This is a genomic window from Gordonia metallireducens (assembly GCF_021245825.1).
GTDB lineage: Bacteria > Actinomycetota > Actinomycetes > Mycobacteriales > Mycobacteriaceae > Gordonia > Gordonia namibiensis.
The window spans coordinates 1-56264 of sequence record NZ_JAJQJP010000031.1; the positions used below are offsets into that span (position 1 = coordinate 1).

At 67.1% G+C, this 56264-nt stretch carries 58 protein-coding genes (1 of these 58 running past the window's edge); 38 read left to right on the plus strand and 20 right to left on the minus strand.

Annotation, left to right across the window (positions count from 1 at the left end; translation table 11 throughout):
• Positions 1–33: 33 nt before the first annotated feature.
• From LQD00_RS12525 to LQD00_RS12545, 5 genes are all read right to left on the minus strand, one after another.
• Positions 34–270 carry a hypothetical protein gene (locus LQD00_RS12525; RefSeq protein ID WP_232717545.1) on the minus strand — a complete coding sequence of 79 codons (237 nt, stop codon included), beginning with the start codon at positions 268–270 and terminating at the stop codon, positions 34–36.
• Positions 271–319: 49 nt separating this feature from the next.
• Positions 320–1519 carry an NAD(P)/FAD-dependent oxidoreductase gene (locus LQD00_RS12530; RefSeq protein ID WP_232717546.1) on the minus strand — a complete coding sequence of 400 codons (1200 nt, stop codon included), beginning with the start codon at positions 1517–1519 and terminating at the stop codon, positions 320–322.
• 50 nt (positions 1520–1569) lie between these two features.
• Positions 1570–2307, minus strand: coding sequence for a pyrimidine reductase family protein (locus LQD00_RS12535; protein ID WP_232717547.1), 738 nt, complete (start codon positions 2305–2307; stop codon positions 1570–1572).
• Positions 2304–2777, minus strand: a complete 474-nt coding sequence (locus LQD00_RS12540) for a flavin reductase family protein (RefSeq protein WP_232717646.1) — start codon at positions 2775–2777, stop codon at positions 2304–2306. The genes LQD00_RS12535 and LQD00_RS12540 overlap by 4 nt, the downstream gene beginning before the upstream one ends.
• 195 nt (positions 2778–2972) lie before the next feature.
• Complete coding sequence (locus LQD00_RS12545) at positions 2973–3959, minus strand: hypothetical protein (protein WP_232717548.1); 987 nt, start codon at positions 3957–3959, stop codon at positions 2973–2975.
• Positions 3960–4121: 162 nt separating this feature from the next.
• On the opposite strand from LQD00_RS12545, the gene LQD00_RS12550 reads away from it, so the two are divergent.
• The 5 genes from LQD00_RS12550 to LQD00_RS12570 all read left to right on the plus strand — a co-directional run bounded on the left by LQD00_RS12550 (position 4122) and on the right by LQD00_RS12570 (position 7974).
• Positions 4122–4352, plus strand: a complete 231-nt coding sequence (locus tag LQD00_RS12550) for a hypothetical protein (protein ID WP_232717549.1) — start codon at positions 4122–4124, stop codon at positions 4350–4352.
• Positions 4349–5149 (plus strand): aquaporin Z, encoded by an 801-nt coding sequence (aqpZ, locus tag LQD00_RS12555; RefSeq protein WP_232717550.1) that lies wholly within the window; start codon positions 4349–4351, stop codon positions 5147–5149. Before LQD00_RS12550 ends, aqpZ begins: the two co-directional genes overlap by 4 nt.
• 41 nt (positions 5150–5190) lie before the next feature.
• A complete protein-coding gene (locus LQD00_RS12560; RefSeq protein ID WP_232717551.1) occupies positions 5191–6855 on the plus strand; it encodes an ABC-F family ATP-binding cassette domain-containing protein in 1665 nt (554 codons plus the stop codon).
• 255 nt (positions 6856–7110) lie between these two features.
• Positions 7111–7485, plus strand: coding sequence for an ArsR/SmtB family transcription factor (locus LQD00_RS12565; protein WP_232717552.1), 375 nt, complete (start codon positions 7111–7113; stop codon positions 7483–7485).
• A 3-nt stretch (positions 7486–7488) separates the two neighbouring features.
• The gene (locus tag LQD00_RS12570) at positions 7489–7974 is read left to right on the plus strand and encodes an SRPBCC family protein (RefSeq protein ID WP_232717553.1); all 486 of its coding nucleotides are present in this window, start codon (positions 7489–7491) and stop codon (positions 7972–7974) included.
• 69 nt (positions 7975–8043) lie between these two features.
• Here the strand turns inward: LQD00_RS12570 and ygiD are convergent, their stop codons facing one another.
• Positions 8044–8883 carry a 4,5-DOPA-extradiol-dioxygenase gene (ygiD, locus tag LQD00_RS12575; RefSeq protein WP_454771249.1) on the minus strand — a complete coding sequence of 280 codons (840 nt, stop codon included), beginning with the start codon at positions 8881–8883 and terminating at the stop codon, positions 8044–8046.
• 134 nt (positions 8884–9017) lie between these two features.
• On the opposite strand from ygiD, the gene LQD00_RS12580 reads away from it, so the two are divergent.
• The 7 genes from LQD00_RS12580 to LQD00_RS12610 all read left to right on the plus strand — a co-directional run bounded on the left by LQD00_RS12580 (position 9018) and on the right by LQD00_RS12610 (position 16239).
• The gene (locus tag LQD00_RS12580) at positions 9018–10250 is read left to right on the plus strand and encodes a serine hydrolase domain-containing protein (protein ID WP_232717555.1); all 1233 of its coding nucleotides are present in this window, start codon (positions 9018–9020) and stop codon (positions 10248–10250) included.
• Between the two features lie 33 nt (positions 10251–10283).
• Entirely contained in the window at positions 10284–10868 is a 585-nt protein-coding gene (locus tag LQD00_RS12585; protein WP_232717556.1) for a DUF1707 SHOCT-like domain-containing protein, read from the plus strand.
• Positions 10869–10949: 81 nt separating this feature from the next.
• The gene (locus tag LQD00_RS12590; protein ID WP_232717557.1) at positions 10950–11798 is read left to right on the plus strand and encodes an ABC transporter permease; all 849 of its coding nucleotides are present in this window, start codon (positions 10950–10952) and stop codon (positions 11796–11798) included.
• A 52-nt stretch (positions 11799–11850) separates the two neighbouring features.
• The gene (locus tag LQD00_RS12595) at positions 11851–12651 is read left to right on the plus strand and encodes an ABC transporter ATP-binding protein (RefSeq protein WP_232717558.1); all 801 of its coding nucleotides are present in this window, start codon (positions 11851–11853) and stop codon (positions 12649–12651) included.
• 58 nt (positions 12652–12709) lie between these two features.
• The gene (locus LQD00_RS12600) at positions 12710–13789 is read left to right on the plus strand and encodes an ABC transporter substrate-binding protein (RefSeq protein ID WP_232717559.1); all 1080 of its coding nucleotides are present in this window, start codon (positions 12710–12712) and stop codon (positions 13787–13789) included.
• Positions 13790–13846: 57 nt separating this feature from the next.
• A complete protein-coding gene (locus LQD00_RS12605; protein WP_232717560.1) occupies positions 13847–14941 on the plus strand; it encodes an LLM class flavin-dependent oxidoreductase in 1095 nt (364 codons plus the stop codon).
• Between the two features lie 56 nt (positions 14942–14997).
• Positions 14998–16239, plus strand: a complete 1242-nt coding sequence (locus tag LQD00_RS12610; RefSeq protein ID WP_232717561.1) for a cation:proton antiporter — start codon at positions 14998–15000, stop codon at positions 16237–16239.
• Here the strand turns inward: LQD00_RS12610 and LQD00_RS12615 are convergent.
• Complete coding sequence (locus tag LQD00_RS12615; RefSeq protein ID WP_232717562.1) at positions 16193–17239, minus strand: PHP domain-containing protein; 1047 nt, start codon at positions 17237–17239, stop codon at positions 16193–16195. The two genes, LQD00_RS12610 and LQD00_RS12615, sit on opposite strands and share 47 nt — an antisense overlap.
• A 90-nt stretch (positions 17240–17329) precedes the next feature.
• A complete protein-coding gene (locus LQD00_RS12620) occupies positions 17330–17674 on the minus strand; it encodes a histone-like nucleoid-structuring protein Lsr2 (protein WP_006865540.1) in 345 nt (114 codons plus the stop codon).
• An 848-nt stretch (positions 17675–18522) separates the two neighbouring features.
• Between LQD00_RS12620 and LQD00_RS12625 the strand changes: the two genes are divergently transcribed.
• The 7 genes from LQD00_RS12625 to LQD00_RS12655 all read left to right on the plus strand — a co-directional run bounded on the left by LQD00_RS12625 (position 18523) and on the right by LQD00_RS12655 (position 24256).
• Positions 18523–18708: a hypothetical protein gene (locus LQD00_RS12625; protein ID WP_232717563.1), complete on the plus strand. Its 186-nt coding sequence runs from the start codon at positions 18523–18525 to the stop codon at positions 18706–18708.
• Positions 18709–18768: 60 nt separating this feature from the next.
• The gene (trhO, locus tag LQD00_RS12630; protein ID WP_232717564.1) at positions 18769–19614 is read left to right on the plus strand and encodes an oxygen-dependent tRNA uridine(34) hydroxylase TrhO; all 846 of its coding nucleotides are present in this window, start codon (positions 18769–18771) and stop codon (positions 19612–19614) included.
• A complete protein-coding gene (locus LQD00_RS12635; protein ID WP_232717565.1) occupies positions 19602–20666 on the plus strand; it encodes a CobW family GTP-binding protein in 1065 nt (354 codons plus the stop codon). The genes trhO and LQD00_RS12635 overlap by 13 nt, the downstream gene beginning before the upstream one ends.
• A 238-nt stretch (positions 20667–20904) precedes the next feature.
• Positions 20905–21915 carry an N-acetylmuramoyl-L-alanine amidase gene (locus LQD00_RS12640; RefSeq protein ID WP_406567020.1) on the plus strand — a complete coding sequence of 337 codons (1011 nt, stop codon included), beginning with the start codon at positions 20905–20907 and terminating at the stop codon, positions 21913–21915.
• Between the two features lie 33 nt (positions 21916–21948).
• Positions 21949–22872, plus strand: coding sequence for an SDR family oxidoreductase (locus LQD00_RS12645; protein WP_232717566.1), 924 nt, complete (start codon positions 21949–21951; stop codon positions 22870–22872).
• The gene (locus LQD00_RS12650; RefSeq protein WP_232717567.1) at positions 22869–23648 is read left to right on the plus strand and encodes a fructosamine kinase family protein; all 780 of its coding nucleotides are present in this window, start codon (positions 22869–22871) and stop codon (positions 23646–23648) included. Before LQD00_RS12645 ends, LQD00_RS12650 begins: the two co-directional genes overlap by 4 nt.
• Before the next feature lie 38 nt (positions 23649–23686).
• Entirely contained in the window at positions 23687–24256 is a 570-nt protein-coding gene (locus LQD00_RS12655) for a nucleosidase (RefSeq protein WP_269784962.1), read from the plus strand.
• A gap of 93 nt (positions 24257–24349) precedes the next feature.
• Here LQD00_RS12655 and LQD00_RS12660 read toward each other — a convergent pair whose 3' ends face one another.
• The 4 genes from LQD00_RS12660 to LQD00_RS12675 all read right to left on the minus strand — a co-directional run bounded on the left by LQD00_RS12660 (position 24350) and on the right by LQD00_RS12675 (position 28787).
• Positions 24350–25294: a DUF6542 domain-containing protein gene (locus LQD00_RS12660; RefSeq protein WP_232717568.1), complete on the minus strand. Its 945-nt coding sequence runs from the start codon at positions 25292–25294 to the stop codon at positions 24350–24352.
• Positions 25295–25298: 4 nt separating this feature from the next.
• Positions 25299–26528, minus strand: a complete 1230-nt coding sequence (locus LQD00_RS12665; RefSeq protein ID WP_232717569.1) for a DNA recombination protein RmuC — start codon at positions 26526–26528, stop codon at positions 25299–25301.
• A gap of 55 nt (positions 26529–26583) precedes the next feature.
• The gene (locus LQD00_RS12670; RefSeq protein ID WP_232717570.1) at positions 26584–27189 is read right to left on the minus strand and encodes a methylated-DNA--[protein]-cysteine S-methyltransferase; all 606 of its coding nucleotides are present in this window, start codon (positions 27187–27189) and stop codon (positions 26584–26586) included.
• A gap of 68 nt (positions 27190–27257) precedes the next feature.
• Positions 27258–28787, minus strand: coding sequence for a DNA-3-methyladenine glycosylase 2 family protein (locus LQD00_RS12675; RefSeq protein ID WP_232717571.1), 1530 nt, complete (start codon positions 28785–28787; stop codon positions 27258–27260).
• Between the two features lie 105 nt (positions 28788–28892).
• Between LQD00_RS12675 and LQD00_RS12680 the strand changes: the two genes are divergently transcribed.
• From LQD00_RS12680 to ychF, 3 genes are all read left to right on the plus strand, one after another.
• Positions 28893–29222 (plus strand): hypothetical protein, encoded by a 330-nt coding sequence (locus tag LQD00_RS12680; protein ID WP_232717572.1) that lies wholly within the window; start codon positions 28893–28895, stop codon positions 29220–29222.
• Positions 29223–29315: 93 nt separating this feature from the next.
• On the plus strand, positions 29316–30617 hold the full coding sequence (locus LQD00_RS12685; RefSeq protein WP_232717573.1) for an AI-2E family transporter: 1302 nt from the start codon (positions 29316–29318) through the stop codon (positions 30615–30617).
• 85 nt (positions 30618–30702) lie between these two features.
• Positions 30703–31782, plus strand: coding sequence for a redox-regulated ATPase YchF (gene ychF / locus LQD00_RS12690; protein WP_006865554.1), 1080 nt, complete (start codon positions 30703–30705; stop codon positions 31780–31782).
• Positions 31783–31866: 84 nt separating this feature from the next.
• Here the strand turns inward: ychF and LQD00_RS12695 are convergent, their stop codons facing one another.
• Positions 31867–32298 (minus strand): carboxymuconolactone decarboxylase family protein, encoded by a 432-nt coding sequence (locus tag LQD00_RS12695; protein WP_232717574.1) that lies wholly within the window; start codon positions 32296–32298, stop codon positions 31867–31869.
• A 102-nt stretch (positions 32299–32400) separates the two neighbouring features.
• Here LQD00_RS12695 and LQD00_RS12700 point away from each other — a divergent pair, with 102 nt between their 5' ends.
• Positions 32401–32838: a VOC family protein gene (locus LQD00_RS12700; RefSeq protein ID WP_232717575.1), complete on the plus strand. Its 438-nt coding sequence runs from the start codon at positions 32401–32403 to the stop codon at positions 32836–32838.
• A gap of 4 nt (positions 32839–32842) precedes the next feature.
• On the opposite strand, the gene LQD00_RS12705 is transcribed toward LQD00_RS12700, so the two are convergent.
• The gene (locus LQD00_RS12705; protein WP_232717576.1) at positions 32843–33265 is read right to left on the minus strand and encodes a hypothetical protein; all 423 of its coding nucleotides are present in this window, start codon (positions 33263–33265) and stop codon (positions 32843–32845) included.
• A 186-nt stretch (positions 33266–33451) separates the two neighbouring features.
• Here LQD00_RS12705 and LQD00_RS12710 point away from each other — a divergent pair, with 186 nt between their 5' ends.
• Entirely contained in the window at positions 33452–34858 is a 1407-nt protein-coding gene (locus LQD00_RS12710) for an amino acid permease (protein WP_232717577.1), read from the plus strand.
• Between the two features lie 103 nt (positions 34859–34961).
• Positions 34962–36380: a purine-cytosine permease family protein gene (locus LQD00_RS12715; RefSeq protein WP_232717578.1), complete on the plus strand. Its 1419-nt coding sequence runs from the start codon at positions 34962–34964 to the stop codon at positions 36378–36380.
• Between the two features lie 15 nt (positions 36381–36395).
• On the opposite strand, the gene LQD00_RS12720 is transcribed toward LQD00_RS12715, so the two are convergent.
• Positions 36396–37952, minus strand: coding sequence for a PucR family transcriptional regulator (locus LQD00_RS12720; RefSeq protein WP_232717579.1), 1557 nt, complete (start codon positions 37950–37952; stop codon positions 36396–36398).
• An 86-nt stretch (positions 37953–38038) separates the two neighbouring features.
• Between LQD00_RS12720 and LQD00_RS12725 the strand changes: the two genes are divergently transcribed.
• Both LQD00_RS12725 and LQD00_RS12730 read left to right on the plus strand, forming a co-directional pair.
• A complete protein-coding gene (locus tag LQD00_RS12725) occupies positions 38039–38524 on the plus strand; it encodes a nucleoside deaminase (protein ID WP_232717580.1) in 486 nt (161 codons plus the stop codon).
• Positions 38521–39492: an isopenicillin N synthase family dioxygenase gene (locus tag LQD00_RS12730; RefSeq protein WP_232717581.1), complete on the plus strand. Its 972-nt coding sequence runs from the start codon at positions 38521–38523 to the stop codon at positions 39490–39492. The genes LQD00_RS12725 and LQD00_RS12730 overlap by 4 nt, the downstream gene beginning before the upstream one ends.
• Before the next feature lie 12 nt (positions 39493–39504).
• Here LQD00_RS12730 and LQD00_RS12735 read toward each other — a convergent pair whose 3' ends face one another.
• Positions 39505–40812: a S1C family serine protease gene (locus LQD00_RS12735; RefSeq protein ID WP_232717582.1), complete on the minus strand. Its 1308-nt coding sequence runs from the start codon at positions 40810–40812 to the stop codon at positions 39505–39507.
• A gap of 117 nt (positions 40813–40929) precedes the next feature.
• On the opposite strand from LQD00_RS12735, the gene LQD00_RS12740 reads away from it, so the two are divergent.
• Positions 40930–41385: an acetyltransferase gene (locus tag LQD00_RS12740; RefSeq protein WP_232717583.1), complete on the plus strand. Its 456-nt coding sequence runs from the start codon at positions 40930–40932 to the stop codon at positions 41383–41385.
• 29 nt (positions 41386–41414) lie between these two features.
• Here the strand turns inward: LQD00_RS12740 and LQD00_RS22845 are convergent, their stop codons facing one another.
• Positions 41415–42464: a response regulator transcription factor gene (locus LQD00_RS22845; RefSeq protein ID WP_232717584.1), complete on the minus strand. Its 1050-nt coding sequence runs from the start codon at positions 42462–42464 to the stop codon at positions 41415–41417.
• 174 nt (positions 42465–42638) lie between these two features.
• Between LQD00_RS22845 and LQD00_RS12750 the strand changes: the two genes are divergently transcribed.
• From LQD00_RS12750 to LQD00_RS12760, 3 genes are all read left to right on the plus strand, one after another.
• On the plus strand, positions 42639–44066 hold the full coding sequence (locus LQD00_RS12750) for a hypothetical protein (protein ID WP_232717585.1): 1428 nt from the start codon (positions 42639–42641) through the stop codon (positions 44064–44066).
• A 103-nt stretch (positions 44067–44169) separates the two neighbouring features.
• Positions 44170–45033, plus strand: coding sequence for an AraC family transcriptional regulator (locus LQD00_RS12755; RefSeq protein WP_232717586.1), 864 nt, complete (start codon positions 44170–44172; stop codon positions 45031–45033).
• Positions 45034–45160: 127 nt separating this feature from the next.
• Positions 45161–46159, plus strand: coding sequence for a hypothetical protein (locus LQD00_RS12760; protein WP_232717587.1), 999 nt, complete (start codon positions 45161–45163; stop codon positions 46157–46159).
• Positions 46160–46236: 77 nt separating this feature from the next.
• On the opposite strand, the gene cynS is transcribed toward LQD00_RS12760, so the two are convergent.
• Entirely contained in the window at positions 46237–46689 is a 453-nt protein-coding gene (gene cynS, locus LQD00_RS12765; RefSeq protein WP_232717588.1) for a cyanase, read from the minus strand.
• Between the two features lie 320 nt (positions 46690–47009).
• Between cynS and LQD00_RS12770 the strand changes: the two genes are divergently transcribed.
• Complete coding sequence (locus tag LQD00_RS12770; RefSeq protein WP_232717589.1) at positions 47010–47888, plus strand: formate/nitrite transporter family protein; 879 nt, start codon at positions 47010–47012, stop codon at positions 47886–47888.
• Here LQD00_RS12770 and LQD00_RS12775 read toward each other — a convergent pair.
• On the minus strand, positions 47875–49959 hold the full coding sequence (locus tag LQD00_RS12775) for a DUF2339 domain-containing protein (protein ID WP_232717590.1): 2085 nt from the start codon (positions 49957–49959) through the stop codon (positions 47875–47877). The two genes, LQD00_RS12770 and LQD00_RS12775, sit on opposite strands and share 14 nt — an antisense overlap.
• Before the next feature lie 98 nt (positions 49960–50057).
• Between LQD00_RS12775 and LQD00_RS12780 the strand changes: the two genes are divergently transcribed.
• Together LQD00_RS12780 and LQD00_RS12785 are read left to right on the plus strand one after the other, a co-directional pair.
• Positions 50058–50390, plus strand: a complete 333-nt coding sequence (locus tag LQD00_RS12780; protein WP_232717591.1) for a hypothetical protein — start codon at positions 50058–50060, stop codon at positions 50388–50390.
• Positions 50391–50463: 73 nt separating this feature from the next.
• Positions 50464–51744, plus strand: coding sequence for an MFS transporter (locus tag LQD00_RS12785; RefSeq protein WP_232717592.1), 1281 nt, complete (start codon positions 50464–50466; stop codon positions 51742–51744).
• Between the two features lie 99 nt (positions 51745–51843).
• Here the strand turns inward: LQD00_RS12785 and LQD00_RS12790 are convergent, their stop codons facing one another.
• Positions 51844–52446 (minus strand): TetR/AcrR family transcriptional regulator, encoded by a 603-nt coding sequence (locus LQD00_RS12790; RefSeq protein ID WP_232717593.1) that lies wholly within the window; start codon positions 52444–52446, stop codon positions 51844–51846.
• 180 nt (positions 52447–52626) lie between these two features.
• Between LQD00_RS12790 and LQD00_RS12795 the strand changes: the two genes are divergently transcribed.
• The 4 genes from LQD00_RS12795 to urtC form a co-directional block, all read left to right on the plus strand.
• Positions 52627–53673, plus strand: a complete 1047-nt coding sequence (locus LQD00_RS12795; protein WP_232717594.1) for an oxygenase MpaB family protein — start codon at positions 52627–52629, stop codon at positions 53671–53673.
• 314 nt (positions 53674–53987) lie between these two features.
• Entirely contained in the window at positions 53988–55271 is a 1284-nt protein-coding gene (urtA, locus tag LQD00_RS12800; RefSeq protein WP_232717595.1) for an urea ABC transporter substrate-binding protein, read from the plus strand.
• 86 nt (positions 55272–55357) lie between these two features.
• Positions 55358–56245, plus strand: coding sequence for an urea ABC transporter permease subunit UrtB (gene urtB, locus LQD00_RS12805; RefSeq protein ID WP_119032884.1), 888 nt, complete (start codon positions 55358–55360; stop codon positions 56243–56245).
• Positions 56242–56264, plus strand: partial view of an urea ABC transporter permease subunit UrtC gene (gene urtC, locus LQD00_RS12810; protein WP_119032883.1) — the 5' portion only. The gene runs 1090 nt beyond the window's last position; only the first 23 of its 1113 coding nucleotides appear in the window; the start codon lies at positions 56242–56244; its stop codon lies off the right edge, out of view. Before urtB ends, urtC begins: the two co-directional genes overlap by 4 nt.

The following is a 56264-nucleotide window of genomic DNA, read 5'->3' on the forward strand; positions in this document are numbered from 1 at the left end:
CGCGGAACACTCGACGCCGTCCTGCGAAGGGCGTCATCCGCGGCGCTTGCGGCCCCACAGCAGGTAGACAGCCGGTCCGACGCCGGCGGTCGAACCGATCGACAGGCCGATCGCCCACGCGCGCTTGGGCCCGTTGATCTCCTCGGGGCGGCGTCCGGCGAGATCCCGCAGGGCCCACACCCGGGTGCCCGCGTCGACGGCCGCGACCGCCACGATGGCAGCTTTCGCGGTGGGGGATAGCTCTTTCCAGCTCTTCTTCGGCTTGCTCATGGAGGAGGATAGTAGCGGGCGGCACCTTCTGGTCCCGCCGGATCTCACGTCAGACACGCCCTCGCAGAATCAGATTCCAGTACAAGCGGGGCAGGACGTAGCGGTCGAACGCCCAGGCGCTGCGACGTGGTTTGAGCGGGTCGAGGAATGACGGGATCGATGACATCGACGTTCCGTCCCGGTCGAACTCGGCCGCGATGAGACGATGCGACGCGGTCGCGATCGGCGCCACCGTGTAGCCGTCGAAATCGCGTAGAGCATTGCCGGTGCGTGCTGCGAGGATGTTGTCGACCAGGATCTCCACCTGCTTGCGGAGTCCGCCGCCCGAGGGGTCGGTGGCGATCGCGGCCCCATCACCGATCGCCCAGACCTCGGGGTGGGAGCGATGCCGCAACGTCTGCGGATCGATGTCGACGAGTCCTCGCTCCTGGTCCCCGGCGAGCCCCGACTCCTCGACCATCGACGGGCCGCGGAAGGGTGGCACCACGTGCAGCATGTCGAACTCCAGGTCCTGGGTATGGGCCGCCGACGTCGCGGTGACCCGCCTGTCGCCGGGATGTAATTGCACTCCGGAGCCGAGGAGGACACGGATGCCGAGCTCCTCGAGACGGGCGAACAGGCGGGCGTCGAGGTCGTCGACGCCGAGCAGGTGAGGTCGGTCCACGACCAGGGTGATGTCGAGTGTCGGCAGGAGCCCGATGCGTTCCCAGTGCGCGGCGGCGAGGAACAGCGGCTTGAGGGTGGTGCCGGTGCAGCTGACCGGGGGTCGCGGCACCGTGAACACCGCTCGACCGCCGCGCGGCATCGAAGTCACCAGCTCCCAGGTCTTCGCCGCTCGGTCGAGGTAGTTGCTGGTCACCGACGGCTCGTCGATCGCCTCTCCGATGCCGGGCATCGCTTCCACGTCGGGTACGAGACCGACCCCCAGGACCAGATCGCGGTATTCCACGACGGTTCCCGATTTGCACTGGATCGTCCGTGGGTCGGCATCGATGGATGTCACCGAATCCCGCAGCCACGTCGCCGATTCCGGGGTCACCGACCGTTGGGTGCGCTCGGCGTCGCGGAGTGTCGCCTGTCCGCCACCGACGTAGGACAGCAACGGCCGGTAGGTGTGTACGGCTTGCGGCTCGATGATCGCGACGTCAGAGACGCCGCGTCGGATCAGGCGTGCGGCTGCACTGATGCCGGCGTTGCCGCCGCCCACGACGACGACGTCGAACCGGCGGGTCTGGCTGGATGTGGTCATGTCCGCGGGTACCCGCTGGACCCGCCGGGAAACGGACGGGGTCGTTCAGATCACCGCACGTAGCGGAGGAAGACGTCGTCGTGATGCGGGACCGCATGCGCGAGACGGAAGCGACGCGGGGCGTCGAGCGGGCTGAGGACTGCGGCGGCGGAGTCGGTGACCGGGCTGCCCTCGCCGGTCACCTGAGGTGCCATCGTCACGCAGAATTCGTCGACGAGGTCGGCTTCGGTGAGTTTGTCGAGCAGGCTCGGACCGCCCTCGCAATGAATGCGACGCAACCCTCGGGCCCGCAGCTCGTCGATAGCCGCAGGAAGGTCGATGGTTTCGTCACCCACGGCGATGACCTCGGCTCGGTCGTGCACCGGGGAGGTGTCGGCCCGGGCGGAGGTGATGACGATCGGACGCTGCTCGGGCGGGACGTCGAGGGACCTCTCGGGAAGTGAGCAGGACTGCGAGACGATCGCCAGGCGCGGGATGTCCGACGCGCCCGGCCACCCAAGCCGCGACCGCAACGCGATCAGTTCGTCGGACAAGGCCGGGGGACCGTACTTCTCGACGCGTGCGGTGGCGGCTCCCACCAGCACGACGTCCGACAGTGCACGCAGAGCGTGGAAGAGGGCACGGTCGGCGGGGGAGGACAGCGGACCGACCCGCCCGCGAAAACTCACCGAGCCGTCGATGCTCATCACCATGTTGGTGCGCAGACCCTCGGGGAAGTCGGCGTAATGGCGTTCGGCGAAGGTCGGGGCGTCGAAATCCGGATGGTCCTGCAGCGTCTTGTCGCTCATGCGTCGTGTCCCGGGGCGATGTGGCGGACATCGGCGAAACTGACCCACGAATCGCGCGACGGATCGTCGACGACCACCGCGCCGTCGACCGGTTCGACGATGTGCGCCGTATGGTCGCCGACATCGATGCGATCGAGAATACTTGCGGCGAACCACATCTCCGAGTCGTCGAGAATGGGCAGCCCGTACGGTCCTTCTGACCAGCGACACCTCGCGAACTTGTCGACCTCGTCGCCGGTTTGCCCTCCGAACAGTTCGGCGAGCTCGCGGTGAGCGCTCGGGATGAGGTGAACGGCAAGGTGTTCGGCGGAGGTCGCGATGCCGTGCGTGTGGTTGGCCTGCGAGATGCCGATGAGGAAACGGCGGGGGTCGATGCTCGTCTGGGTGGCGAAACCCACGAGACAGCCCGACCGGCGACCGTCGGCGACGGTGGTCACGACGAACACCGGGTAGTCGATGATCTCGACCATCTTGTCGAACGCGTCCGTTCCTGCCACACCCACCTCTTCTCCTCGGGAGCCACTTGTCGTGCGAGAGTTACCCGATCTTGGTGGTCACCAATCCCCGCCGGCCCACGAGAAGGGGAATCGCCACCTCCGATCCGGGGGGACTGGCCGGAACCAGCGCATCCGTATCGGAGATGGCGAATCCGTGACACCTCGGTGCTAGGCGGCGTCGGTGATCTGCTGACGCTGCGCGGTGTACATCTCGGCGAGGTTGCTCGTGACCTCCGAGCTGACCGATGGTGCGCTGTCACTGAAGGTGTTGTGGGACACCGAGAAGGAGACTCCCCGCTCCTCGCCGACGACCAGGGTCCCCACCATGTGGACCTCGATGTCGGAGATGGAGAACTGACCGGTCATCCGGACCGCTTTGTAGTCGCCACTGATGGGCAGGGTCTGCTTGTCGAGTTTCATTGCGACGGGGATGGTCTCCCCGTCCTCCTCGAGGTTCAGCGTGAAGGTCTCGCAGGCGGAGAGGATGTCGTCGAAGTCGTCGTAACCGCCATCGGCAGGCTTGGTCACGTCGGCGCTGTACTGGTCGAGGCCGAAGAAGACCTCACCGCCGTCGACGGTCTCGGAGAGTTCGCGCTGCGCGAAGTCGGCGCTGCTGTCCGGGGTCTTCACCAAACGAGCACACTTCTCGTTGTCGACGGTCGTGCCGTCGTCGTCGGACTGCTCGGTCTCCAGCGTGAATTCGCCGGTGATGTCCGGGAACTCGGACTCCGGCAGCAGCAAGTCGACGGCCGACGCGGTCGGGACCTTCGGCTCGTCGGAGCTGTTGTCGCCGCCGCCCAGTGTGAATGCCAGGACGACCGCCACCACGACGATCAGCACGAGCAGGAGACCGCCGCCGCCGATGAACCACGACTTCTTGCCGCTACCCGGCGACGCCGGGGGCGGGGGAGGCTGCTGTCCGTAAGGCTGCTGTTGGCCAAACGGTTGCTGACCGTACGGCTGCGGCCCACCGGGTTGCTGACCGTAGGGCTGCTGACTTCCGGGCTGTTGGCTGTACGGCTGCTGCCCGTAACCGGGCTGCGGGTAGGGCTGCTGCCCGTAACCGGGCTGGGGGTAGGGCTGCTGCCCGTACGGCTGCTGCCCATCCTGCGGGCCGAGCCGAGTGGGCTGGTTGGGATCGTAGGGACTACCCACGATGGGCTCCTTCTCTGAGGCGATTACGCAAGATCCGACCGGAGGCGGTCATCGACAACGGGAGAGTACCGAGCACCAATGCGCCCAACAGGGTGTTCGAGAAAGGTCCACCGGCAGCATTCAACCGGATGTTCTCGCAGCTCAGGAGGGGTGGAGCGCGTCGTGAAGATTGCGTTCCCCGGCCTATTTCGCGAACGCGCGGAATACCGTTTTTCATGCAATCGAATGAGAATCGAAGGACACGCGAGCGTCAATTCTGAGCATGAGATTCGTAAACGGGCAGACATTCCTCGGGGACTGCGGTCCACTCAGGACACGGTGGCGGGGACATACCGGCTCGGCGTCGCCGTGCCTGTGATCGACGAGCCGGGCGAAGGAGACAAGGTCTCATGACAACAAGTACCCCACGCCGGTTGCTGGCCGAACTCTTCGGCACGTTCTGGTTGGTCTTCGGTGGTTGTGGCAGCGCCATCTTCGCGGCCAAATACGTCGCGAACGCCAGCGAGGACAATGACACCCTGATCCAGTTGGGCATCGGTCTGCTCGGCGTCTCGCTGGCATTCGGTCTGACGGTCGTCACGATGGCCTACGCCGTCGGGCACGTTTCGGGTGCCCACTTCAATCCGGCGATCACCCTCGGCGCGGTGGTCAGCGGCAGGCTGCCGGTGAAAGACCTGCCGGGCTACTGGATCGCCCAGGTCGTCGGCGGTCTGCTTGCCGGCACCCTCCTGTACGCGATCGCGAGCGGTCGGCCGGGCTTCGAGGCGACCGGGAACATGGCGGCCAACGGCTACGGCGACCATTCGCCGAACAACTACACCCTCGTGGCGGTCCTGATCGCCGAGGTGGTCCTGACGGCGTTCTTCCTGCTGGTCGTCCTCGGCGCCACCGACGGCCGGGCACCCGTTGGATTCGGGCCGCTGGCAATCGGTCTGACCCTGACGCTGATCCACTTGATCTCCATCCCGATCAGCAACACCTCGGTCAACCCGGCCCGTTCGACGGCGGTCGCGTTCTTCAACGGCAACGGGGCCCCCGGCCAGTTGTGGTTGTTCTGGCTCGCGCCGCTGCTGGGCGGCCTCATCGGTGGCATCCTCTACCCGCTGATGTTCCAGGACGGAAAGTTCGCGCTGGGCAAGGCGCCCGGCGAACCGGCCCCCGCGCCGACGCAGGGTGGGACCAGGGGCTGACCGGGCACGGCCGGCGTCGCCGGTGGTGCGACCATTGACCGATGACCGCAACTCTCGTCGCCAAGGATGTCGCGGGCGGATACGCCCATCGCGTCCTGTTCGATCACCTCGACCTCACCGTCGCTCCCGGCGATGTGGTCGGGGTGGTCGGCGCGAACGGGGCGGGTAAGACGACGCTGCTCCGGGTGCTGGCCGGTGATCTCGCACCGCTGGCTGGGTCGGTGTCACGGGCACCGTCGGACGCCTTCGTCGGCTGGCTTCCTCAGGAACACGAGCGAATTCCCGGTGAGACGGTCCGTGAATATGTGGGGCGTCGCACCGGTTGCACGGCTGCCACACAGGCGATGGATGCTGCGGCCGCGGCGCTTGCGGACGAGTCCGCTTCGGCAGGTGCCGACGATCCCGCCGACGTCTATGCGGCGGCACTCGATCACTGGCTCACCACCGGCGCTGCCGATCTCGACGAACGCCTCCCGGCTGTCCTCGCCGACCTCGGTCTCGCCACCGACGTCATCGACCCCGACACCACGCCGATGACCGCCCTGTCGGGTGGGCAGGCCGCGCGGGTCGGCCTCGCCGCACTGCTGTGCTCCCGATTCGACATCGTGCTGCTCGACGAGCCCACCAACGATCTCGATCTCGACGGCATCGCTCGACTGGAGGAGGTCGTCGCGGGCCTCCGCGGCGGGGTCGTGCTCGTGAGTCACGATCGAGAATTCCTGGCACGCAGCGTCACCCGGGTCCTCGAACTCGACCTGGCCCAGCACACCAACACTGTCTTCGGCGGCGGTTACGAGAGCTACCTCGAGGAACGCGAGGTAGCGCGCCGGCACAAGCGCGAGGAGTACGAGGAGTTCGCCGCGAAGAAGGCCGATCTCGTGGCACGGGCGCGCACGCAGCGGGAGTGGTCGAGTCAGGGTGTGCGCAACGCGATGCGCAAGGCACCCGACAACGACAAGATCCGACGCCGCGCCGCCACGGAATCGAGTGAGAAGCAGGCGCAGAAGGTCCGGCAGATGGAGAGCCGGATCGCACGCCTGGACGAGGTCGCCGAACCGCGCAAGGAATGGGTCCTCGAGTTCACCATCGGCTCGGCACCACGATCGAGCTCGGTCGTCTCGACGTTGAACAACGCCGTTGTGCGACAGGGAGATTTCGTGATGGGGCCGGTCTCGATCCAGGTGAACGCCGGGGAGCGTATCGGCATCACCGGACCCAACGGCGCCGGGAAGTCGACGCTGCTCCGACTCCTCCTCGGCCACCTCGAACCCGACTCGGGGACAGCGCAACTCGGCGCCAACGTCGCGATCGGTGAGATCGACCAGGCGCGAGGCCAGTTCACCGGCACGACACCGCTGGCCGATCGCTTCGCCCAACTCGTACCCGACCACACCACGGCCGACGTCCGGACTCTGCTGGCCAAGTTCGGTCTACGCGCCGACCATGTCGACCGCGCGGTCGGCGAGCTGTCGCCGGGGGAGCGCACCCGCGCCGGACTGGCGTTGCTACAGGCCCGCGGGGTGAACGTCCTGGTGCTCGACGAGCCCACCAACCATCTGGACCTTCCCGCGATCGAGCAGTTGGAATCGGCACTCGACTCCTACGACGGTGCGCTGCTCCTGGTCACCCACGATCGGCGGATGCTCGCCAACGTCCGCGTCGACCGGCACTGGCACGTCGAGGGTGGTCACGTCACCGAGCAGTGAGGCGTAACCCTCATACGTCGACCGGTGCCGGTTGGGAGAGTGGGTCACCAGGCCGTCGTGAGGTCGACAGGGCCCGCTCCCTGAGAAGTGCCCGGTTCCCGACTGCCGAACCTCAACTCCGACCGGCAGACGTCGATCGAAGTCTGCCGGTCGGGTTGACGTCGACCGGTGGCCGGTCGGGAGGGTGTCTCGCCAGGCCTTCGAGGCTGTCGGCGCAGGGGTTGACATACAACCGATCGGTTGTATGTTGTAGATGTGGCCGAAACCACTGGTACATCGCCAGACGAGGAGGACAGGGCCGATGCCCTGTTCCACGCGCTGTCCGATCGCACTCGCCGAGACATCCTGCGGCGAGTGCTCGCCGGTGAACACTCGGTCTCGGTACTCGCCGCGAAATACGACATGAGCTTCGCGGCAGTGCAGAAGCATGTCGCCGTGCTGGAGAAAGCGGGCCTGCTGACGAAACGACGTCAGGGGCGCGAGCAACTGGCCAGTGGCGATGTCGCCGCGGTGCGTTCGGTGGCCTCGATGCTCTCCGAACTCGAACAGGTGTGGCGCGGCCGTATCGCGCGCATCGACGACCTGCTCTCGCTCGAAACCCCACCCACTGCAACATCATCGGAGGAATGACCCATGCCTGTCATCGACATCACCCCGGACCTCGACGCCCGCACGATCACGATCAACGCGGAGTTCGCCGCCCCCGTCGAGCGTGTCTGGCAGATCTACGCCGACCCGCGCCAGCTCGAGAAGATCTGGGGCCCGCCGACCTACCCGGCGACCGTCGTCGACCACGAGTTCGAGCCGGGCGGCAAGGTCACGTACTACATGACCAGTCCCGAAGGGGAGAAGTTCGGCGGCTACTGGAAGGTCGAATCCGTAAACGAGCCAGACGGTTTCACGTTCCTCGACGGGTTCGCCGACGCGGACCTCAACCCGATCACCGACATGCCCGAGTCGCGTAATTCGTACGCGTTCGTGGAGAAGGACGGCAAGACCGTCGCCACCTACATCAGCACCTTCGAATCCGCCGAAGCGCTTCAGAAGGTTCTCGACATGGGCGTCGTCGAGGGTTCCACCGCGGCGATCAACCAGATCGACGAGTTCCTGAAGTCCTGAGACCTCGATACGGCCCTCGGCTGGCGCCTAGGCCTACTCGGCCGGCGGGGGTGGCTCGGCCGGCGGGATTCAGATGTTGGAGTCCAGGGACGGGAACCCGTCGGGCAGTTCGGCGGCCGGCGCGTCGCCGAACGTCCCCGTCTTCACGTCCAGGCCGTGCGTGTAGGCGGCCATCGAGATTGAACCGGCCGCATGCCCGTCAACGAGCAGATCGAGCGGCGACTCCTGCGCGAGACCGGCGATGTAGAGCAGCGGCAGGTAGTGGTCCGGCGTCGGTACCGAGTTGTCGAAGTCGGGGTGCCCGTCGAGACTCAGGACGTCAGAGGGGTTGTCCTGCAGCACTTCACGGGCTGCGTCGTCGAACCGGTGGGCCCAGTCGTAGCCGGAGTCGGCCTTGGCGAAATCGATCGCGTGCAGGTTGTGGACGATGTTGCCGCTGCCGATGATCAGCACCCCCTGCTCACGTAGCGGCGCCAGCTTGCGGCCCAGCTCGTAGTGATGCTCGAAGTCCTTGAAGGCGTTGAGCGACAGCTGCAGAACCGGGATCGAGGCGTCGGGGAAAGTGTGCACGAGGACCGACCAGGTCCCGTGATCGATGCCCCAGCTGTCCAGGTCGTGGCCGCACCACGTGGGTTTGACGACGTCGGAGACCATCTCGGCGACCTCGGGGTCGCCGGGTGCGGGGTACTGGACGTCGAAGAGGTCCTGCGGGAACCCGTAGAAGTCGTGGATGGTGCGCGGTCGTGGCATCGCCGTCACCGCCGTCGCGTTTGTGTACCAGTGCGCCGAGATCACCAGGATCGCCCGCGGCTTCGGGACCGCCTGCCCGAGTGCTCGCCATGCCTCGGTGTACTTGTTGCGCTCGAGTGCGTTCATCGGGTTGCCGTGTCCGATGAACGCGGCCGGCATGATCGGCTGGGTGGTGGTCATGGTGGCCGCCTCGGGTCGTGCTGGTCGGGTCAGAAGATGACGGTACGCCGCGTTTGCGTGCCGAATCCGCCGGATCCGACTCGCGACGACGACCCATGTCGGACGCTGACCGTATGGCAAAGCGCTGGTCGACGATCGTGGTGATGCTGATGGTCGCGGTACTCGCGGCGTGTGGCTCTGGTGGATCGGGGCCTGCCGAATCCTCCGGCGCCTCGTCGGCCCCAGAGAAAGCTGCGGCGATCGAGCGGATCGTCGAGGAGTTGAAAGCGTCGAAACACCTGAAAGCGGTGATCGTCCGCGTGACCGATGACGGCGACGAGGTGATCACCAAGGCGTACGGCGAATCGCAGACCGGTGTCCCGGCCACGCCCGACATGCACTTCCGCAACGGCGCCGTCGCCATCGCGTACGTGGCCGCGGTACTGCTGCAGTTGGTCGACGAGGACAAGGTGTCCCTCGACGAAACCATCGGGAAGTGGGTCCCGCAGATCCCGCACGCCGACGAGGTCACGCTGGGGCAACTCGCGACGATGACCTCCGGGTATCAGGACTATGTCCTCGGCAACGACGCCTTCGAGACGACCGAGCTCACCAACCCGTTCAAGGCGTGGACCACGGACGAGATGCTGTCCTACGCGGTGGACAAGCCCCTGCTGTACAGGCCCGGCACGAACTGGAACTACGCCCACACCAACTACGTCATCCTGGGCCTCGCGCTGGAGAAGATCACCGGTGAACCCGTCGAAGAGCTGCTCCGCGAACGGATCTCGAAGCCGCTGGGACTCGAGAACACCGTGTCGGCTCTGACCGCGACCATCCCCGAGCCCGCCCTGCACGCATACTCCTCCGAACGCCGAGGGTTCCTGAACCTGCCGCCGGACACACCGTTCTACGAGGAGACCACCGGGTGGAACCCGTCGTGGAGCATCACCCACGGGGCCATCCAGACCTCGAACATCTACGACGTCGAGGCGACCGGGCGCAAGCTCTTCGCCGGTGAGACGCTGTCGAAGGAGTCCTACGAGACGATGACCTCGACCCGGCTCCGCGGTGTCGCCCGCCCGCTGTACGGCTGCGCGACGTGCCTGGAGATGAGCGAACGTTACACCTACGGCATGGGCGTGGTCCTGACCGGCGACTGGATCGTCCAGAACCCGCTGTTCAACGGGTACGCCGCCGTGGTCGGGTACCTGCCCGAGGAGAAGGTGTCCATCGCGGTCGCGGTGACCTACGAAGCAGAGGCGTTCGGTCCCGACGGCTCCTACGACAACGGTGGCAACCCGATCTTCTCGCGGATCGCGGCGCTCATGGCGCCCGATCACGCGCCGCCGATCCCGCGGAACTAGAGCGCGGGCGGCACGGTGCCTAGGGTGGGGTGCATGGTCGACCGCCACTCCGACGACGATCTACGGGTCGGGAACCCCGAACGCGAACGCGCGATCGCGCTGTTGAACGACGCGTTCACCTCCGGCTATCTGGAGATCGTCGAGTTCGAAGACCGGTCCGGGCTGGTGTACACGGCCAAGACCCGCCGCGAACTCCGCGCCGTACTGGAGGATCTCCCCAGCGCCGCGAAGCTGTTCCCCGAACTCCCCGCCGTCACACCGTCCGGGCCCGCTGCCGAGCCGCTCCACCTCGACGCGGATTGGAGCGAGGTCCGGCGAAAGGGGGTGTGGGAGGTTCCCTCCTCGATCCTTGCGACAGCCTCGGTGGGTACGGTCGAGCTGGACTTCACCGCAGCGAGATTCACCGGACCCTCGACGTCGGTGCAACTACAGGTGTCGGTGTCGACGGTGAAGCTGAAGCTCGGGCCGGAACACGAGGTGCGGTACTCCGATCTCCACCTGTCCGGATGGTCGAAGGTCAAGGACAAGGCGGGAGCCCCCACGCGTCCCGGGGGAGCGGTCATCGAGCTGATCGGATCGGCCTCGGGAACGAGCTCCGTCGTCATCCGCCGTACCTGAACGAAACCCGAAGGGTGGACTTGCACTCACGCTGAACTCAAGGGTGTCGCCGACCCTGCCCCGGTTCGTAGCGTCGGCCCCGTGGCCGACCAGACCCTGAGCATCAGCGCGCCCGGAGCGCGAGTGCCCACCGAATCCGATTCCGCGAATTCGACATCCGCGCAGACGAAGACGAAGAACCGTCGACGGCACACGGTTGTCCGGGCCCTGTCGCCGGTCGCCGTCCTCCTGTTGTGGCAGGTGGGCAGTGCACTCGGCATCATCCCGCAGGACAGGTTGCCCGCGCCGTCGCTGATCGCCGAGGCGGGGTGGGAGGTGCTCGCCAACGGTCATCTCCTCGACGCCATCGCCGCATCCGCGCAGCGTGTCGCCGTCGGTCTCGCGATCGGAGTCGCCGTCGGCGTCGGACTCGGTCTCCTCGTCGGGTTGAGCCGGTACGCCGACTCGATCGTCGACCCCAACATGCAGGCCATCCGGGCGTTACCGCTGTTCGGCCTGATCCCGCTGTTCATCCTCTGGTTCGGGATCGGGGAGATGCCCAAGGTGCTGCTCGTCGCCCTCGGTGCACTCTTCCCGCTCTACCTCAACACTTCCGCCGCCATCCGGCAGATCGACCCTCGACTCGTGGAAACCGCACGCGTGCTGGGATTCTCGCGGATCACCACCATTCGCGACCTCGTCATCCCGGGAGCGATGCCGCAGATCCTGGTCGGCCTCCGTCAGGCGCTCGCGATCGCCTGGCTCAGTCTCATCGTCGCCGAACAGATCGCCGCCACCTCCGGACTCGGTTACCTGATCAACAACGCCCGCGACTTCCTGCGCACCGACATCATCTTCTTCGGCCTGATCGTCTATGCCGCACTGGGTCTGATCACCGATGCCGTCGTTCGCGCACTCGAGCGCTACACCACCCGATACCAGAACCGTTGACATGCAACGCGCTACCCCGACGAGAACCATCCCGAGCAGGAGAGGGTCACCCATGACCGCCATCGCCACCCGCGACCTCGAGGTCACCGTGCCCACCGCGCGCGACGACGTCCGCGCGTACGCCGCCGAAGTCGAGAACGCCAGTCTCGGTTACGGCGACAACCTGGTCCTGCGAGACGTGACGCTGCGCGTCGGCGCGCACGAGATCGTTGCGCTCATCGGACGCAGCGGCAGCGGTAAATCGACTCTGTTGCGCTTGCTCGCAGGGTTGTCGCAGACCGAATCCGGAACCGTGCGCACCGCGGGCTTCCCGGCGGTCTCGTTCCAGGAACCGCGTCTGTTCCCGTGGCGCACCGTGTTGCAGAACGTCGTGTTCGGACTCGTCCGAGAGAAGGTCGGCAAGTCCGAGGCCAGGGAACGCGCCCGCCGAACCCTCGACGAGGTCGGCCTGACCGACAAGACCGGTGCCTGGCCCGCGCAACTGTCCGGTGGGCAGGCACAACGTGTGTCCCTCGCCCGTGCTTTGGTCGCACGTCCACAGCTCTTGCTGCTCGACGAACCGTTCGGTGCGCTCGACGCCCTGACCCGCCGCACCATGCACGAACTGCTGATCTCGCTGTGGCGCCACAACCGATTCGGCGCTCTGCTCGTCACCCACGACGTCGACGAAGCGCTCCGACTCGCCGACCGGGTCGTCGTGCTGGCCGACGGCCGGATCGTCGAGGACATCGCGGTCCCCGACCCCCGCGGCGGCGCCACCGGAAACGACTCCGATGACGCCGTCGACCCGCAGATCCCGCGGCTGCGTGCCGAACTCCTCACCGCCCTCGGTGTCGCCGACGCCGCCCGCTGACCACCGCTTGATTCCGGTTCGTCCACGTTCCACCCACACCGAAAGCGCCGCAACACCTATGAGAATCGCCGACGTTCCCGCTCGCCCGTCCCGCACCCCGTCGTCTCGACGGAGGGTGCTCGCGGCCGTACTGGCCACGGCTGCACTGACACTGGGGCTCGCCGGCTGCGTGCAGCGTGACGACACCGCGGACTCGATCGCCGACGAGACCGTCGAGGTGTCGTCACTGCAGGACCTGACCCTGCACGTCGGCGACCAGAAGGGCGGCACCGCAGCGCTTTTGCGAGCGTCCGGTGAGCTCGAGAAGCTGCCGTTCGAGGTCGAGTTCTCCACCTTCACCTCGGGGCCGCCGCAGATCGAGGCGGCCACCGCGGGCAAGATCGACTTCGCCGTCACCGGCAACACCCCGCCCATCTTCGGCGCGGCGTCGAACGCGAAGGTCAAGGTGGTGGCCGGCTTCGCGAACAACGCGAGCGGTGACGCCATCCTGATCCCCGGCAACTCGACCCTCACCTCGGTAGCCGACCTCGCCGGGAAGAAGGTGGCCGTCGCCAAGGGCAGCTCGGCACACGGGCACCTGCTGCTCCAGCTCAACAAGGCGAATCTGACCCTCGGCCCCGGCAAGGACGTCGAACCGGTGTTCCTGCAACCAGCGGATGCGCTGTCCGCCTTCACCTCCGGCAACGTCGACGCCTGGGCCATCTGGGATCCCTACACCGCGATCGTGCAACTCGACAACAACCCCAAGACCCTGGTGACCGCCGAAGGTGTCTCCAACGGTTACGGATTCGGCATCGCCGGTGACCAGGCGCTCGCCGATCCGCGCCGCAACACCGCCATTCGTGAACTGGTCGCCGGCATCGCGCGTGCCGGCAACTGGGCCAAGGCCAACCCCGATGCGTGGGCCGAGAAGTACTCCGCCGAGATCGGTATCGACCCGAGGGCCGGAAAGATCGCCCAGGGTCGAAGCCTGCGTCCGGCGATCGCGCTGGACGACAGCGTTGTCGAATCGCAGCAGACGCTCGCCGACGCCTTCGCCGCGTCGGGTCAACTACAGGGAGAGGTCACCTTCGCCGACTTCGTCGACAACCGCTACGACGATGCGCTGACGGAGTACTTCTCCACCCCGGCCTCCTGACCGGGCCGTTTTGATTCATCCGGCACGACCCACCCGTCTGGAAGGGAAGTCTGATCGATGAGCCATTTCCACTGGTTCCTGCCGACCGCCGGTGACAGCCGCGGGATCGTCGGGGCATCACATGCCTCGGCCACCAAGCGTCATCCACCCGGTTACCGCGCACCGGAGCTGCCGTACCTGATCGACGTCGCGCGTACGGCCGACCGGCTCGGCTACGAGAGCGTGCTGACCCCGACCGGCACCTGGTGCGAGGACGCCTGGCTCACCACCGCGGCGGCGATCACCCACACCGAGAACCTGTCGTTCCTCGTCGCGTTCCGGCCGGGACTGATCTCGCCGACGCTTGCGGCCCAGCAGACCGCCACCCTGCAGCGCTTCTCCGGTGGCCGGGTGGCGGTGAACATCGTGACCGGAGGCGACGAGGTGGAACAGCGCAGGTTCGGCGACTGGGTCGACCACGACCGCCGTTATTCACGCACCGACGAGTTCCTGCAGATCGTCGAACGCCTCTGGGCCGGTGAGGCCGTCGACTTCGACGGCGAGTTCTACAAGATCGCCGGGGCGTTCCTGCCCGACCCGCCCGAGACGAAGCCCCAGATCTTCTTCGGCGGGTCCTCGGACCCGGCGCTGAGTGTCGCGGCCGCCCGCGCCGAGGTGTATCTGACGTGGGGTGAACCGCCGGTGGTGGCGGGGGACAAGATCGCCGAGGTCGCTCGCCGCGCCGCCGCGGGGGGCCGGACGCTGGAATACGGTGTGCGCTTGCACGTCATCGCCCGGGAGACGTCCGAGGAGGCGTGGCGGGTCGCCGACGCCCTACTGGCAGGGATCAGCGACGAGGAGGTCGCGACGGCGTTCGCACTGCACTCGGGCTCGGACTCGACAGGTCAGCGCCGGATGGCCGAACTCCACGGCGGTCGCCGCGATGCCCTCGAGATCCACCCCGGACTCTGGGCCGGGGTCGGGTTGATCCGTGGGGGAGCGGGCACGGCGCTCGTCGGCAGTTATGACGAGGTCGCCGCGCTGATCGGTGAGTACGAGGCGCAGGGCTTCGACCACTTCATCCTGTCGGGTTACCCGCACATCGAGGAGGCCCACTGGTTCGCTGAGGGCGTCCTTCCCGTTCTGCGTGAAAGGGCGAACGCACTGGCGTGACCTCCGGCGTCGTGGCGGCGGGATGAATCCGGAGGCGGCGTGCCACGATATTCGTCATGATCCTCGCCGAGTCCGCGACGACCGACACCTCGGTGATCGTGTCGCTGTTCTGGATCGTCCTGATCGCCGCGGTGAGCCCGCTGCTGTCGAGGCTGTCCCGCGGGTACGTTCCCGACGCCGTTCTACTGCTGGTGTTCGGCATCGTCATCGGTCCCCACGCTCTCGACTGGGCCGACCGCACGGGTATCGACATGCTCAGCCAGCTCGGTCTGGGGATGCTGTTCCTCCTCGCCGGCTACGAACTCGACCCGAAGCTGCTGAGCGGTAGGTCCGGTCGCGTCGCCCAGTTGTCCTGGGTGGTGAGTCTGCTCATCGCCTGGGGATCGGTGGTCCTGGTCGCCACGACATTCGCATTGGGGCTGAGCGAGGCCGGCTTCACCGCCCACATCGCGATCGCGATCACCCTCACCTCGACCGCCCTCGGTACGTTGCTGCCCATCATGAAACAAGCGGGTATGGCCGACACCCGGCTCGGGCGTGCGGTGATGGCGCATGGCGCCGTCGGCGAACTCGGTCCGGTGTTCGCGATGTCGCTGCTGCTGACCAGCCGGAGTTTCGGTGGCGCGGTGATCGTGCTGGTGCTCTTCGTCCTGGCCGCACTCCTGATAGCCGCTGCCCCGCAACGCATCCTCGCGCGTATTCCCGGCATCGGCCGGGCCATCGGCGAGATGGCCGGAGGCACGGTGCAGCTTCCGGTGCGCGTCGTCGTCCTGCTGCTCGTCTCACTCATGACGGTGGCCGCGGTCTTCGATCTCGACGTCGTGCTCGGTGCCTTCGCCGCGGGACTGATCCTCCGCCGGCTCATCGGGCCCGAGCACCCGCATGTCGGTAAGTCGCTGGAGGTCATCGGGTTCGGCGTGCTCATCCCGATCTTCTTCGTCACCTCCGGAATGAACATCGACGTGTCGGCGGTGGCTTCCAAGCCGGGGACCTGGGTGGTCCTGGTGCTGGCCATCGCGATCGCCCGCGGCGTCCCGGTCTGGCTCAGCGCGCGCTACCTCGACGACGGTCACTTCCTGAGTCACCCGCGCGAGCGGACTCAGCTGGCGCTGTTCGCCGCGACCGGTCTACCGATCATCGTGGCGGTCACCGAGGTCGCGGTGTCCTCGGAGCTCATCTCCGACGCCCTCGCCTCCACCCTGGTCGCGGCCGGTGCGACGACGGTCCTGTTGTTCCCCCTCGCCGCCCGGCTCATCGGGAAGTCCACTCCAGCAAGCGTTCCGACGACCACGTCGTGACGATCCGGTCCGGGTCGATGTCATGCTCCACGGCACGACGCGCACCCAGGACCTTGAACTCGAGCTGCCCGGGTGCATGAGCATCGGAGTCGATCGCGAACAGGCAGCCGGCCTCGATCGCGATCTCGATGAGCTCATCGGGCGGGTCCACGCGTTCGGGACGCGAATTGATCTCCACGATCGTGTCGTTCGCCGCGCACGCCTCGAACACGGCACGGGCGTCGAAGGTCGACGGGGGCCGGTGGCCGCGCCCGCTCAACACCCGACGGCCGGTGCAGTGCCCGAGGACGTGGACGCGCGGGTCGGAGACCGCGTTGACCAGACGGGTCGTCATCGCATCGTGGTCCATCCGCAGATGTGAATGTACCGAGGCCGTCACGATGTCGAGGCGCTCGATCATCTCGTCCGACTGATCGAGTGCACCGTCGTCGAGAATGTCGATCTCGATGCCACGCAACAGGCGAAAATCGTTTTCCTGCTGACTGTTCCATTCGTCGATCGCCTCGATCTGCGAAGTCAGTCGTTCGGCGCTCAACCCGTTGGCGACGGTCAACCGGGGTGAGTGGTCGGTGATGGCCAGCCACTCATGGCCCATGGCCTGTGCGGCCGAGGCCATCTCGTTGATGGGTGCCCCGCCGTCGCTCCATTCGGTGTGCGCGTGGAGATCTCCGACGACGGCGGTGACCATTTCGGCGGCGTCTCCCGGCGGGTAGGCCGGGTCCTCGTCCTGCAGCCGGGCGAGATAGTCCGGGACCGCGCCGTCAACGGCCTGTCCGATGACGGCCGCCGTCGTCTTGCCGATCCCTTTCACCGTGGTGAGGGTTCGGCCCGACGCCCGGCCCTGCAGGTCGTCGGGAGAGAGTCGTGCGGCGGCCTGGGCGGCGCGTCGGAACGCCTCCACCCGGTAGCTGCTCTCCCGCCGCTGTTCGAGGAGCCAGGAGATCCGGGCCAGCGCCTCCACCGGGTCGACCGGTGCGGCGAGCGGTTCGAGCGGCTTCATGGTTGCACCTCGCAGACGACAACCGCCCGGCGCACGAGTGCGGCCGGGCGGTGGTTCGGTACGGGCGAGGAAATCCTCACGTGCGACCGGTCAGTGTGCGGCCTCGAAGGCCTCGATGATGCTCTGCGGGATACGGCCGCGGTCGCTGAGTTCGTAACCCTCCCGAATCGCCCATTCGCGGATGGCCTTGGTGGTCTCCTTGTTGCGCCCGCCGCCGGTGGCTGCGGTGGTGGCCGTCGCACGCTTGGCCACCCGGCCGGTCTGGCGCGAGATGTCGAGGTACTTCGAGAGCGAATCACGGAATTGCTGAGCGTGCTTCGACGAAGTGTCGAACTCGTAATTCTTGCCGTCGAGTGACCATCGAACAGTTTCGTACTGATCCAAGACCTTGCCGTCGAGATCGTCGATGACCTGAACGATTTCCTTCTTCGCCATGAAACGCTTTCCCCTCGATTTGTGTCATGCGACCAACTCGGCCGTGGGAGGTCTATTAAACCTTATCCACCCCGTTTTGATCTATTCTTTCGGTGCACAGCTTAGACCCGAACTATGAGTAGCCGCTGAGAACCCCCGCCTAGACCCTAAAGTATCGAAAAGGCTCAGGGAAGTCGGGGCGCGAGAATTCTTAGGAAGTGGGCACTGTGCTGCTGTTAGATGTCCGCGGTCGGGGTGTCTCGGTCCGCGTGGGCGCCCGAGATGTCCGAGTCGACGACGTGACCGTCGTCGCTCCCCGGGCTGATTCGTCGGATTCTTCGGGGGAGAGAGCCACCAAGGACTCGGGTGCACGATCAGCGGCATAGATGGTCCGGTATCCGCTGTCGGTCACCGAGAATCCCGCTTTCGAACGCGATTCAAGACAGAACAGCCCGACTGTCTCCACGAGACAGGAGAATCGGGAAATGGAAATCGTGTGCCCGTAGTCGACTATTGATGAGCGAAAGAGAACCGGATAGCGATTGGTGCAGGCGCCACGCTGCGGGCCGTCTGAACTGAGGATTGCGTAATCGGGTGCCCAGTCGCAGGAGGCCGGCTCCGACGGCGGACGGGTGCGTCGCGTCGCGGGCCCGGAGTCGGCGCCGTCGTTGATACGGCAGGCCAGCGACGACCTCCCGTTGGTGCCCGTCGAACAATTGACCGATCGATCGGGAGTGGAGAAATGGAAGCCCGACGAGTCCTGTATCGGTGAATCGGGAGTGACCGAACCCTGATGAAAGCGCGAATTGTCGATGCGGGGAGCCATCGCCACGACTCGGCCAATTGTCCAATCGGGAAGATTCGGTGCCGTGTCCTCACCCGTGGTGGTTGTTGTCGATGCAGACTCGACCTCGGTGAGGGTCGACAGTTCGTCGGTCGGCGGAATGACGATTCGTGAAGGCGCCGTGTCGGTGGGTAACGAACATCCCGCAACGGTGACGATTGTCGCGGTGATCACGATCGCGAACGAAGCGCAGATCATGCGACCGAAATGAACCGGATGACGGCGGGGGACGGGTACGGGCCGCCGTGATCGATTTCCGTACCCTTGCATTGTGTCGACCCCCAAGATCGTTCTGTTCTACGTCTTCGTCCCGCTGCCCGATCCGGAAGCCATTCGGTTGTGGCAGCTGTCGGTCTGCGAGTCGCTCGGGTTGCGGGGCAGGATCATCGTGTCACGACACGGAATCAACAGCACCGTCGGTGGCGACATCGCCGCGGTCAAACGCTACGTCAGAGCGACCCGTTCGTACCCCGGGTTCGCCGACGCGGACATCAAATGGTCGGACGGCACCGGCGACGATTTCCCGCGCCTGAGTGTGAAGGTGCGTCCGGAGATCGTGACGTTCGGAGTTCCCGACGAGATCGTCGTCGACGAGAACGGCGTGGTCGGCGGGGGTACCCGCCTGACGCCCGAAGAGGTACACCAGCTCGTCGACGAACGCGGCGACGAGGTGGTCTTCTTCGACGGCCGCAACGAGATCGAGGCGCAGGTCGGTCGGTTCGACGGTGCCGTGGTCACCAAGGCGCAGACCACCCGCGACTTCATCCCGCTGATCGAGAGCGGTGCCTACGACCACCTCAAAGACCGTCCGGTGGTCACCTACTGCACCGGAGGCGTGCGGTGCGAGGTCCTCAGCACGGTGATGCGCAACCGCGGGTTCAACGAGGTCTACCAGCTCGACGGCGGCATCGTCCGCTACGGCGAGCGCTACCGCGACGACGGGCTCTGGCGAGGATCGCTCTACGTCTTCGACAACCGCATGAGCACCGAGTTCTCCGATAACGCCGAGCTGCTCGGGCAGTGCGTCGAATGTGGCGCATCGACGAACAACGTGGCGAACCATCCCGATCGCGAGGGCCGGGACCTCGCGGTGATCTGCCCGGCATGCCTGGGGTGAACGCGTCCCGATCGGCTCGGCCGCCGGTTCCGGTGATCGTCGTCGCCGGGTTCCTCGGGTCGGGCAAGACCACGCTGCTCAATCATCTGCTGCGCACCGCGGGGGCCACCGGCACGAGGCTGGGTGTACTGGTCAACGACTTCGGCGCGGTCAACATCGACGCTCTGCTGGTGTCCGCACAGGCCGACGGCGCCGTGAGCCTCAGCAACGGGTGCATGTGCTGCACGGTCGACGCAGACGGCCTCGCCGATGCGCTGACCTCCCTCGTCCGGCCGAGCGCGAAGATCGACGCGATCGTCATCGAGGCCAGCGGGATCGCCGAACCCAAGTCGCTCATCCGGATGGTCACCGCGGTGGCGGATCCCCGGGTCCGCTACGGCGGTCTCGTCTACGTCGTCGACGCGGCGCACATCCACTCGCTGCGCGAGGAACATCCAGAGGTCGACGCGCACATGGCGATTGCCGACCTCATCCTGGTCAACAAGACCGACCTGATCTCCGAGACCGACCTGCGGGCAGTCGAAGAGATTGTCGCCCAGCTGAATCCGACCGCAGCAGCGCTCGTGACGCAAGAGGCTCGAGTCGACCCCGCGCTGCTGTTCGACATCGAGAAGGCAACCGCCGACGACGAACCCCGAAGCGTCCAACTGACTCTCGACGAGCTGCTCCTCGAGGAGCACGACCACACCGACCACCAGCACCTGCACGCCGGCTACGAGGCGGTCACCTTCCGCAGCGACGAACCCCTCGACCCGCGTCGACTCGCACGCTTCCTGGAGCGGCCACCGAGCGGCTGCTTCCGGATCAAGGGCATCGTGCACTTCGACCTGCCGCGGTACCGGCAGAAGTTCGTCGTCCACGGGGTGGGCGGTTTCGTCCGGGTCGAGCGCGAGCCGTGGGGACCGGAGACGCCGTCGACCGAACTCGTCGCCATCGGTCGCGGCCTCGACCCCGACGCGGTGCACGCCGAGCTGCAGGCGGCGATCGCGCGACCGGAGGACGCGGAGGACGAACACGGCATCCTCAGCGTCCTGCGACACGTGCCCGCCTGAGGCGTCGCCCGGGGGCGACACGTGTGTCGTGGATCATGCGACACGCCGGGTGGGATGTCACATCTGGCTAACGAAATCCGGAAGGCCCAGGTCTTCCATTTCGCAAACCCCGCGAACCCTGTTTCACTGTTAAGTCTGTTACCAGTGTGACCAATGGTGTCTAACGGGAGGAGTGAGGCGAATGATCGGTGCTGAAAAGCGTGGTCGTCGCCTCGAAACGCCGATGTTCCAGAAGATGATGAAGAAGCGCATGATGACGACCGCCTTCGCCGTGACGGCGGTGGCGTCGACCGTGATGGCGACCAACCTGGTGGTGGCACCGGCGCAGGCCGCGCCCGCCCGCGGGGCCGCACTTGCGGGGAAGACGATCTTCCTGGACCCGGGCCACCAGGCCAGCGCTGCCGGCCGCAGCCTCAACGCGCAGGTGCCCGACGGGCGCGGCGGCAAGAAGGACTGCCAGACGACCGGCGCCACCGGGGTGAACGGTGCGCGGGAGCACGCCGTCAACTGGCAGATCAGTCAGCTGGTCAAGGCTGGGCTGGAAAGCCAGGGGGCTCGCGTCGTGCTCAGCCGGCCCGATGACCGTGGCTGGGGCGGTTGCGTGGACGAGCGCGCCGCTGCAGCGAGCCGTTCCGGGGCAGCGGTGGCGGTGAGCCTGCACGCCGATTCGACGAGCCGCGGAGCAGACAGCGCCAAGAAGGGCTTCCACATGATCGTGCCGTCGCTGCCGATCCCGGATCCCACCGTCCACCGCGTGCAGTCGGGTGAGGGCCGCAAGGCGTCGAACGTCATGCGCGATTCCTTCCTCGCCGCGGGCTTCCCGTCGGCCAATTACGCCGGCGTCAGCAACGGCATCCAGACCCGTCCCGACATCGCCGCGGTCAACCTGACCAAGGTGCCCGCGGTCTTCATCGAGATGGGCAACCTGTCCAATCCCGCCGAGGCGGCCGCCCTGGCTGGACGCGACGGCCAGCTGAAGTACGCGATGGCGATCACCGACGGCATCCTGAAGTACGTCAACGGCAGCGCGGCCACCGGTGCCGCACCCGCACCATCGGTGCCGCTGGCCGACGACGCCAGTGGGCTGTCCGTGGTGATCCCGTTCGTCCAGCAACTGCTCGCCACCGAGGAGCCCGAAGCCGTCGTGCAGCTGCTGGCGACCCAGGGCCAGGACGTGTCGGCGCAGGTCCTCAAGGCGATGTTGACGATTCTGTACGGCCTGTTCGACGGGAAGCTGCCGATCGGCTGAGTCCGCCCGCCTCCGGCGACTAACCTCGGCCCCATGGGCATTCGAGATCTCCTGGTGATGGACACTCCGGTGCCGTCGTTACGAGGACGCAGGGTACTGATCACCGGTGCGGCGAGCGGGATCGGGCGCGCGACCGCCGAAGCGGCGGCGGCGCAGGGCGCCGAGCTCGTGCTGACCGATCTGCACGCCGACCAGCTCGACGAGGTGGTCGCCGAGATCCTCCGCGCCGACGGCACCGTGCTCTACCACGTCGCCGGCGACGTCTCCGACTACGACTGGGTGGCCAACTTCGCGCGGCAGGTCGACGCCGAGGTCGGGGTGATGGACGTCGTGATGAACATCGCCGGGATCTCGGCGTGGGGCACGGTCGAGAACCTCGAGCACCGGCACTGGCGGTCGCTGGTCGACGTCAACCTGATGGGCCCGATCCACATCATCGAAAGCTTTGTGCCGCAGATGGTCCGACGCGGCGCCGGCGGTCACCTCGTCAACGTCTCGTCGGCCGCCGGACTGCTCGCGCTGCCGTGGCATGCCGCCTACAGCGCGAGCAAGTTCGGGATTCGCGGCGTCTCCGAAGTGCTCCGATTCGATCTGCGGCGCCACCACATCGGGGTGTCGCTGGTGTGTCCGGGCGGGGTGGACACACCGCTGGTCGACACCGTCGAGATCGTCGGCGTCGACCGCGACGATCCGCGAGTCAAGGCCGCCATCAACAACTTCCACAAGGTCGCGGTGTCGCCGGAGACGGCGGCCGCGGCGATCCTCAAGGGCATCCGCAAGAACCGCTTCATGGTCTACACCTCCTTCGACATCCGATTCGGCTACTGGTGGGCGCGGAAGTTCGCGCTGCCCTACGAGATCGTGATGCGGGTGGCCAACGACCGGTTCGACAAGCTCGCACGGATCAGCGGTACGAAGCTCGAGGAACGGGCGCGCGATCACCATTCGACGCAGTGAGCCGCGTCTTCCGTAAAACGCTGCGGGGCAGTGGTCCGCCGGGAGGTCATCCCGACTTCTTCGCCGCCGAGGCGGCCGGTCTGCGCTGGCTCGCCGACGCCGGGGCGCCGGTCGCGAAGGTGCTGGCCGTGAGCGAGGACGTCATCGAACTCGAGAGGCTCGACACGGCCCGTCCCGACCGTGACGCGGCCCGCGCGTTCGGTGCGGCGTTGGCGAGGATGCACGACGCCGGCGCGCCGCGGTTCGGTTCGCCGCCGACCGGCTTCGACGGCCAGTTGTTCATCGGGCGACGCCCGCTGAGTTCCGTCGAATACGACTCGTGGGGAGAGTTCTACGCCCGCGAACGCGTGGAGCCCTATATGCGTCCGGCACGGGAGGCGGGCAACCTGACCGCTGCGGACTCCGACGCCGTCCACGCCGTCTGCGAACTGGTCGCGAACGGGGCCTTCGACGACGACGAACCCGCCGCCCGCATCCACGGCGACCTGTGGAACGGGAACGTGATGTGGACCCCGTCGGGCGTCGTCCTGATCGACCCCGCCGCGCACGGCGGTCACCGCGAGACCGACCTCGCGATGCTCGCGCTCTTCGGCTGCCCGCTGCTCGACGAGATCATCGTGGGGTATCAGGAGGCGCATGCGCTGGCCCCCGGCTGGGAGGGCCGGGTCGAGGTCCATCAGCTGCACCCGCTGGCGGTGCACGCAGCCGGACACGGCCCCGGGTACGGCACTGCGCTCGGGCGGGCGGCCCGGAGCGTCCTCGACGCTCGCGAGTGATCGGGGCACGCGATAATCACCTGGTGTCTGATGACGGAATGCGGAGCGGTGTGTCCGGAAGTGTCCTGATCGTGTCGGCGACCCGAGCCGAGGCGCAGCATCTGCCCGCGGGGTCGCGGTTGCTCGTCACCGGGATCGGCAAGGTTCGGGCGACGATGGCGCTGAGTCGAGAACTGGCCGCCGGTGCACCGGTCCGACAGATCATCAATATCGGCACGGCAGGTGCGCTGCGGGACGATGTCGTTGCTCCCGGGCGCGATCTGTTCATCCCGTCGGCGGTGCTCGAGCACGACATCAGCAGCGCCGAACTCCGAGCCATGGGCTACGAGATGACCGACCGCTGGGAGCTCCCGGACGGCGACGGCACGGTGCTCGCCTCGGGGGACACCTTCGTCGCCGACCCGGTACGACGCGCCGAACTCGCCCGCCACGCCGACCTCGTGGACATGGAGGGATGCGCGGTCGCCCATGTGAGCGCCCAGTTCGGCATCCCATGCCGGCTCGTCAAAGCCGTCACCGACAACGCCGACGAGGGTGCGATGGAGTGGCCCGATCTGGTCGATGCCGCTGCCCGCAAGCTGGGGCAGTGGATCGAACTCAACGCCTGACGGTCCGCGCCGGCAGCTACAGAACCGGCGGTTGACCGCAACGGCGCACGCCACAGTCGGCGCGTGTGGCCGTAGGCGCGATCGTGCGCTGAGTCAGGAACGAGTGTCGGCGACGTCGGCCGGGCCGGCGTCGGTGGCCGACTCGTACGCCTGGAATCCCGACGGGGCGGCATCGGGACGAACCGTGTCCGACGGACCCGAGAGCGGGGCATCCGAGGGGGTCAGATCGGGCGCGGCGAGATCCGCGACCGTCGGACGAGTGGTGGTCGGGGTCCGCTGGGCGGTCCGTTCGACTGTCGTCGTGCGCGTCGACGTGGCCGGCCGCTCGGACGAGGCCGGTCGCTCCGAGGCCGAACCGGAGCGGGATCGCTGTGGCCGCGAGCGGTTGGACGACGACCTGGTGGTCGGTGCGGCGCCGCTCTGTGCAGAGCGGGTTCGGGCAGAGCTGGTTTGGGCGGAGCCGGAACCGGCCCGACGATGCTTGGTCGGGCGCTCGGTCGGCTCGCCGGTCTTCGGACGGTCGGTCTTGTCCCTACCGGCGTTCCTCGATGTGCTGCGGGAACCGGTCGGCTTTCCGCGGCCACCGGAGTTCTTGTCGTCGTCGCCGCGGGTGAGGAACCACCGGACGAGCACCAGCGCGAGGGTCACGAGGAACACCGTCAGCATCCAGGGGAAGTCCGCGGCGATCGGCAGCAGCACCTTGAAGATCAGACTCTTGAGGCCGGACGACGCCTGTTCGGAGTTGAGTCCGTACAGCGTGACGATGCTGACGAAGAAAGCGATCAGCGGTGGCTGGGCGGCAGCGGTGAACAGGGCGCGGCGACGCACGGCGAGGGCGGCGAGAACACAGCCGACGAGGTAGCAGAACTTGTAGATCCCGCCGAGCGAGTCGTTGCTGCCGGCGTCGATCGCCGCTCCGAGGGCCGTGATCCCGGTTGCCAGGACAACGGCACCCCACCACGGCACACCGCGGACCGCCGGCAACACGGACTGCTGGTCCAGTGGTACCGCGGTCTGTAGACGTTGCGGGGAAGGCACATGGTCACGGTACCGGTTCATCGGCGGAAAACGCTCCACCGCCGGGACGTGGCGTGGACGCGGCCGCCGATGTCGTCGCAGGTGTTGCCGCGGATCCGGCGGACCGGCAGGTGTCGTGGATCACCCGGGGTCGCGGCGGTTCGGCGGCGTCGCCCAGGGCGTCGAGTTCGGCCAGGCGGCGTGCGGTGACGCCGAGCCGGCTCTCCACCGATCCGATCGTCGAGTTGTACGCGTCGACCGTGCGCTGCAGCGACGTGCCCAGCGAACCGAGATGCCCGAGTACGCCGGCGAGGCGCTGGTGCAGTTCCATACCGAGCCCATGGATGACCGCGGCGTCGCGGGCCATCGCATCGTGGCGCCAGCCGAGGGCGACGGTCCGAAGCAGGGCGATGAGGGTCGTCGGGGTGGCGATGACCACATTGCGGCCGAAGCCGTATTCGAGGACCTCCGGGTCGGTGCGCACCGCCGCCTCGAGAACCGCGTCGGCCGGTAGGAACAGCACGACCATCTCCGGGGTGTTCTCGAAGGCCGTCCAATAGGCCTTGGCCGAGAGCCGCGCGATGTGCGCACGCAACGCCCGGGCGTGCTCGCCGATCAGTCGGTCTCGTGCCTTGGCCTCGGTGGCTTCCGCCGCCCGCAGATAGGCGTCGAGAGGCACCTTCGCGTCGACGACGATGTCGCGTCCGCCCGCGAGGTGGACGACGAGGTCGGGCCGGACCGTGGTTCCTTCCTTCGTCTTGTCCGGCAGCGACACCTGGGTGCTGAAGTCGCAGTGCTTGGCCATACCGGCCAGCTCGACGACCCGTTCGAGCTGCACCTCGCCCCAGCGGCCGCGCGAATGGGAACTGTGCAGCGCGTTGGCGAGCTGGCGCGTCTGGTCGTTGAGCGCGACCGACGCCGCGTGGATGCCGCGGACCTGCTCGGTCAGTCCTGCATAGGCGCCGATCCGGTTGGACTCGACCCGCCGCAGCTCGTCGGAGAGCTGCGACAGCGTGGCGCGCAGCGGTTCGACGATGTGCTGCACCTGGCTGCCGATGGCGGTGGACTGCCGACGGGCCGCATCCTCGGTGGCCCAGGACAAGGACGACGCCACGTCCGAACGGCCCTCGCGCAGCATCTCGACCTCGGCCCGAGCTGCGGCCACCACGCCGGCACTCCGCGCGGCATGCGCCCACCAACCGAGCGCGATACCGAGCAGGACGCCGAACACGAGTGACAGGGCTGCTGCGATCATGCCCCGATGGTGTCGGATGCCCCCGACAAAAGCTTCTGACCTGCGTCGGGCCGGTTCAGTCCGCGGCGGGAGCCTCGAAATCGAGCAGCCACTTCTTGGTCTCCAGCCCGTAGCGGAAGCCGCCCAGCGATCCGTCGCTGCGCTTCACCCGATGGCACGGAACGAACAGCGCGGCGGCGTTGCGGGCGCATGCGGTTGCCGCAGCACGGACGGCCGCCGGCTCGCCCGCCCGCTCGGCGAACTCGGTGTAGGTGACCGGCCGGCCCGGTTCGACGAGGCGCAGGGCGTCCCATGCCTTGTTGAGGAAGGTGCCGCCGGAGAGCTGGACCACCTCGACCCGCGACGGTGCGTCGACCTCGCCCTCGTAGTACGCGGTGACGGTGTCGGTGAGACTCCCGAGGGTCTCGGAGTGCTGCAGTGTTTCCGGCCGCAGCGAACGGTGGACGAGCGCCGCGAGATAGGCCGGGTCGTCGGTCCATCCGGACGCGAGGACGCGGTCGGCGTGGTCGGCGATCACGGTGAACGGGCCGTTCGGGGTGTCGACGGTGGCGTATCCGCCGGTGGTGACGGTGGTGGTCGCGTCGTCGGACACGGTGGTGATCGTGTCGTCGGAGACGGTGGCAACCGTGGCGTCGGAGATGGTGGGGGACGGTGCGGACATGTCGCTCCTGTCGGGTCGGGGTTCGGATGGAGTCGGTGTCAGGTGAGGCGTCATCGGAGGTCCGCTCGTCATACGGCCTCGCCGGAGCCGGCGAGGCGGTGTCGCCACAGGTGCATCGTCGCGTAGGAGCGCCACGGTGCCCAGTGATGCGTGTCGCGCAGATCGACGCCGAGGTCGGCGGCCGCCCGGGCGACGATCAGGTCGTTCGTGAGCAGGACGTCGGGATCACCCGTCACCCGCATGGTGACGATGGCGGCGGTCCAGGGGCCGATGCCGGGCAGCTCGATCAGTTGCGCTCGTAGATCAGACGCATCGACCCCCGCATGCGGTTCCACCCGACATTCGGCCAGGGCCTCGGCGACCCCGATGACGGCGTCGATCCGGCGGCCCGGTCCGCGTAGGACGGCCCGTCCGTCGGCGGCGATCGCGGCCGCGGTCGGGAATGCTTTCGGAACGTCGCCGTCGGTGGAGCCCGAGTCGTGCAGCGGTCGGCCCAGAGCGTCGACGAGCCGGTCGATCTGGTGCCGCGCCGCCGCGAGACTGACCTGTTGGCCGAGCATCGTGCGGATGATCGTCTCGGCGGGGTCGAGGCTGCCCGGCACACGAAGGCCGGGTGCGCCCTCGATCAGGGGGCGCAGTGTCGGGTCGGCGGCGAGGACCTCTTCGGCGGCGGTGATGTCGGCGTCGAGGTCGAGGAGTCGGCGCACACGGTTGACCGCGGCTCCGAGGTCGCGCATGTCGAGATGGGAGAGGACCACGCCGACGTGGTCGTCGTGGGGTTCGATGTCGGCGATGGCGGGTCCGTGGGGGAGAGCGATGACGCGCCGGAACCGCCAGCCGAGCGGTGCGTCGGCGTCGTCGATGACCGTCTCGACCCCCGTCGCCGCGTGTGCGGACAGGAACCAGCGCATCCAGGTCCAGCGGTAGGGCGCGCGGAACGGCAGGCGCAAGGTCACACTGCCCGGGGCCGATACCGCGTCGGATTGCGACCGGTCGCGGCGGTGGCGGAGGCGGCGGAGTTCGGTCGGGGTGAGCCCGAAGACGGCGCGGATGGTGTCGTTGAACTGCCGGATGCTGGCGAAGCCGGCGGCGAACGCGACGTCGGACATCGGCAGCGCCGTGCACTGGATCAGCACCCGGGCGTTGGTGGCGCGGTGTGCGCGGGCGAGTGCGAGCGGTCCGGCGCCGAGATGGTCGGTGAGGACTCTGTTGAGGTGCCGCGGCGAATACTTCAGCCGCGCGGCGAGACCGGCGACGCCCTCACGTTCGACGACGCCGTCGGCGATCAGCCTCATCGCCCGAGCGGACATGTCGGCGTTGACATTCCACAGCGGCGAACCGGGGACGGCGTCGGGCGCGCATCGACGGCAGGCGCGGTAGCCCTGTTGCTGCGCCGCGGCCGCGGTCAGCACGAAGGCGACATTGTGCGGTCGGGGTGTCTGCGCGGGGCACGACGGGCGGCAGTAGATCCCGGTGGTGCGGACGGTGACGAAGAACTGGCCGTCGAACCGTGCGTCGCGGGCCTGGACGGCGCGGTAGCAACGGTCGAAGTCCGGAGCCGAGCCCGGGACGGTCTGTTCGACGGATGCTGTGGGCACCTGTCCACTGTGACACCCGGCGGGATGGAGTTCTGGCGGAAATCGGACGCGACATCTGCGTCGAAAGTTGTGATCTGAGTAACAATGCTGTGGCACGATGGCGCCATGTCCACACGGTTCGATGGCCGACGCGGAAGCCGGCACGACGACCTGCCCCTCGCCGGACTGCCGGGATGGGGTCTGGAGATGATGATGGGCCTCTACGGCCCCGAGACCATCAAACACGCGCTCACGGAAGAGGCCGAGCAAGGCATCCCGTCGGTGCCGTGGGATCGCGACCGGACCGACGAGTCGTCGGATCGGCGACTCGACGCGCCGGACGTCGAAATGTGTGGCCGGGACGACATCCCGCAGGTCTTCAATCAGGTCGACGCCGAACTCGAGGCGGTCAATTCGCTGATCCGGTTCCTCGGCCGCAAACTGCGCCGACGCTGACCGGTCGCCGCAGACCGCGGCGTTCGAGTGCGCGAAGGATGTCGTCCGTCGCGTCGACCCCGCAATGTCATCGCGGTGTGTGAGGATCCACGGGTGACTGACAGCTCGGATGATCAGCGTGCAGACGGCGAGGCCGGAACCGACAACCCGGACTCCATCCCGGTAGGGGCCGACGCCGTCCTCGGAGGCGACGCCGTACTCGGCGGGGTCGAGGAGAAGACGTTCCCGACACGCGCCCAGGTGATGATGGCCGGCCTGCGCTCCTGCGCCACCGTCGGCCTGCAGATCGTGCTCGTCGCAGCCGCGCTGTGGGTGCTGTTCTGGCTGCTCGGCAAGTTCTGGGTGATTCTGCTGCCGGTCCTGCTGGGCATCATCGTGTGCACGATCCTGTGGCCGCCGGTGCGTTGGATGCGTAATCACGGCGTCCCGGATGCTGCGGCGTCGTTGGTCATGATGTTGGTCGGACTCGGCGTGCTCGGCGGCGTCATCGGGCTGATCGTGCCGTCGATCGTCTCCCAGGCTCCCGAGCTCGCCAACCGTGCGACCGACGGTGTGAAGCATCTGCAGGACTGGGTCCAGGGGCCGCCGCTCAACATCGAGGACGAGCAGCTCGACAACATCGTCAACGCGATCACCAGCAAGCTGCAGTCGAGTGCGTCGACCATCGCCTCGGGCGTCTTCAGCGGTGTGGGCACCGCGACGTCGCTGCTGGTCACCGTCTTCACATCGTTCGTGCTGGTGTTCTTCTTCCTCAAGGACGGACCGAAGTTCGTGCCGTGGCTCGACCGTTCGGTCGGCAAGCCCTCCGGCACCCACGTCGGTGAGGTCCTGACCCGGATGTGGAACAGCCTCGGCGGCTTCATCCGGACGCAGGCGATCGTCAGCTTCGTCGACGCCGCGCTCATCGGTCTCGGGCTGTTCTTCCTCGGCGTCCCGCTGGCCGGGGTGCTGATCGTGGTCACATTCCTCGGCGGGTTCATCCCGATCGTCGGTGCGTTCGTCGCCGGCGCGCTCGCCGTGCTCATCGCGCTCGTCTCCAACGGCCTGACCACCGCGCTGATCCTGCTCGGCGTCATCTTGGCGGTGCAGCAGCTCGAGGGCAATGTGCTGCAGCCGTGGCTGCAGGCGAAGTCGATGGATCTACACGCGGTGATCGTGCTGCTCTCGGTCACCCTGGGCGGCACCCTGTTCGGCATCACCGGCGCGTTCCTCGCGGTGCCCGCCGTCGCGTCGCTGGCGGTGGTGCTGCGTTACCTGAACGAACAGATCGCCGAACGGGCCGGGGAGACGCTGGCGCCCGAAGGTGCGCCCGTCACCAAGCAGAAGGGCGTCCCCGACAAGGAACCGCCCACCGACCCGCCGAACCCGGTCAAGGGTCTGCTGGACCGCGACTGACGGCGGGGCCGGCGATCGGAGCCGACGCAGCCCAGGCCCGACGCAGCGTCGGGCCGCGCGGCCGGTGCCGATAGACTGGGCGCCCGTGAGTCTCACCCTGGGAATTGTCGGTCTGCCCAACGTCGGTAAGTCGACCCTGTTCAACGCCCTGACCCGTAACGATGTGCTGGCGGCCAACTACCCGTTCGCCACCATCGAGCCCAACGTGGGCGTGGTCGAATTGCCCGACGCCCGACTGAAGCGTCTCGCCGAGATCTTCGGCAGCGAGCGCATCCTGCCTGCGACGGTGTCGTTCGTCGACATCGCCGGCATCGTCAAGGGCGCCTCCGAGGGTGAGGGCATGGGCAACCAGTTCCTCGCCAACATCCGCGAGGCCGACGCCATCTGCCAGGTCGTCCGCGTCTTCGACGACGGCGACGTCGTGCACGTCGACGGCCGCGTCGACCCGTTCGCCGACATCGAGGTCATCGAGACCGAGCTGATCCTCGCCGACATGCAGACCCTCGAGAAGGCGATCCCGCGTCTCGAAAAGGACTCGCGCAAGAACAAGGACCTCGTCGAGACCCTCGAGGCGGCCAAGAAGGCGCAGGAGATCCTCGACAGCGGCAAAACGCTGTTCTCGCAGAAGGATTCGTTCGACCTGTCGTCGGTGCGCGAGCTGCACCTGATGACCGCCAAGCCGTTCCTCTACGTCTTCAACTCCGACGAGGGCGTGCTGACCGACGATGCGAAGAAGGCCGAACTGCGCGCCGCCATCGCACCCGCCGACGCCGTCTTCCTCGACGCGAAGGTCGAGAGCGAACTCCTCGAACTCGACGAAGAGGACGCCCAGGAACTGCTCGACTCGATCGGTCAGACCGAGCCCGGCCTGACGTCGCTCGCCCGCGCCGGTTTCCACACCCTCGGCCTGCAGACCTACCTCACCGCAGGTCCCAAGGAATCGCGCGCCTGGACGATTCGCCAGGGCGACACCGCCCCCAAGGCCGCCGGAGTCATCCACACCGACTTCGAGAAGGGCTTCATCAAGGCCGAGATCGTGTCCTTCGCCGACCTCGACGAGGCCGGCTCGATGGCCGCGGCCAAGGCCGCCGGCAAGGTCCGCATGGAGGGCAAGGACTACATCATGCAAGACGGCGACGTCGTGGAGTTCCGCTTCAACGTCTGATTGACCACCTCCTGGCCGGGCCGCTGCGAGATCTCGTTGCGTTGTGTCGCGGAAACCGCGACGCAACGCAACGGCTGCTAGCTGTCAGGGCGCGACGGGGTAGTGACTCCGAATCGCGACGCGGTTCCACGCGTTCATGACGACCGTGAGCCAGCTGACCGCGGAGATCTGTTCGTCGTTCAGCGAGCCGTTGTTCCAGTCCTCGCGCGCGGGGACGGACAGCCGGGTGACTTCCTCGGCCAATCTGAGGGCGGCCTGCTCCTGGTCGGTGAAGTATTGCGACTCCCACCACGCGGCGACGACGGCCAGCCGATCGGACGTCTCGCCCTTCGCGATGGCGTCGCGGGTGTGCATGCGCAGGCAGAATGCACACCCGTTCAGTTGTGACACACGGATTTTCACCAGCTCACCGAGCAGGGGATCGAGCCCGGCCTGTTTGACCGCTTCGTCGGCTTCGCCGTTCAGCGCGATCAAGCTCTTGTAGGCGGATGGGTGCTGTTTGCTGAGATTGACCATGTTCCCAGACGCTACGCCCGACAGAACCCCCGATCCATAGCTCGAATTCGCGGTGCGCGCGATTCGGAGCTATAGATCGGCGGTCGGAGTTACCGTGGCGCCATGGCCATCAAACTCGAGAACGTCGGAATCGCCGTCCGCGACATCGAAGCAGCGATCGCCTTCTTCACCGACCTCGGTCTCACCGTCCTCGGCCGCGATGAGGTCAGCGGCGAATGGGCTTCCACTGCAGTCGGTCTCGACGGCAATCATGCGAAGATCGCGATGCTCCAAACACCAGACGGGCAGGGGCGACTCGAGCTGTTCGAGTACATCCACCCCGACGCCATCGAGACGACACCGACGCTGCCCAACGAGATCGGCATGCACCGCGTGGCCTTCTCCGTCGACGACATCGACGCGGCACTCGAGATCGCCGCGAAGCACGGCTGCCATCCGCTGCGGGGCGTCGCGAACTACGAGAACATCTACAAGCTCACCTACCTCCGCGGCCCCAGCGACATCATCGTGATGCTCGCGCAGGATCTGACGAAGGGCTGATGATTCACGGCACGGATAAGGTCGCGAAGCCGGGAGTCACGTTCCCCTGGATTCCCTGGAGCATCGTGAGAACCACCTGGCCGCTCCCGGTCCGTAGTTGCGCCTCGGGCGGGAAGCCGTTCAGGCCGTTCGACATCCGGGCCGTCCCGGTCGCGCCCGTCGACAGATTGAGCCAGCGTACGTCGGCGTAGATCAAGCAGCCCCACCGCTCGCGTTCGGTTCCGGTGATGGTCACGACGCCGCGTTGTTTGCCTACCTCGGCACCGCATCGGATGGCCGGTGCGTCGAAGCTGCCGTTGGGGTTCCCGAGGGGTGCCGGGTTGATCTGGAACGGGATGATCGTCGACGCCGCGGCGGTCGGGGCCGCCGCGATCAGTCCGATGGCAGCCGCGAAGAGTGCGGCGACGACGGTGCGAGCGCGTCTCATACGAGCCTCCAGCCATTACGCGACGATCTCCAGTGTTGCCGATCGCCCCGATCCATAGCCCGGAATCGCGCTGAACGCGGGTTCGAGCTACAGAACCTCGGCCAGGTTTCGGCGGCACAACGGTTGGGCACATCCGGGGACGGCGCCCGTCGTGGCGTGGAACACACGGATGGAAGCGATGCCGCGATGAGCGAAACCCCGGCGCGAGTGAGCGCCTCCGACCCGCCGGCCGACCGGCTCGGTTCGAGTCTCAAGCCCCGCCACATCACGATGATCTCCATCGCCGGGGTCATCGGCGCCGGTCTGTTCGTGGGCTCGGCGAATGCGATCGAGAAGGCCGGCCCGGCTGTGCTCATCTCGTACGCGCTGGCGGGCACGCTCGTCGTGCTGGTCATGCGGATGCTCGGTGAGATGGCGACCGCCGACCCCGACACCGGCTCGTTCTCCGTCTACGCCGACCGTGCCCTCGGCAGGTGGGCGGGCTTCTCCGTCGGTTGGCTCTACTGGTGGTTCTGGGTGCTGGTGATCCCGGTCGAGGCCACCGCGGCCGCGGCGATCCTCACCGACCTGATCGGCGGCGCCCAGTGGATCTGGGCGCTCGCGGTGACGATCGCCCTCACCGTCACCAACCTGGTCAGCGTCGGCAACTACGGCGAGTTCGAGTTCTGGTTCGCGCTCATCAAGGTCGTCGCCATCGTCGCGTTCATCGTGGTGGGCGTCCTGGCCATTCTCGGGCTCATCCCGCACTCGGGCGTGAGCGGTCTGCATCATCTGTGGGAGCCGGATGGCTTCATGCCCAACGGTTTCGGCGCGGTCATCACGGGACTGCTCGTGACGATGTTCTCGTTCATGGGCACCGAGATCGTCACGATCGCGGCCGCGGAATCGCCTGACCCGAAGCGCGGCATCACCAAGGCCGTGAACTCGGTGATCTGGCGGATCTCGCTCTTCTACATCGGCTCGATCTTCGTCGTCGTGGCTCTGATGCCGTATGACCAGCTCTCCGACGGCTCGTACCAGTCGGTGCTCGAGGCGATCGGGCTGCCCGGGTCGGCGCTGATCATGGACCTCGTGATCCTCACGGCCGTGGCGTCGTGCCTGAACTCCGCGCTGTACACGGCCTCGCGGATGCTGTACTCGCTCGGCAGTCGGCGCGACGCCCCGCAAGCAGTTCGTTCGCTGACGGGCAACGGCGTGCCGTGGGTCGCGGTGCTGGCGTCGATGATCGTCGGCTTCGTCGCCGTCATCGGCAACTATGTGTTGCCCGACAAGATCTTCGGCTACCTGCTCGCAACCAGCGGTGCGGTCGCGCTGTTCGTCTACCTGAGCGTCTCCGCCAGTCAGCTCGTGCTCGGCCGGTCGCTGCGGGCCAGGGGAGAACAGCCGCCCGTGCGGATGTGGCTGTTCCCGTACCTGACCATCGTGGTGATGGTGTTCATCGTCGGCGTGCTAATCCTCATGGCCTTCGACGACGAGCAGCGGGAGGCCATCGGGTTGTCGGCGTTGTCGGCGGTGGTGATCGTGACGGTCGGCGTCGTGCTGCATCGACGACGCCCCGCTGAAGAACGGGCGTCGACCTCCGGGCACGTCTGAACCGCGTGGATATCGCTCCCGAGTCGATCTGTCCGTCGGCACGGTGCGCTCACCGGACAGACTGTCGGTTGCCGACCGCTGCGATGACCAGGAGAGTTGCGCCATGGCTATCGGCGCACCCTTGAACAGTTCCGACGCGGCGGACGCCCCGCAGGGCGGTTACGGCGACAAGGTGCTCGCCGTCGAACCCGGCGGCAACGAGGCGATCCCCCTGGAGGCCCGCCACGGGACACCGCGCGGCCTGTTCTGGACCTGGACCGCCCCGAACCTCGAGTTCGCGACGATCTTCGTCGGCGTCATCTCGATCCTCTACTTCGGGCTGTCGTTCTGGCAGGCCGTGGTGGCGATGGCCCTCGGCAACCTGCTCGGGGCGGCGGCGCACTTCCTGCTGTCGGCGGAGGGCCCGTTGCACGGGGTTCCGCAGATGGTGCTCGGGCGCCTCGCGTTCGGGTACCGGGGCAACATCCTGCCGGCCACCTTCATGGCCGTCATGTGTGGCGTCGGATGGTTCGCCACCAACAGCGTCAGCGGCGCCTTCGCGTTGTCGACGCTGTTCGGGATCACCCCGTTGCTCGGGTTGATCATCATCGTCGTCGCGCAGACCGCCTTCGCCTTCTTCGGCCACAACCTGGTCCAGCGGTTCGAACGGATCGCCGCTCCCGTGCTCGCCGTCATCTTCGTGGTCGGCGCGGTGATCATCTTCGGCAAGTCCCACGTGTCCACGGCGTCTGCTGACGGCGGCTTCTCCATCGGCGGGTTCCTGCTGACCATGGGTGCCGCGTTCGGCTACACCGCCGGGTGGACCCCGTACGCCGCCGACTACACGCGCTACCTGCCACCGACCGTGTCCAAGGTCAAGACGGGGTTGTTCGCCTCTTCCGGTCTCTTACTCTCGTGCACGTTCCTGATGGTGGTGGGTGCGGCGTCAGTGACCATCGGAGAACCGGTGTCGGACAACCCGACCGAGGCGTTCACCGCCAATCTGCCGAGCCTCGTCGCCGATCTCACGCTCCTCGCGATCGCCGTCGGCGCCGTCGCCGCGAACGCGATCAACGTCTACTCCGGCTCGATGGCATTCCTCGCCATGGGATTCCGGCTGCCCGTGGGCCTACAGCGCGCGCTGGTGACGGTGTTCTTCGGTGTCGTCGGCTTCCTCGTCGCCTGGTGGGCATTGGCCGATGCGGCGGCGTCGTATGAGGCGTTCCTGCTCCTCGTCGCGTACTGGATCGGTCCGTGGTTGGGTGTGGTCTTCGCAGATCGCCTGCTGCGCAAGGAACCGCCGACGCTCGCGCTCCTGTACGACACCCGCTACGCGAACTGGGGTGGGGTCGCCGCGTTCGTGCTCGGCCTGGTTGCGTCGGTGCTGTTGTTCTGCAACCAGGAACGGTTCGTCGGGTATGTCGTCAGGGTGGTGCCGGAACTGGGTGACATCGGCGCCTTCGTCGGTTTCGCGCTCGCGTTCGGGCTCTATCTGATCCTCGCCCGGGGACGAGTGGCGCAGCCCCAGCAGACCCGGTCCTGAGCGGGTCTGCGAGACTCAGGCGCCGAGGTCGCCCGACACCCGGGAAGCGTTGACCGCCAGCAACATCGATGTGTAGACCGACGCGGCGGTGGGGTCGAACCCCAACAGACTGCGGATTCGGTCGAGGCGCTGATAGAGACTCTGCCGCCCGATGTGCAGCGCCGCCGCCGAGCGCGTCGCGCTACACCCATGGCGCAGATGGACATCGAGCGTCGCGACCAGCTGGGTGGACTGTTTCGCATCGTGTTCCACCAGTGGGGCCACCAGGGACTGCAGGTCCGACCGCGTCCGCGGGTCGAGTGCGTGCACGACGTCGTCGGCAACCAGTTCGCGACCGGTGAAGACGCAGCGGGTCCGGTCTTCGCGGACGTGCAGGGCGGCGCGGTCGAGACGACCGGTGTTGTTGCGCAACGAATCCGCGATCGCCGCGACGATCTCGATTCCGGGTGAGGAGTCGCCCAGCCGGAACGCCTCACCGACGACGACGGTGATCCGTCCGGCGCCTCCGGCGGCCTTGTCGACCGCATCTGCGACATGGTCGACGGGATCGTCGGGGTCCGCGGGCACCGCGACCAGCCCGTAGACTGTCGCGTCGATCGTCGCCTGGACCAGCCCCGACGTCGACGACGCGGCGCGCGTGAGAACCGACTCGGCCATCCTCGGATCGGGCGCATCGGCGGCCACCGTCACTAGGCGGGTGCTGTCCATGGCGGGCACGCCGGCGCCCGCCAGCCGCGCGATCAGGTCCGCGCGACGCAGTGCCCGCCCACCGACCATCTCCTCGACGAGGCGCGCCCCGACAGCCGAATGCCTTGTGCCCGAGCGTGTCAGCGTCGAGGCGATCGGTCCGGCGGCCGCCCTCAGCAAGGCGGTCAACTGGGGAAGAGGCATCTCGGGTCCGTCGGCGGAAGCCACGAGTCGGGCGATCTCACGGTCGCGGGCGATCACCGGAACCGAGACCGGAGACGCATCGACGAGACGCCACGCCGACCGATCGTCGTCGACGCCGTGCACGGCGAGGAGTGCACCTCCAGCCCCGACCAGAACTAGTGCCCTACCGGTTGTCTCGGACACATGCGCCAGCATCCGGGCAACCCCGCCCGGTGACACGAGGTCGTCGTGCAGGGCGTCGTCGAGCGCGGTGCGGCGTCGTAGTTCGTCGATCTCGTCGGAGACGATCGCGGTGTTCGCGTCGCGACACACGTCGATGAACGGCAGCACACGGTTCAGTTCGATGATCGGCAGACGTGCGGCAGACCCCTCGCGGACCATCTCCTCGGGAACGGCGTCGAAGGTCCGGCCGATCTCGAAAGCGAGTCCGGCGACCCCGCGTTCGGCGAGATCACGCACGTAGTGGCGTCTCGTGCCTGCGTCGAGGCCGCCGAGTCCCAATCCGGTTGTGAGCAGGAGTTCTCCGCCGGAGAGCAGTGGTCCGATCTCGAAGATCTCGCTGGAATGGACCCATCGAACCGAGACGTCGAGGCGGTCGTGGGCGGTGAGCACCCGCGGGTCGGCGGGATCGAGGTGCCGATGGATGACGTCACGCAGCGACGTGGTCGAGGAGCCGGGCATGAGAGGACGATATGCACGTTCGGCCTCACGTGCAGGACGACGAAGTGTCAGTTGCCGCTCGACGGCCGGGTGGGCACGCTGTCGGTATGAGTTCCCGCACCGACGCCGACTCGGGTATCGACCTCTCGCACCTGCTCGACACCGCCTACCGCCAGGCCCGGCTGGGGCTGGACGAGGGTGGCATCCCGATCGGTGCCGCCTTGTTCTCCGCCGATGGAAAGCTGCTCGGCGAGGGCCGGAATCGTCGTGTCCAGCACGACGACCCGTCGGTGCACGGTGAGACCGACGCATTCCGCGCGGCCGGCCGGCAGCGGGACTACTCGTCGACGATCATGGTCACGACCCTCGCCCCGTGCTGGTATTGCAGCGGACTGATCAGGCAGTTCGGCATCGGCGCGGTGGTCATCGGGGAGAACCGTTCGTTCCAGGGCGGCGAGGACTGGCTCGCCGAACTCGGAATCCCGGTCACGATCCTCGACGACGAGCGCTGCGTGACGATGATGTCGGAGTTCATCGAGGCCAAGCCGGCCCTGTGGAACGAGGACATCGGCGTCGTCGGGGACGAGGCATGACCGAGAGTCCGATCCTCACCGTCGACCTGTCCCGCTGGCGCGCAGGCGGAGCCGATTCCGCCGCGGTGTGCGCCGCAGTGGACGAGTCCCTGCAGAAGGCCGGGTTCCTGCTGGTCACCGGACACGGCATCGACCCGGCGCTGCCCGCCGAGCTACGTGCGGCGGCGCGAGCGTTCTTCGCGTTGCCGGCCGAGGTGAAGGAGAAGTACGCGGTCGGCGTCGGCGGGCGCGGCTGGATCGGGCCGGGCATGGAGGCCAACGGATACGCCGAAGGGACCGAGACGCCGCCGGACCTGAAGGAGACCTACAACTCCGGTGCGCAGACGCCGGTGGGGGTCCCGGAGATCGACGACTACTGGTTCGCGCCCGATGTCTGGCCGACCGAGGCGCCCCGGTTGAAAGAACTGTTCACCGCGTGGACCGCGAAGTGCAAGGCGCTTTCCGACGACCTGCTCGCCCTGATGGCCGCGTCGCTCGGGTTCGCCGCTGCCGACAATCCGTTCCGCGATCTCGCCGGCAACGCCACCTGGACGTCGAACATCAATCACTACCCGGCGATGGAGGTGGTGGGTGAACCCGAACCGGGGCAGTACCGCATCGGGCCGCACACCGACTTCGGAACCGTGACCGTGCTCGACCGGGAACCCGGCTCCGGCGGGCTGCAGGTCTACAGCGAGGACGGCGGCTGGGCGGACGCTCCGTATGACCCGGCCGCACTGACGGTCAACATCGGGGACCTGCTCGAATACTGGTCCGGTGGACGATGGCCGGCGGGACGCCATCGCGTGCTGCCGCCACAGCCCGACGCTCCCGAAGAAGATCTGATGTCGCTGATCTTCTTCTACGAACTCGACCACGACGCGGTGGTGACCCCGGTCGGGAAGCCTCTCGGACGGCGAGAAGGCCTCGAACCCGTGGTGTCCGGGGAATTCATTCGAGAGCGTCTCGACGCTATCACCGTCGGCTGAACTCGGGGCCGGTCACGGGAACCTGCCGAACGGGCTGCCGCCGAAGGGAAGTCGTGGATCGCCGGACTGTCCGTCGGATTCGGGTACCGTCGTCTGCTGCTTGTCGACGGTGCTGCCCAGCTTCACCTGAATGGTCCGGGCATCCGATCCCGAGCCGATGGTCACGGGTACCGTCGCGCCAGGGGCGTGCGTGAGGACCTGCGCCATCAGATCGGCGTAGTCGGCGACTGGGGTGTCACCGATCTTCGTGATCACGTCGCCGCTCGAGATACCCGCCGACGCGGCTGGCCCGCCTTGCTGCACCGTGACCTTCGCTCCGTCTTCCCGGCTCGACGATGACAACGAACCCGACACGCCCAGAACCGGTTTCGTTGCCTCGCCGTTCTTCAACAACTGGTTCGCGATGCGTTCAGCGGTGTTGATCGGGATGGCGAAGCCGAGACCGAAGGACTGCGGGCCGCCCGCGGCGGCCTGACCGGTGTCCACGGCCGAGTTCACCGCGACGACCTGCCCTTGCAGATTCACCAGCGGCCCACCGGAATTGCCGGGGTTGATGGGAGTGTCGGTCTGCAGGCCGTTGTAGACCGTGACCCCGGAACCGGTGTCGTCGCCGGCGGTCACGGTTCGGGAGAGCGCACTGACGATGCCGGAGGTTACCGTGTTCGAGAGGCTGTCGGGGCTTCCGACGGCCACCACCTGTTCGCCGACCTGCAGGGCGTCCGAGTCGCCGAGCGTCGCGGGCGTGAGACCCGACGCGCCGTCGAGTTTGATCACCGCGAGGTCGTACGACGGCGAGGTCCCGGTGACGGAGGCCGGGTACTGCTTGCCGTCGCTGGTCGTCACGACGATCTTGCTGCCCGTTCCCGCACCCGCGACCACGTGGTTGTTGGTGAGGACATAACCGTCCGACGACAGGACGATGCCGCTGCCGACCGCGCTGCCCTGGGCCATCTGCACCTTGATGTCCGCGGACGACGCCGACGCCACCTTCGCCGCGTAGGTCACCGACCCGGGCTTGACGTCGCCGGCGTCGACCGTGTTCGCGGGCTGGGAACTGAGTGTCGGTACGGCTGATGCGGCCCGATGGTCGAGCAGCGCGCTGCCGCCGACGCCGATGGCGCCACCGAGGAGACCGGCGATCAGTGCGGTCACGACGATCGGCTTCGTCACGGTCCGTGGCCGTGGTGATCCGGGTGGCGGAACGGGCGCGGATGGCGGAGCGAAGGACGGGTCTTCCCACCCTCCGTACGGGGCCGACGGCTGGCCGGGTTGACCCAGCGGTTCGGTAGGGGTGTGGTCGGGCGACTGAGGTGCGTTCACGGCACCACGATGCCGGGCATTCTTGAGAGCAAGCCGCTGGTTTCCTGCGAACTCCCTGACAACTCGGACGTGGGATTTCAGGTGTTGCTCGGAATCACCGACTGATACAACAGTGCGATGACTTCACCGGTGACCCTGCGCGCCTGCCACGGTCCGGACGAGTACCCGCACCTGGTGGCGATCTGGCGCAGCGCGGTCAACGCGACCCACGACTTCCTCGCCGAACACGATCGGAACGAGATCGAACGTCAGCTGGCGCCGAGCTACTTCCCGCAGGTCGAGCTGACCGTCGCCGACGTCGACGGCGGCCCGGTCGGATTCGCCGGTACGGCCGGGTCGGGTCTGGAGATGCTGTTCATCGAGGCCGACGCTCGCGGTACCGGGGTCGGCACCGCGCTCCTGACGCGCGTCCTCGAGGATGGCGTGACGACGGTCGACGTCAATGAACAGAACGATCAGGCCGTGCAGTTCTATCTCCGACGCGGGTTCGAGGTGACGGGACGTAGCGAACTCGACGACGCGGGCCGCCCTTATCCGTTGCTGCACATGACTTTGCGCGCGGCCGTTTCATAGCTCGAAACCGCGGTGGGCGCGGGTTCGGGCTATGGAACGCGGCGGTGGATACCCAGCAGGAATGCCGTCAGCTCGGCGCGACTCGACACCCCGACCTTGCGCAGAACGGACTTCACGTGGTCGCGGACGGTATGCGACGAGATCCCCAGCGTAGCCGCGATCGCGGACGTGCCCGTTCCGGCGATGACATGTCTGACCACCTCTCGCTCGCGGTCTGAGATCCCGTGAGCGGCGGCGATCACCGGCGCCAGGGCCGAGGGTCGGGCGGACTCGATCGTCACCGCGACGCCGTCAGGTCGTGCGTCGGCGCCGCGGGTCGCCGACGCCTGGGCCGCCACCCAGTGATCGCGGCGAGTGGCGGCGCGCACTGTCACGTGCCCGGTGCCGCGTGCTCGTGCCGAGGTCAGTGCGTGCGCGGCGGCGGTGACGATCCACATCGGCAGGGGCAGGTCGAAGTCGGTGCCGACGTGCGCGTCGTCGTCGAAGGTGCTCACCCACGGTTCGACGTCGCCGCCGACCGACACCAACTCGAGTCGCGGATCGAACAGCAGGAGACCCGGCCCGTGCGGCACCGTCGGCTCCGGGCCGCGCCGCAAACCTGTCTGAACGAGTCGTCGGACGATCCGCCCGAGGGGTTCGGTGAGGCCGGCGAGCAATCGAAGCTCCGCGGCGGTGAAGGGTTCCTGGGATGCTCTGCGTCGCAACGACACCAACCCCCAGGGAGTGTCTTCGCACCGCAGGATCGCCCGCACCTCGCGGTCGCCGGCGCGGTGTACTCGAGTCGAGTGGGTGGTGCGGGTCAGGGCAACGAAACCGGCAACCTCGCCGTCGTCGAGTCTCTTTCGCCACAGGCGGTTACAGCGGGTGCGGGCAGCGTCGTCGTCCCACAGCGTCGGGGCGCTGGGCAGGCCAGAGGCCGGGTCGGCAGCGGTCCAGACCGAGTTTGCGAACGGCAGCACCCCAGGTAGGCGGGTGGTGGCCACCTCGAACACCTCACGAACGCTTGTCGCCGACGATGCTCGACGCACCAACTCGTCCTGGCGCCGTCGCAGTGCTGCCGGCGATCTGTCCGGGCCCACGCCTCCCACCGTCAGCCCTCGGGACCCCCGCGGTCAAACCGGGACCCCCTCAAATGGGGGATGGCGATCGGCGACGACGCCGGGCAAAGGTGGACGAGTTCGTCCAGGCCCCGGACCGATCCGCGGGGCCGGGTCCCCGGTACCCCGAATCGATGAGTCGCAGGAGGAGACGACTTGAACCGCCGCCACTTTCGCCCGCTCATCACCGCCGGCACCGCAGTGTTGCTGGGACTCGGAGTCCCGTTCGCCGCCGGCGGTCCAGCCGCGTTCGCAGCGCCAGGCCCAGACCCGGATCCCGGGGTGGCCGCCCCGAAGGCCACCACAGCGATCCGCTGCGAGGCGGACAGTAGCGGACAGCAGCCACCCGGCGACATCTACCGGGGAGAATCAGCGTCGTATCTGTACGACCGACGATTCACTCCCGGGCCGATCCTGCCGAAGTCCGTCCTCGCCCATCACACACCGCAGGCGATCGCGTACTGGAAGAACGGTGGCGGCAACGGCAAGGATCTGTTGCTCTTCTCCTTCCACGGCGCCGACGCACAGGGCGGCCCGCGAGTGGTGGCGATGGAAGCGGACCGGTCGCCCGGAAAGCCGGGCCGCATGGTCGGATCGGTGGCGATCGGTCAACGGGGAGCCGCGTCGAAGCAGACACACGCCGGTGGGATGGCGATCGCGAACGGCAAGCTGTTCATCGACGGTCCCAAGGACGGTGACTGGCACACGATCGAACACTATTCCCTCGAACAGTTGCGAACCGAGCTGGCGGAACCCGAGGGCGAGATAACACCGGAAGGAGTTGAACCCCGCAAGGTGTACGGCGCGTCGTTCATGACGTCGGATGGCAACAAGCTGTATGCGGGCAAGTTCAACGAGAACAGACGGGACTGGATGTACCGGTACACGGTTGGCCTCGATGGGTCGCTGACCACCGACCGGAAGTCCGACGGCAACGGGCTGCGCTGGGAGGTTCCCAAAGGGACACAGGGCGTCGCAAAGTCCGGTGACACCATGTTCTTCAGTTCGTCCCTGGGCCGCAAGGTCCGCAGCAATTTCTATGCGACGAAGGCGTCGGAGACGAATCTCGACCGCGCGCGGGCCCGTTGTTTCCGGGCGCCGAGCATGTCGCAGGGAATCGCAGTCGATTCGGCGGGCGGTCGACTGTTCCTCAATTACGAATCGGGGTCGTCGGAGTTCAACGGTGGACACGGAGCGCCGGCGCGGAACATCATCCCCGGACCGCACATGGCACCGCTGAACAAGGTCGACGGCATACCGGGCGGAACACTCCGACTCAAGACCCTGCACGCCGAGAAGCAGACCGACACCAAGGGTGACGACGAGATCGCCGTGAGCGTCGAGGGTTCCCGGATACCGTTCGGGGACAACAGTTACCTCAACATCAAACAGGGGCAGCGCAAGAAGATCGACAAGGTCGTCCAGTTCACCGGGAACGCGCGGATCAACCTCCGTGAACTCGACAAGGCTCCGAACAAAGACGACAACCTCGGCACGAAGAAGCTCACGCCCGGGAAGAAAGACGGAATCCTGGAGTTCACCGAACGCGGTGCGGTTTACCGACTCAGCTATACCGTGAGCTGAGCGTACGGCGGCACCGAACGTCCATCGGCCTGACAATTCCTGCCCGGAACGGTCGGGTGCGAGGCCGTGCGGGGCGACCATGATCATGGACGAAAGGAGAGCCATGATCGGCACGCTCAACGCGCTCATCGACCTCGTCGACCGGAACACCGACGAACCCATCGACCTGGCCGGCTTCGCCCGGTCCCACGGGACGACGGAGTACCACCTGCGTCGGATGTTCGCCTCGCTGGCGGGGATGCCGTTCTCGGAGTACGTGCGGCGTCGTCGGATGACCCTCGCGGCAACGGATCTCGTGAGCAGTGACAACGGCCTGCTGGATCTTGCGGTGCGCTACGGCTACTCGTCGGTCGAGGCGTTCGGCCGGGCCTTCCGGTCGGTCCACGGTGTGTCACCGTCGGACGTGCGGGCACATGGCGGTCCTTTCGCAACACAAGCCGTACTCAGGTTCCGCCTGACCGTCGAAGGGAGTCGTCCCATGGACGTCACGATCACCGACCGACCCGCATTCGTACTCGCCGGGCACGCAGCACAGGTGCCGCTCATCTACGAGGGAGTCAACCCGCACATCCAACAGCACATCGCGTCGATCGCGCCCGACGAACACGCACGACTCAAGTCGCTCAACGGCACCCAACCCGCAGGCATCCTGGCCGTCACGGATGGAAGCGAGCCCGACGCGACGGAAGGGACATCGATCACCTACCTGCACGGTGTTGCGCTGCAGGCGGATTCGACGGTGCCGGAAGATCTGTCGAGCATCCCGGTATCCGCGGGCGCGTGGGCCACGTTCCGGTCGTCCGGTCCGTTCCCGCAGACGCTCCAGGAGACCTGGGCCGCGACGGCCACCGAGTGGTTCCCGTCGAACCCTTGGCGACTGCGGCCCGGACCGACGTTCGTTCGCTACCTCGAACTGACCGGGTCACACGCCGACGCGGAGATCTGGATGCCGGTCGAGCGAGCCTGAGCTGCACGGGAGCCTAGCTTCGTCCCTGTTCAGACCCTCTAGGCAGAGTTCATCCGGTCCACCAACGGACTACTCCGATCCGGCTATAGTGCTCGTGCGCGGTATTGATCGCAGACCGGAGGGCCACTTGGACGCCGTCATCTTCACCAGCGAGCCCATGCTCACCCGGGCTCTCGCAGCGGAAATCCGTCACGCTCCCATGCGGTTTCTTGAACTCTTGGGTAAGCGGAGCGGCGACAGTGGGCTCGCTTCCTCCGGACTTTCGGGTCTCAGATGTGAAGGCGAGGGCAAGATAGACGTATTGCTTACCCTGACTGAGGGTTCTTCGACGAAGACGGTCGGGATAGAGGCGAAGCTTGACCACGCAATCACGCAGACTCAGCTCGACAAGGAAAAGAGCGAAGTCGATTTACTGTTCCTTCTTGTCATCGAAACAGAAGATGCCGCCGGTTTCGATCAGGAGGTCGCTGGAGTTCTGACGTGGCGAGAAGTGATCGACTGCTTCCAGAGCTCGAGGTTGACGATCGGTGACATTGAGTGTCTGCCTCTACAGAAAGTTGCCGTCGAGCGCTCCCTTCGACAGTTGAAGCCTGCGGTCGAGCAGAAACTGGGCCCGGGTTGGACAGTTGGTGTCGGTCGGGGTGGAAGTGGTATGCCGTCGCTTGCGATCTGGAGCCCTCGTCTTTCCGACGGCCGTGTCTTACGAGGCCAGATTCAGGTCAGTGGGCGCGGAATGCCGGCGGACAAAGAGCAGTTGCGGTTCGAGTACCACGTCGGTGTTGAGACGTCGGACAGTCGAACCGACTTTCCTCGCGCTGATAAAACGTCTGAGGCGCCAGGTTGGGTCAAGCATCTTCAGATCCTCCGCGACTCAGTGCTCCAGGACAACGCCGAAAGGTTTCAGGTCAGGAAGGGGCACAGCTCAAACGGTAGACGCGGTGTCGGACAGAACAAGTCCGGTCTCGTCAAGAAATATCTTCCGGACTCGCCGTGGATCGCTGCGGGGTACTTCGATTGGGCGCTGGGGCCAAAGTCCGAACAGGTTCCCGAGTCCGAGTTGCCGCAACTGGCAAACACCGCCGCCGAGTTGTTCTCTCAGTGGTTTTCGGCATCGACGTCGGAGTAACACCCATTGTCTTCCGCTGAGACCTATAGCTCCAACCCGCGCTCACCGCGGGTTGGAGCTATAAAACGGCGGCGAGGTCACCAGTTGTAGTCGAGGAACTTCCCGTCGAAGGTCACGACCACGCGGTCGCCGCCCGGGTCGGGGCGGCGTGCGATGTCGACCTTGAAGTTGATCGCGCTCATGATGCCGTCGCCGAACTCCTCGTGGATGAGTTCCTTCAGCGCGGGACCGTAGACGTCGAGGGCCTCGTAGAAGCGGTAGATCGTGGGGTCACTGGTGGCGGCCTCGTCCGGGGTACGGGTCGGTTGCTGCCGCAGGCTCTCGGCGACGCCCTCGCCGAGGCCGAGCATCTCGACCACGACGGTGGCCTTGTCCGCGGGTACGGGGTGTTTGCCGAGCAGCGCGGCGACCGTCCACACCAGCGGTGCGTCGATCTTCTCGGCGATCGCCGCCCAGGTGAGTCCCTGCCGGATTCGGGCCGCGACGATGAGGTCGGCGGCGTCGGACTTCGGCATGATCGGAGTGGTCATCGTGTCTCCTCGTCGATTCGGTGATGCTCCCTCGACGCGGGGGATCGGCGCTCCGTCCGAATCTTGTTGATATGTCGAGGGTTATCTCCACCATGCACACGTGCCGACGGATTTCCAAGGTGTTGCCGGACTCGGCCGGAGATTTCACACGACGGACACGACGGTACGAGCAGGAAGTAATCGCGGCGAAACATCACTCCGACGAAGCGCTCGAGAGAGGTCGATGTAACACCGAGTCGTCCCGACGACACCTCGACGACATGTGGCCTCGATTCGATGGGGGACAAGAGTCACGAATCGAAACGCTCGGGGAGAATCTCTTGTCCTATGTGAATCCGTCCGAATTCGCGGTGAAGATGGTGGACGCCGGTGAGGCGAAGGTGTTCCTGTCCACCCGCGACACGATCATCCGCGCCTACATGGCCGGCGCGATCCTCGCCCTTGCCGCGGCATTCGCCGTGACGGTCACCGTCCGCACCGGGGAACCACTGCTCGGGGCGTTGCTGTTCCCGGTCGGCTTCTGCCTGCTGTATCTGATGGGCTTCGACCTGCTCACCGGGGTGTTCACACTCGTCCCGCTCGCTTTGATCGACAAACGGCGCGGGGTGACGGTGAAGTCCATGTTGCGCAATTGGAGTTGGGTGTTCCTGGGGAACTTCCTGGGCGCCTTCACGGTCGCGGTGATGATGGCGGTGATCGTGACCTACGGCTTCAGTGTCGACCCGGACGAGATCGGTCAGCAGCTCGGGCACATCGGCGAGAGCCGAACCGTCGGCTACGCCGAGCACGGTGCCGCCGGCATGCTCACGCTGTTCATCCGCGGTGTCCTGTGCAACTGGATGGTGTCCACCGGTGTCGTCGGCGCGATGATGTCGACGTCGTTACCCGGCAAGGTCCTCGCCATGTGGATGCCGGTGATGGTGTTCTTCTACATGGGATTCGAGCACTCGATCGTCAACATGTTCCTGTTTCCCTCGGGGCTGATGCTCGGGGGCGAGTTCTCGATCGGCGACTACCTCGTCTGGAACGAGATCCCCACGGTCATCGGCAATCTCGTCGGCGGTCTCACCTTCGTCGGGTTGACGATCTACATCACCCACGCGCGCACCGCCGCCGACCGTCGGCCCGTCTCCCATGACGAGACGACCGAGGTCGACGTCGCGGCGCCCGCCGAGATCGAGACCGTCAAGACGGTCTGACCGGTGTATCCGCTCCCGGGGTCGTGGTCGGCGACCCCGGGAAGCGTTCGCCCTGGAGGGCCTTGGCGTACCAGGCGCCGAGTCCCAGCAGGATCAGACCGGTCACGATGAACACGAGGACGCGGAAGATCCCGTCGAGGGTGGCCAGGTCGAACAGGAACAGCTTGGCCATCGCCGCGGCGACGAGCACCAGTCCGCCGGTGACCGCGGCGGTGCGCTCGTTACCCGTGCGTCGCCGGGCGAAGCCCAACGCCGCACCGGCGAGGACGACCCAGCAGGTGGTCGCGATGACGTGCCCGCCGAGGAAGCCGTCGGCGCCGGCGATCAGCACTCCGGACGTGACGCTGATGGCGGTGACGGCGTAGACCACGACGACGGCGACCGCGGTGTAGGCGACGCGGCCCAGGTCTCCGGCCGTCAGTCGGGTCCACCCGGCGGCGATCACGACCGCCCCCGCGGCGGCGAGCAGGCTGCCGATCACGATCGACAACGAGGCGTTGTCCTCCATCAGACGGGCCTGGGCCAGCACGTACGGCGGCATGTCGTCGAGCAGAGCTGCGAAACCGATCGCCCAGAGGACAGTGCTACCACCCAGCAGCACCAACGACGTCGCCGACCATGTGCGCGCGACCAGGGCCGTCACCGCCGCGAGGCCCAACACCGCTGACACGGCCACCATGCCGTCGAAGCACACGAGGATCGCGACGAAGAGCACGACGAGCGAGGTCGCGGTCCAGATCTGGGCGACGACGTCGGGGAGTTCGAAGCGCTCGGTCCGCACCACTGAGCAGATGACGGTGATACCGATGACGAGCACGGCGACCGCAGCCTGCAGCGCGACCGCGCCCGCGATGTCCATCACCGCGCCGGCGAACAGAACCGGGATCGTCGTCGCCGCTGCCAGGCCCGCGATGACCTCGCGGAATCGGGTGGTGGGCATCGCCACCAGGGCGCCCGCGAATCCGAGGACGATCACGACGAGTGCGGCCCCGGCGAATTCGAATCCGGTGTCCGCGGTGCTCGTTCCGCCCAGGGCGGCCAAGCCGACGACGGTCAGCGGGATCGTGGGCGCGGCCAGGCGCACGGTGTGCAACCAGATCCAGTCGCGGCCCCACTGGACCCACGCCGACGCGGCGGCGAGCACCACCATGAACGCGATCAGGGTCATGTCGAGACCGCCGGTCAACACCGGGCCGAGAACGATGAGCGGGACCACCACGAGCAACCCGAGATGTTCACTGCGCCAACGGTAAGCGAGGACCAGGCCGCCGGCTGCGACCAGGCCGGCGACTGCCAGGCCCGCCACGATGGGGAGCCACTCGTAGATCTTGGTTGCGGCCAGGACATCGAGATACCCGGCCGCGATCCCTGTTGCGGCCGTGGCGATCGCGCCGATCCGGCCATCCGGCTTGCGGCGCAACCAGATCGCGGTGCCGACTAGTGCTGCCGCGAGCACCGCGCCGCCCCCAACGCGGAACTCCGGGCGCAGGATGCCGGCCTGCGCGGCCAAGACCAGCAGCAGGGCGATGCCGATCAAGGTGACGCCGACACCGGCGGTGGCGAGGATCTTGCCGATCAGACCGCGCTCGGCGGCCGCGGCGACACGCTCGGACAGCGGGCGCGCGGGTGGACGCGGCGGCAGGGGAGCGGCCGGCGGTCGCGGCATCGGCCCATATGCGGGATGCGGTCCCGGACGTGACGGAGCCTGCTGGACGGGCGGCCCGTAGGTGTACGCACCCCGACCTGCCGGACGACCGGGTGACGCCCACGGAGACGGCTGTCGGCTCCCCATCGGCGACACGGGCGGAGGAGGCGCGGGCGCCGGGGCCACGGTCGGCGCGGTGAGCGGTCCGGCCGGAGCCTCCTGCCGTGCCGGTTCCGGCTGTACCGGAGGGTCGGGCTGTGCGGCCTCGCCGGCAGGACCCTCGACATCGTCGACGATCCGCCGCAGTTCGGCGAACTCGGCCGAGACCGTGGACATCTGGCGGGCGATGGCATCGAATTCGGTGGAGATCCGCGCGAGTGTCGCGACTCCCGGATCGCCCCCGAATGTGCTGCTGGAAGTGGTCATGGAATGACCCTGTCTCCTCATGGTCCGCGAGACATGAGTAGTGCTACTCACAGGGGTTGGGGGTTTCGAACGCAGGTCCGCGCGGGTATGCCTCCGGCATGAACGACGTACAGAATCCCAGCGACCGCGGGCGACAGGACGTCGAGAAGCGGTGGCAGGACACCGGCAGCTACCGGTCCGCAGCGCTCTACGTGGCCGCCGTCGTCGGAGTCGGAGCCATCGCATGTGCGATCTTCCTCGCCGTCGACCGCACCAACATGGTCCTCGGGTCCCTGGTCCCCGGCGTATTCGTCCTCGGCGGTATCGGCGCGCTCGTGATCGCCTACCGCACCTACCGTCGCGGCGGAACCTGGCCGATGTGGCAGGGCGCCGCGTGGTTCCTCTTCGCGTTGATGCTGGTCTCCCTCGCGTTCCCGGCCATGGCCGGCTGACGCCGACCCGGAGCCGTCCACAAGGGTCTGACCGCGACGACCCCGGCCTCCCGACTGCGGCATGATGTCTGCCATGTCGACCCCGTCGCGCACCGGCACGCTCGCCGTCGGCACCATGGCCCTGCTCACGGCTCTCTACTTCGCGCAGGGTCTGCCGTACGGGTTCTTCAGCCAGGCAATGCCCGTCATCCTGCGTGAGGAGGGGTACTCGCTCACGCAGATCAGCGTCTACGGGCTGCTCTTCGCGCCGTGGGGTCTCAAGTTCCTGTGGGCGCCGTATGTCGACCGATACGGGACCCGACGCCGCTGGCTCCTCGCGATGCAACTGACATCCGCGACGATCGCCCTCGCCCTGGCCTGCCTCGACCTCTCCGGGACGCTGGTCTGGCTCCTCGTCGGCATCGCGGTGATCAACCTGGCGTCGGCGACCCAGGACATCGCGACCGACGGACTGGCGGTGCAGACCCTCGGCCCTCGACAACGAGGTCTGGGCAACGGGATTCAGGTGGGCGCCTACCGGGTCGGCATGATCGTCGGCGGCGGTGGACTGCTGTGGTTGTTCTCGCTCGCCGGCTGGCGCAGCCTCTTCGTCGCGATGTCGATCCTACTCGTCGCCCTGACGATCCCGGTGTGGTTCCTCGCCCGCACACCCGCGGACACGACGTCTTCGTCGACGGAACAGGCGCATGTCCCGCGGCCGTCGCCGTCACTGCTCCTCACCGGCTGGCTCGCCCGGCTACGACGACCCGGCGTGGTGGTGTTCATCCTGGTCGTCGGGGCCTACAAGTTCGGCAACTCGATGGGGTCGGCACTCGTCGGGCCCTTCATGTCCGACATCGGCCTGAGCCTGGGACAGATCGCCCTCGTCGAAGGTGCGTTGTCGTCGGCGGGTGCGCTCGCCGGCGCGGCCCTCGGCGGGTGGCTGGCGTTCCGCTACGGACGACGCCAAGCCCTGCTGTTCGGCGGCGTCACCCAAACTCTCAGTCTCGCTTTGTATCTGGTGGCTGCGTCGGGCGTCGGCGGGTTCTGGCTCGTGGTCAGTGCGAGCTTGGCCGAACACATCCTCGGTGGGGCGGCGACCGTCGCGGTGTTCACGCTGATGATGGACGCGTGCGAGAAGGGGTACGAGGGCAGCGACTACACGCTGTTCGCCTGCGCGGTGGTCGGCGTCCAGGGCGCGGCCGGTTTCGCGGCGGGCGTCGTCGGTGACCTGTTCGGCTTCCCGACGCTGTTCGCGACGGCACTGGTGCTCTCGGGTGTCGGTGTCGTCGTCATGATCCGCGCGCTCGATCGCGGGATGGGGCCGACGACGATCCGAGCGCTCGCGCGGAGAGCGCCGCGCTCGGTGGACTGAAACGTGGCGGGGGAACGTCGCCAGGGCTTCGTGGCTCGTCGCTTGCGCTCCTCGCACCTCAGCCGGCAGTGGTAGCGCTCGCGCGGAATGGGTCGAGGATCAGCGACGGCCGGGGATCAGCGTGGCCAGGGCCTCGTCGACCACCCGTTCGAGATCGTCCCCGAGGTTCCCGGCGAGGAACTGCTGGGCGAGCTCGGCCATGGCCCCGGTGAAGACGGCCGCCCGCACCCGACCGGTGAGCGGATCGGTCTCCCGGGCGTCGGCCTCGGCGAAGGAGAGTTCGAAGAGCATGTTCTGCGTGGCGGCACGACGCTGCGCGAGCACCGGATTGGTCCGTCCCTCGGTGAACAGGATGCGGCCGCGACGGGGATCCTCCGACGCGTGGCCGAGGACTGCGAGCATGCCGGCGCGGGTGCGCGCTCGGACGGAGTGACCTGCGGTGGTCATGGCGGCCTCGACCACCGCACCCAGCTCGGCGGCGGTGGCGTCGTAGACGGCGCCGAGTAGTTCGTCGGTGTCGGCGAAGCTCTCGTAGAAGTAGCGGGTGTTGAAGCCGCAGTGGCGGCACACCGACCGCACCGACAGTTCGGTCTCGGGTCCGCTGCCCCCGAAGATGTCGAAAGCCGCGGCGATCAGGATCGCGCGGCGCTCGGCGCGGCGGTCCTCCAGGGGGACGCCGGCCCATCGGGTCGGACTCGACATCGTTTCACCATAGACGGGCTGACCCGGCACGGAGCAAGGTCTGGTCACGCGCGTACCCAAAGCGTTAAAGTGGGTACAACCGTGACCACATGGCGGCCGTGCTCATGTGGCGTCGTCGTATCGACGGTCCGGGCCGGGGACCACCCCGCTCGGGTCGTCGGTATCGAGAAAGGACGATCGATGAACGTTCCCCTCGCGCCCCTACGGCTGCCCTCCACGGAATGGGTCCCGTTGGACCTGCCGCACGAGATGCTCGGATCGTGGCTCAACGGCAAGTTCGACGAGAACGTCCGTGCCAAGTTCTTCCGGGGGATGGAGTTCGAGAACCCGTCCGGCGACCCCGGGTGGTTCGGGCCCGACAGTGCCACCTGGTATGTCCACTCGCACACGCCGGCGCTGATCTTCGGGCTGCAGAGCGCGTCGTACATCGAACGTCTTGATCCCAGCATCTTCTGGATGGGCATGCATCACTCCCGTCTGGTCCGGCGACGTGAGGATGGCACCGCGACCACCACCATCGACCCCGACGGTGCGATGACCCGCCTCGGGCATTCGCTCGCGTTCTTCATGGGGACTGCCTACGGATCGACGGAAACCGCCGAGCGACTCGCTCGTACCGTGCGGGCGATGCACCACACGATCAAGGGTGTCCGGCCCGACGGCGCGGCCTACGACGCCGACGATCCCGAGTGGTTGCGCTGGAACTACGCGACGGTCGTGTGGGGTATCGCGACGGCGCACGAGATCTACCACCCGCGACCTCTGCGCGGAGTCGAACTCGACAGGTACTACGGGGAATTCGTGCGCGTGGGTCATGCGCTGGGCGGAACCGACCTGCCCACCAGCAAGGCCGAGACCCTGGAATGTCTCGAGTCATACCTGCCCCGGCTGGCGCTGACGCACGGCAACGCGATGGCCACGGGCGCCAACCTCCGGAATCGTGCTCAGGCGGCGGTGGATTGGGCGATCCGGGACATCCAGCCGCGCTGGGCCCAGCAACTCATCTCCTACCGGCCGCCGAATCCCGTCGAACGGCGGGCCCGCCGATCCGCCGTGTGGACCATCATCAACTCGGCCCATCTGTCGATGGGGGAGGCGCCCGAGTTCGCCGCCGCCAAGCGACGCGTCGCCGGCGGCACCGACGTGCCGCACACCCTGCCGCGCTACGAACTCGGCTCCGATCCCGAGCTCAGTCGCGCGGAGGTGGAGGCAGCTTTCTCGCACTAGACGACCGATCCAGACTACCGACCCGGGGCGGCGCATCCGACAGCGATGCGCCGCCTTCGTCGTCGAAAAATCCGATCCGACAACAACATTCGGCAGTGTGAATCGGGCGTGAGCCGCATTGAAGCGGAAACAGGGAATTCATCTCACGTCACGCTGGTGTAACAAAGCCTAAATACGTTTACCCGACATACGCGAGTTCGCCGATCGAGAGCGACGCGTATCTCTTCGGGGGGGTCACGCGGTGCGAAGCAGCGCCGGGTGTCTGTCATGGCCCCGCTCGAGCCGACCTGAGACGTATTGAGAAAGGCCTTCGGATGTCGTTTGATTCATTGCCGTCCGCCGTCACCCCCACACGCCGTAGGCGGTACGGCATCCTCATCCCGGCGGCGCTGTCCGCCGTCGCACTCGCGCTGAGCGCCTGTGGCAGCTCGGCGAGTGAGGACTCGGCATCGAGCGCCGAGTCCTGCGTCGACACCTCGGGCGACACCATCAAGGTCGGCTCACTGAACTCGCTCTCGGGCACGATGGCGATCTCCGAGGTCACCGTGCGTGACTCGATCAAGCTGGCCGTCGACCAGATCAACGACAACGGCGGTGTGCTGGGCAAGCAGATCCAGCTCATCGGCGAGGACGGCGCCTCCGAGCCCACCATTTTCGCCGAGAAGGCGGAGAAGCTGATCTCGGCGGACTGCGTCGCGGCGGTGTTCGGCGGCTGGACGTCGTCGAGCCGCAAGGCGATGCTGCCGGTCTTCGAGGACAACAACTCCCTGCTGTACTACCCGGTGCAGTACGAGGGCCTCGAGTCGTCGAAGAACATCTTCTACACCGGTGCCACCACCAACCAGCAGATCGTGCCGGCCCTGGAGTACCTGAAGGAGAAGGGCGTCAAGTCCCTCTACCTCGTCGGCAGCGACTACGTCTTCCCGCAGACGGCCAACCGCGTCATCAAGGCCTACGCCGAGGCCAACGGCATCGAGATCAAGGGCGAGGACTACACCCCGCTCGGTTCGACGGACTTCTCGACCATCGTCAACAAGGTCCGCACCGCCGACGCCGACGCCGTGTTCAACACCCTCAACGGCGACTCCAACGTGGCCTTCTTCCGTGAGTACAAGAACGTCGGTCTGACCCCGCAGGCGATGCCGGTGGTGTCGGTCTCGATCGCGGAGGAAGAGGTCGGCGGCATCGGTGTGGAGAACATCGAGGGGCAGCTCGTCGCGTGGGACTACTACCAGACCATCGACAACCCGGCGAACGAGTCCTTCGTCCGCGACTACAAGGCCGCCTACGGCGCCAACAAGCCGACCTCCGATCCCATGGAGGCCGCCTACGTCTCGGTGTACCTGTGGAAGAACACCGTCGAGAAGGCGAACTCGTTCGCCGTCGCCGATGTCCAGAAAGCCGCCGGCGGAGTCACTTTCGAGGCTCCCGAGGGTCTGGTGACCATCGACGGCGAGAACAACCACATCACCAAGACCGCTCGCATCGGTGAGATCCGCGGCGACGGGCTGATCTACACGGTGTGGGATTCGGGCCAGCCGATCGAGCCGGACCCGTACCTCAAGTCCTACCCGTGGGCGGAGGGCCTCAGCAGCTGACCTGTGAGTGACCCGTCTCGTGCCCCGCGCGAGACGGGTCACCCCCTTGTCGCCCGCATCGACACCCACGACGAACGGATGGGAACGTGGAAACCGTTATCGGACAGCTCTTCACCGGGCTGAGTCTCGGCTCGATCCTGCTCCTGGCAGCACTCGGTCTGTCCCTGACCTTCGGTCAGATGGGCGTGATCAACATGGCCCACGGGTCGTTCATCATGGCCGGCTCCTACACCGCGTACTCGGTGCAGGAATACCTGATCTCGAACGCCGGTGTGTCCCTCATCGTCTCGCTCTTCATCGGATTCCTCGTCGGTGGCCTCATGGGTGTGCTGCTCGAGGTCACCCTCATCAAGCGCATGTACGACCGTCCGCTCGACACCCTGCTGGTGACGTTCGGCGTCGGACTGATCCTGCAACAGCTCGCGCGCGACATCTTCGGTGCGCCGGCAGTCCGCGTCACCGCGCCGCCGTGGCTGTCCGGAGGCGTCGACATCCTCGGTGCGGTGGTTCCCAAGACCCGCCTGTTCATCATGCTGCTGGCCGTCATCGCGGTGGTGGCGATCGCCGTGACGATGAAGTACACCCCGATGGGGCGTCGGATCCGCGCGGTCGTCCAGCACCGCGACCTGGCCGAGACCAGCGGGATCTCCAGCCGGACAACCGACATCACCACCTTCTTCATCGGCTCCGGACTCGCCGGTGTCGCCGGTGTGGCGCTGACCCTCATCGGTTCCACCAGCTCGAACACCGGTATGACCTATCTGATCGACGCCTTCCTGGTCGTCGTCATCGGCGGCCTGGGACAGATCAAGGGCGCGGTCATCGCGGCCATCGCCCTCGGCATCCTGAACTCGTTCATCGAATACAACACGACCGCATCGGTGGCCAAGGTCGCCGTGTTCGTGATCATCGTGATCTTCCTGCAGATCCGCCCCCAGGGCCTGTTCACGGTCCAGTCGAGGAGTCTCGTGTGAAGGACTATTTCAGCGGTCA

Coding starts and splice junctions, on each gene's coding strand:
- LQD00_RS12525 (WP_232717545.1), bottom strand. CDS start 270: ATGAGCAAGCCGAAGAAGAGCTGGAAAGAGCTATCCCCCACCGCGAAA.
- LQD00_RS12530 (WP_232717546.1), bottom strand. CDS start 1,519: ATGACCACATCCAGCCAGACCCGCCGGTTCGACGTCGTCGTCGTGGGC.
- LQD00_RS12535 (WP_232717547.1), bottom strand. CDS start 2,307: ATGAGCGACAAGACGCTGCAGGACCATCCGGATTTCGACGCCCCGACC.
- LQD00_RS12540 (WP_232717646.1), bottom strand. CDS start 2,777: ATGGTCGAGATCATCGACTACCCGGTGTTCGTCGTGACCACCGTCGCC.
- aqpZ (WP_232717550.1), top strand. CDS start 4,349: ATGACAACAAGTACCCCACGCCGGTTGCTGGCCGAACTCTTCGGCACG.
- LQD00_RS12560 (WP_232717551.1), top strand. CDS start 5,191: ATGACCGCAACTCTCGTCGCCAAGGATGTCGCGGGCGGATACGCCCAT.
- LQD00_RS12570 (WP_232717553.1), top strand. CDS start 7,489: ATGCCTGTCATCGACATCACCCCGGACCTCGACGCCCGCACGATCACG.
- ygiD (WP_454771249.1), bottom strand. CDS start 8,883: ATGCCGGCCGCGTTCATCGGACACGGCAACCCGATGAACGCACTCGAG.
- LQD00_RS12580 (WP_232717555.1), top strand. CDS start 9,018: ATGGCAAAGCGCTGGTCGACGATCGTGGTGATGCTGATGGTCGCGGTA.
- LQD00_RS12585 (WP_232717556.1), top strand. CDS start 10,284: ATGGTCGACCGCCACTCCGACGACGATCTACGGGTCGGGAACCCCGAA.
- LQD00_RS12595 (WP_232717558.1), top strand. CDS start 11,851: ATGACCGCCATCGCCACCCGCGACCTCGAGGTCACCGTGCCCACCGCG.
- LQD00_RS12600 (WP_232717559.1), top strand. CDS start 12,710: ATGAGAATCGCCGACGTTCCCGCTCGCCCGTCCCGCACCCCGTCGTCT.
- LQD00_RS12605 (WP_232717560.1), top strand. CDS start 13,847: ATGAGCCATTTCCACTGGTTCCTGCCGACCGCCGGTGACAGCCGCGGG.
- LQD00_RS12610 (WP_232717561.1), top strand. CDS start 14,998: ATGATCCTCGCCGAGTCCGCGACGACCGACACCTCGGTGATCGTGTCG.
- LQD00_RS12615 (WP_232717562.1), bottom strand. CDS start 17,239: ATGAAGCCGCTCGAACCGCTCGCCGCACCGGTCGACCCGGTGGAGGCG.
- LQD00_RS12620 (WP_006865540.1), bottom strand. CDS start 17,674: ATGGCGAAGAAGGAAATCGTTCAGGTCATCGACGATCTCGACGGCAAG.
- LQD00_RS12635 (WP_232717565.1), top strand. CDS start 19,602: ATGCCTGGGGTGAACGCGTCCCGATCGGCTCGGCCGCCGGTTCCGGTG.
- LQD00_RS12640 (WP_406567020.1), top strand. CDS start 20,905: ATGAAGAAGCGCATGATGACGACCGCCTTCGCCGTGACGGCGGTGGCG.
- LQD00_RS12645 (WP_232717566.1), top strand. CDS start 21,949: ATGGGCATTCGAGATCTCCTGGTGATGGACACTCCGGTGCCGTCGTTA.
- LQD00_RS12655 (WP_269784962.1), top strand. CDS start 23,687: ATGCGGAGCGGTGTGTCCGGAAGTGTCCTGATCGTGTCGGCGACCCGA.
- LQD00_RS12665 (WP_232717569.1), bottom strand. CDS start 26,528: ATGATCGCAGCAGCCCTGTCACTCGTGTTCGGCGTCCTGCTCGGTATC.
- LQD00_RS12670 (WP_232717570.1), bottom strand. CDS start 27,189: ATGTCCGCACCGTCCCCCACCATCTCCGACGCCACGGTTGCCACCGTC.
- LQD00_RS12680 (WP_232717572.1), top strand. CDS start 28,893: ATGTCCACACGGTTCGATGGCCGACGCGGAAGCCGGCACGACGACCTG.
- LQD00_RS12695 (WP_232717574.1), bottom strand. CDS start 32,298: ATGGTCAATCTCAGCAAACAGCACCCATCCGCCTACAAGAGCTTGATC.
- LQD00_RS12700 (WP_232717575.1), top strand. CDS start 32,401: ATGGCCATCAAACTCGAGAACGTCGGAATCGCCGTCCGCGACATCGAA.
- LQD00_RS12705 (WP_232717576.1), bottom strand. CDS start 33,265: ATGAGACGCGCTCGCACCGTCGTCGCCGCACTCTTCGCGGCTGCCATC.
- LQD00_RS12710 (WP_232717577.1), top strand. CDS start 33,452: ATGAGCGAAACCCCGGCGCGAGTGAGCGCCTCCGACCCGCCGGCCGAC.
- LQD00_RS12715 (WP_232717578.1), top strand. CDS start 34,962: ATGGCTATCGGCGCACCCTTGAACAGTTCCGACGCGGCGGACGCCCCG.
- LQD00_RS12720 (WP_232717579.1), bottom strand. CDS start 37,952: ATGCCCGGCTCCTCGACCACGTCGCTGCGTGACGTCATCCATCGGCAC.
- LQD00_RS12725 (WP_232717580.1), top strand. CDS start 38,039: ATGAGTTCCCGCACCGACGCCGACTCGGGTATCGACCTCTCGCACCTG.
- LQD00_RS12730 (WP_232717581.1), top strand. CDS start 38,521: ATGACCGAGAGTCCGATCCTCACCGTCGACCTGTCCCGCTGGCGCGCA.
- LQD00_RS12740 (WP_232717583.1), top strand. CDS start 40,930: ATGACTTCACCGGTGACCCTGCGCGCCTGCCACGGTCCGGACGAGTAC.
- LQD00_RS12755 (WP_232717586.1), top strand. CDS start 44,170: ATGATCGGCACGCTCAACGCGCTCATCGACCTCGTCGACCGGAACACC.
- cynS (WP_232717588.1), bottom strand. CDS start 46,689: ATGACCACTCCGATCATGCCGAAGTCCGACGCCGCCGACCTCATCGTC.
- LQD00_RS12775 (WP_232717590.1), bottom strand. CDS start 49,959: ATGACCACTTCCAGCAGCACATTCGGGGGCGATCCGGGAGTCGCGACA.
- LQD00_RS12780 (WP_232717591.1), top strand. CDS start 50,058: ATGAACGACGTACAGAATCCCAGCGACCGCGGGCGACAGGACGTCGAG.
- LQD00_RS12785 (WP_232717592.1), top strand. CDS start 50,464: ATGTCGACCCCGTCGCGCACCGGCACGCTCGCCGTCGGCACCATGGCC.
- LQD00_RS12790 (WP_232717593.1), bottom strand. CDS start 52,446: ATGTCGAGTCCGACCCGATGGGCCGGCGTCCCCCTGGAGGACCGCCGC.
- LQD00_RS12795 (WP_232717594.1), top strand. CDS start 52,627: ATGAACGTTCCCCTCGCGCCCCTACGGCTGCCCTCCACGGAATGGGTC.
- urtA (WP_232717595.1), top strand. CDS start 53,988: ATGTCGTTTGATTCATTGCCGTCCGCCGTCACCCCCACACGCCGTAGG.